At 61.0% G+C, this 56,353-nt stretch carries 52 protein-coding genes and 11 pseudogenes (1 of these 63 cut by a window edge); 21 read left to right on the top strand and 42 right to left on the bottom strand.

Annotation, left to right across the window (positions count from 1 at the left end):
* The 5 genes from trbG to LB545_RS28715 all read left to right on the top strand — a co-directional run.
* Positions 1-551, top strand: the 3' portion of a protein-coding gene (gene trbG, locus LB545_RS28735; protein ID WP_224706184.1) for a P-type conjugative transfer protein TrbG. 265 nt of this gene lie to the left of the window's left edge; 551 of the gene's 816 nt are visible here — the last part of the coding sequence; its start codon lies beyond the left edge, outside the window; its stop codon occupies positions 549-551.
* Between the two features lie 2 nt (positions 552-553).
* Positions 554-1,018 (top strand): conjugal transfer protein TrbH, encoded by a 465-nt coding sequence (gene trbH / locus LB545_RS28730; protein ID WP_140584552.1) that lies wholly within the window; start codon positions 554-556, stop codon positions 1,016-1,018.
* A 12-nt stretch (positions 1,019-1,030) separates the two neighbouring features.
* Positions 1,031-2,353, top strand: coding sequence for an IncP-type conjugal transfer protein TrbI (trbI, locus tag LB545_RS28725; protein WP_140584543.1), 1,323 nt, complete (start codon positions 1,031-1,033; stop codon positions 2,351-2,353).
* A 71-nt stretch (positions 2,354-2,424) separates the two neighbouring features.
* Entirely contained in the window at positions 2,425-3,537 is a 1,113-nt protein-coding gene (locus LB545_RS31085) for an efflux RND transporter periplasmic adaptor subunit (RefSeq protein ID WP_140584544.1), read from the top strand.
* A gap of 197 nt (positions 3,538-3,734) precedes the next feature.
* The gene (locus tag LB545_RS28715; protein ID WP_181171901.1) at positions 3,735-5,702 is read left to right on the top strand and encodes an efflux RND transporter periplasmic adaptor subunit; all 1,968 of its coding nucleotides are present in this window, start codon (positions 3,735-3,737) and stop codon (positions 5,700-5,702) included.
* Between the two features lie 370 nt (positions 5,703-6,072).
* Here the strand turns inward: LB545_RS28715 and LB545_RS28710 are convergent.
* Positions 6,073-6,269 (bottom strand): annotated as a pseudogene (locus tag LB545_RS28710) (IS630 family transposase); the annotation flags it as partial.
* Between the two features lie 155 nt (positions 6,270-6,424).
* On the opposite strand from LB545_RS28710, the gene LB545_RS28705 reads away from it, so the two are divergent.
* On the top strand, positions 6,425-9,049 hold the full coding sequence (locus tag LB545_RS28705; protein WP_140584553.1) for an EAL domain-containing protein: 2,625 nt from the start codon (positions 6,425-6,427) through the stop codon (positions 9,047-9,049).
* Positions 9,050-9,375: 326 nt separating this feature from the next.
* Here the strand turns inward: LB545_RS28705 and LB545_RS31245 are convergent.
* From LB545_RS31245 to traA, 7 genes and pseudogenes are all read right to left on the bottom strand, one after another.
* Positions 9,376-9,905 (bottom strand): annotated as a pseudogene (locus LB545_RS31245) (hypothetical protein); the annotation flags it as partial.
* Positions 9,906-10,204: 299 nt separating this feature from the next.
* Complete coding sequence (locus LB545_RS28695; RefSeq protein WP_181172000.1) at positions 10,205-11,581, bottom strand: ISNCY family transposase; 1,377 nt, start codon at positions 11,579-11,581, stop codon at positions 10,205-10,207.
* Positions 11,582-11,752: 171 nt separating this feature from the next.
* The gene (locus LB545_RS28690; protein ID WP_140501354.1) at positions 11,753-12,196 is read right to left on the bottom strand and encodes a type II toxin-antitoxin system VapC family toxin; all 444 of its coding nucleotides are present in this window, start codon (positions 12,194-12,196) and stop codon (positions 11,753-11,755) included.
* A 2-nt stretch (positions 12,197-12,198) separates the two neighbouring features.
* The gene (locus LB545_RS28685) at positions 12,199-12,450 is read right to left on the bottom strand and encodes a type II toxin-antitoxin system Phd/YefM family antitoxin (RefSeq protein WP_140501355.1); all 252 of its coding nucleotides are present in this window, start codon (positions 12,448-12,450) and stop codon (positions 12,199-12,201) included.
* Between the two features lie 109 nt (positions 12,451-12,559).
* Complete coding sequence (locus LB545_RS28680; RefSeq protein WP_140584577.1) at positions 12,560-13,699, bottom strand: conjugal transfer protein TraB; 1,140 nt, start codon at positions 13,697-13,699, stop codon at positions 12,560-12,562.
* Positions 13,700-13,712: 13 nt separating this feature from the next.
* Positions 13,713-14,249, bottom strand: coding sequence for a conjugative transfer signal peptidase TraF (gene traF, locus LB545_RS28675; protein ID WP_140562278.1), 537 nt, complete (start codon positions 14,247-14,249; stop codon positions 13,713-13,715).
* Positions 14,250-14,251: 2 nt separating this feature from the next.
* Positions 14,252-17,620, bottom strand: a complete 3,369-nt coding sequence (gene traA, locus LB545_RS28670) for a Ti-type conjugative transfer relaxase TraA (protein ID WP_140584576.1) — start codon at positions 17,618-17,620, stop codon at positions 14,252-14,254.
* Positions 17,621-17,818: 198 nt separating this feature from the next.
* Here traA and LB545_RS28665 point away from each other — a divergent pair, with 198 nt between their 5' ends.
* From LB545_RS28665 to LB545_RS28650, 4 genes and pseudogenes are all read left to right on the top strand, one after another.
* Complete coding sequence (locus LB545_RS28665) at positions 17,819-18,067, top strand: TraC family protein (RefSeq protein WP_140584575.1); 249 nt, start codon at positions 17,819-17,821, stop codon at positions 18,065-18,067.
* A gap of 13 nt (positions 18,068-18,080) precedes the next feature.
* Positions 18,081-18,290, top strand: a pseudogene (gene traD, locus LB545_RS28660) (conjugal transfer protein TraD); the annotation flags it as partial.
* A complete protein-coding gene (gene traG / locus LB545_RS28655) occupies positions 18,280-20,196 on the top strand; it encodes a Ti-type conjugative transfer system protein TraG (RefSeq protein WP_140584574.1) in 1,917 nt (638 codons plus the stop codon). The pseudogene traD and the gene traG, both read left to right, overlap by 11 nt.
* Before the next feature lie 226 nt (positions 20,197-20,422).
* A complete protein-coding gene (locus LB545_RS28650) occupies positions 20,423-20,695 on the top strand; it encodes a WGR domain-containing protein (RefSeq protein WP_140562283.1) in 273 nt (90 codons plus the stop codon).
* Here the strand turns inward: LB545_RS28650 and LB545_RS31080 are convergent.
* Together LB545_RS31080 and LB545_RS28640 are read right to left on the bottom strand one after the other, a co-directional pair.
* Positions 20,670-21,068: pseudogene (locus tag LB545_RS31080) on the bottom strand (hypothetical protein). The gene LB545_RS28650 and the pseudogene LB545_RS31080 sit on opposite strands and share 26 nt — an antisense overlap.
* A gap of 20 nt (positions 21,069-21,088) precedes the next feature.
* Positions 21,089-21,348: pseudogene (locus tag LB545_RS28640) on the bottom strand (type II toxin-antitoxin system prevent-host-death family antitoxin); the annotation flags it as partial.
* A gap of 176 nt (positions 21,349-21,524) precedes the next feature.
* Here LB545_RS28640 and LB545_RS28635 point away from each other — a divergent pair.
* Positions 21,525-21,758 (top strand): annotated as a pseudogene (locus LB545_RS28635) (HU family DNA-binding protein).
* Positions 21,759-21,821: 63 nt separating this feature from the next.
* Here the strand turns inward: LB545_RS28635 and LB545_RS28630 are convergent.
* The 4 genes and pseudogenes from LB545_RS28630 to LB545_RS28615 all read right to left on the bottom strand — a co-directional run bounded on the left by LB545_RS28630 (position 21,822) and on the right by LB545_RS28615 (position 23,907).
* Positions 21,822-22,133, bottom strand: coding sequence for a DUF736 domain-containing protein (locus tag LB545_RS28630; RefSeq protein WP_140562286.1), 312 nt, complete (start codon positions 22,131-22,133; stop codon positions 21,822-21,824).
* 613 nt (positions 22,134-22,746) lie between these two features.
* A pseudogene (locus LB545_RS28625) lies at positions 22,747-23,104 on the bottom strand (zincin-like metallopeptidase domain-containing protein); the annotation flags it as partial.
* A gap of 8 nt (positions 23,105-23,112) precedes the next feature.
* The gene (locus LB545_RS28620; protein ID WP_224647530.1) at positions 23,113-23,277 is read right to left on the bottom strand and encodes a hypothetical protein; all 165 of its coding nucleotides are present in this window, start codon (positions 23,275-23,277) and stop codon (positions 23,113-23,115) included.
* Between the two features lie 321 nt (positions 23,278-23,598).
* Positions 23,599-23,907: a DUF736 domain-containing protein gene (locus LB545_RS28615; protein WP_140501371.1), complete on the bottom strand. Its 309-nt coding sequence runs from the start codon at positions 23,905-23,907 to the stop codon at positions 23,599-23,601.
* A gap of 827 nt (positions 23,908-24,734) precedes the next feature.
* Here LB545_RS28615 and LB545_RS28610 point away from each other — a divergent pair.
* On the top strand, positions 24,735-24,890 hold the full coding sequence (locus tag LB545_RS28610) for a type II toxin-antitoxin system VapB family antitoxin (RefSeq protein ID WP_263494203.1): 156 nt from the start codon (positions 24,735-24,737) through the stop codon (positions 24,888-24,890).
* Positions 24,891-25,035: 145 nt separating this feature from the next.
* Here the strand turns inward: LB545_RS28610 and LB545_RS28605 are convergent.
* From LB545_RS28605 to LB545_RS28575, 6 genes and pseudogenes are all read right to left on the bottom strand, one after another.
* Positions 25,036-25,369 (bottom strand): annotated as a pseudogene (locus LB545_RS28605) (hypothetical protein); the annotation flags it as partial.
* Positions 25,370-25,375: 6 nt separating this feature from the next.
* Positions 25,376-26,302: an ArdC family protein gene (locus LB545_RS28600; protein ID WP_140584572.1), complete on the bottom strand. Its 927-nt coding sequence runs from the start codon at positions 26,300-26,302 to the stop codon at positions 25,376-25,378.
* A gap of 332 nt (positions 26,303-26,634) precedes the next feature.
* A complete protein-coding gene (locus LB545_RS28595) occupies positions 26,635-27,222 on the bottom strand; it encodes a hypothetical protein (protein WP_140501375.1) in 588 nt (195 codons plus the stop codon).
* A 778-nt stretch (positions 27,223-28,000) separates the two neighbouring features.
* Positions 28,001-28,885, bottom strand: a complete 885-nt coding sequence (locus LB545_RS28585) for a DUF7007 domain-containing protein (RefSeq protein ID WP_224706183.1) — start codon at positions 28,883-28,885, stop codon at positions 28,001-28,003.
* Positions 28,882-29,358, bottom strand: a complete 477-nt coding sequence (locus tag LB545_RS28580; RefSeq protein WP_140584570.1) for a hypothetical protein — start codon at positions 29,356-29,358, stop codon at positions 28,882-28,884. Before LB545_RS28580 ends, LB545_RS28585 begins: the two co-directional genes overlap by 4 nt.
* A gap of 89 nt (positions 29,359-29,447) precedes the next feature.
* Positions 29,448-31,187: a ParB N-terminal domain-containing protein gene (locus LB545_RS28575; protein ID WP_140584569.1), complete on the bottom strand. Its 1,740-nt coding sequence runs from the start codon at positions 31,185-31,187 to the stop codon at positions 29,448-29,450.
* A 343-nt stretch (positions 31,188-31,530) separates the two neighbouring features.
* On the opposite strand from LB545_RS28575, the gene LB545_RS28570 reads away from it, so the two are divergent.
* A complete protein-coding gene (locus LB545_RS28570) occupies positions 31,531-31,881 on the top strand; it encodes an antitoxin Xre/MbcA/ParS toxin-binding domain-containing protein (RefSeq protein ID WP_140501383.1) in 351 nt (116 codons plus the stop codon).
* Positions 31,882-31,889: 8 nt separating this feature from the next.
* On the top strand, positions 31,890-32,387 hold the full coding sequence (locus tag LB545_RS28565) for an RES family NAD+ phosphorylase (RefSeq protein WP_140501385.1): 498 nt from the start codon (positions 31,890-31,892) through the stop codon (positions 32,385-32,387).
* 26 nt (positions 32,388-32,413) lie between these two features.
* Here the strand turns inward: LB545_RS28565 and LB545_RS28560 are convergent, their stop codons facing one another.
* Together LB545_RS28560 and LB545_RS28555 are read right to left on the bottom strand one after the other, a co-directional pair.
* The gene (locus LB545_RS28560; RefSeq protein WP_140584568.1) at positions 32,414-32,779 is read right to left on the bottom strand and encodes a DUF3085 domain-containing protein; all 366 of its coding nucleotides are present in this window, start codon (positions 32,777-32,779) and stop codon (positions 32,414-32,416) included.
* 9 nt (positions 32,780-32,788) lie between these two features.
* A pseudogene (locus LB545_RS28555) lies at positions 32,789-33,393 on the bottom strand (DUF1419 domain-containing protein).
* Positions 33,394-33,866: 473 nt separating this feature from the next.
* Between LB545_RS28555 and LB545_RS28550 the strand changes: the two are divergent.
* Positions 33,867-34,115, top strand: a complete 249-nt coding sequence (locus tag LB545_RS28550) for a hypothetical protein (protein WP_140584566.1) — start codon at positions 33,867-33,869, stop codon at positions 34,113-34,115.
* A 114-nt stretch (positions 34,116-34,229) separates the two neighbouring features.
* Here LB545_RS28550 and LB545_RS28545 read toward each other — a convergent pair whose 3' ends face one another.
* The 5 genes and pseudogenes from LB545_RS28545 to LB545_RS28525 all read right to left on the bottom strand — a co-directional run bounded on the left by LB545_RS28545 (position 34,230) and on the right by LB545_RS28525 (position 37,277).
* A complete protein-coding gene (locus LB545_RS28545) occupies positions 34,230-35,129 on the bottom strand; it encodes a DUF3991 and toprim domain-containing protein (RefSeq protein ID WP_140584565.1) in 900 nt (299 codons plus the stop codon).
* A 309-nt stretch (positions 35,130-35,438) separates the two neighbouring features.
* On the bottom strand, positions 35,439-35,621 hold the full coding sequence (locus LB545_RS28540) for a hypothetical protein (protein ID WP_140584564.1): 183 nt from the start codon (positions 35,619-35,621) through the stop codon (positions 35,439-35,441).
* 275 nt (positions 35,622-35,896) lie between these two features.
* The gene (locus tag LB545_RS28535) at positions 35,897-36,136 is read right to left on the bottom strand and encodes a hypothetical protein (RefSeq protein ID WP_181171902.1); all 240 of its coding nucleotides are present in this window, start codon (positions 36,134-36,136) and stop codon (positions 35,897-35,899) included.
* A 367-nt stretch (positions 36,137-36,503) separates the two neighbouring features.
* Positions 36,504-36,665: a hypothetical protein gene (locus LB545_RS28530; protein ID WP_181167365.1), complete on the bottom strand. Its 162-nt coding sequence runs from the start codon at positions 36,663-36,665 to the stop codon at positions 36,504-36,506.
* A gap of 94 nt (positions 36,666-36,759) precedes the next feature.
* Positions 36,760-37,277 (bottom strand): annotated as a pseudogene (locus LB545_RS28525) (DUF2243 domain-containing protein).
* 155 nt (positions 37,278-37,432) lie between these two features.
* Here LB545_RS28525 and nadE point away from each other — a divergent pair.
* Complete coding sequence (gene nadE / locus LB545_RS28520) at positions 37,433-38,272, top strand: ammonia-dependent NAD(+) synthetase (RefSeq protein WP_140584563.1); 840 nt, start codon at positions 37,433-37,435, stop codon at positions 38,270-38,272.
* 242 nt (positions 38,273-38,514) lie between these two features.
* On the opposite strand, the gene LB545_RS28515 is transcribed toward nadE, so the two are convergent.
* Positions 38,515-39,438 (bottom strand): hypothetical protein, encoded by a 924-nt coding sequence (locus LB545_RS28515; RefSeq protein ID WP_140584562.1) that lies wholly within the window; start codon positions 39,436-39,438, stop codon positions 38,515-38,517.
* A 508-nt stretch (positions 39,439-39,946) separates the two neighbouring features.
* Here LB545_RS28515 and LB545_RS28510 point away from each other — a divergent pair.
* Positions 39,947-41,005: a glycosyltransferase family 1 protein gene (locus tag LB545_RS28510; RefSeq protein ID WP_224706177.1), complete on the top strand. Its 1,059-nt coding sequence runs from the start codon at positions 39,947-39,949 to the stop codon at positions 41,003-41,005.
* 2 nt (positions 41,006-41,007) lie between these two features.
* Positions 41,008-42,150 (top strand): UDP-galactopyranose mutase, encoded by a 1,143-nt coding sequence (glf, locus tag LB545_RS28505; RefSeq protein ID WP_140584560.1) that lies wholly within the window; start codon positions 41,008-41,010, stop codon positions 42,148-42,150.
* 73 nt (positions 42,151-42,223) lie between these two features.
* On the opposite strand, the gene LB545_RS28500 is transcribed toward glf, so the two are convergent.
* Positions 42,224-43,402 (bottom strand): beta-glucosidase, encoded by a 1,179-nt coding sequence (locus LB545_RS28500; RefSeq protein WP_224706176.1) that lies wholly within the window; start codon positions 43,400-43,402, stop codon positions 42,224-42,226.
* Positions 43,403-43,796: 394 nt separating this feature from the next.
* On the opposite strand from LB545_RS28500, the pseudogene LB545_RS28495 reads away from it, so the two are divergent.
* Together LB545_RS28495 and LB545_RS28490 are read left to right on the top strand one after the other, a co-directional pair.
* Positions 43,797-44,617: pseudogene (locus LB545_RS28495) on the top strand (SIR2 family NAD-dependent protein deacylase).
* A 227-nt stretch (positions 44,618-44,844) separates the two neighbouring features.
* Positions 44,845-45,726 (top strand): manganese catalase family protein, encoded by an 882-nt coding sequence (locus LB545_RS28490; protein WP_140584559.1) that lies wholly within the window; start codon positions 44,845-44,847, stop codon positions 45,724-45,726.
* Positions 45,727-45,886: 160 nt separating this feature from the next.
* Here the strand turns inward: LB545_RS28490 and LB545_RS28485 are convergent, their stop codons facing one another.
* The 9 genes from LB545_RS28485 to LB545_RS28445 all read right to left on the bottom strand — a co-directional run bounded on the left by LB545_RS28485 (position 45,887) and on the right by LB545_RS28445 (position 52,158).
* The gene (locus LB545_RS28485) at positions 45,887-46,366 is read right to left on the bottom strand and encodes a DUF2269 family protein (RefSeq protein ID WP_140630190.1); all 480 of its coding nucleotides are present in this window, start codon (positions 46,364-46,366) and stop codon (positions 45,887-45,889) included.
* Complete coding sequence (locus LB545_RS28480) at positions 46,366-47,652, bottom strand: SDR family oxidoreductase (protein ID WP_140584557.1); 1,287 nt, start codon at positions 47,650-47,652, stop codon at positions 46,366-46,368. Before LB545_RS28480 ends, LB545_RS28485 begins: the two co-directional genes overlap by 1 nt.
* Positions 47,653-47,654: 2 nt before the next feature.
* Positions 47,655-47,993 carry a hypothetical protein gene (locus LB545_RS28475; protein WP_140584556.1) on the bottom strand — a complete coding sequence of 113 codons (339 nt, stop codon included), beginning with the start codon at positions 47,991-47,993 and terminating at the stop codon, positions 47,655-47,657.
* A gap of 34 nt (positions 47,994-48,027) precedes the next feature.
* Complete coding sequence (locus LB545_RS28470) at positions 48,028-48,546, bottom strand: ferritin-like domain-containing protein (RefSeq protein ID WP_140562320.1); 519 nt, start codon at positions 48,544-48,546, stop codon at positions 48,028-48,030.
* 285 nt (positions 48,547-48,831) lie between these two features.
* Positions 48,832-49,749: an NAD(P)/FAD-dependent oxidoreductase gene (locus tag LB545_RS28465; RefSeq protein WP_224706175.1), complete on the bottom strand. Its 918-nt coding sequence runs from the start codon at positions 49,747-49,749 to the stop codon at positions 48,832-48,834.
* 83 nt (positions 49,750-49,832) lie between these two features.
* The gene (locus tag LB545_RS28460) at positions 49,833-50,177 is read right to left on the bottom strand and encodes a SemiSWEET family sugar transporter (protein WP_224656178.1); all 345 of its coding nucleotides are present in this window, start codon (positions 50,175-50,177) and stop codon (positions 49,833-49,835) included.
* Between the two features lie 54 nt (positions 50,178-50,231).
* Positions 50,232-51,149 carry a hypothetical protein gene (locus LB545_RS28455; protein ID WP_140562322.1) on the bottom strand — a complete coding sequence of 306 codons (918 nt, stop codon included), beginning with the start codon at positions 51,147-51,149 and terminating at the stop codon, positions 50,232-50,234.
* Entirely contained in the window at positions 51,146-51,541 is a 396-nt protein-coding gene (locus LB545_RS28450) for a phage holin family protein (protein WP_140562324.1), read from the bottom strand. Before LB545_RS28450 ends, LB545_RS28455 begins: the two co-directional genes overlap by 4 nt.
* Before the next feature lie 41 nt (positions 51,542-51,582).
* Positions 51,583-52,158: a hypothetical protein gene (locus LB545_RS28445; RefSeq protein ID WP_140584555.1), complete on the bottom strand. Its 576-nt coding sequence runs from the start codon at positions 52,156-52,158 to the stop codon at positions 51,583-51,585.
* A gap of 513 nt (positions 52,159-52,671) precedes the next feature.
* Here LB545_RS28445 and LB545_RS28440 point away from each other — a divergent pair.
* Positions 52,672-53,706: an alpha/beta fold hydrolase gene (locus tag LB545_RS28440; RefSeq protein ID WP_181171903.1), complete on the top strand. Its 1,035-nt coding sequence runs from the start codon at positions 52,672-52,674 to the stop codon at positions 53,704-53,706.
* A 25-nt stretch (positions 53,707-53,731) separates the two neighbouring features.
* On the opposite strand, the gene LB545_RS28435 is transcribed toward LB545_RS28440, so the two are convergent.
* The 4 genes from LB545_RS28435 to LB545_RS28420 form a co-directional block, all read right to left on the bottom strand.
* A complete protein-coding gene (locus LB545_RS28435) occupies positions 53,732-54,556 on the bottom strand; it encodes a Ku protein (protein ID WP_140562330.1) in 825 nt (274 codons plus the stop codon).
* Positions 54,557-54,592: 36 nt separating this feature from the next.
* Entirely contained in the window at positions 54,593-55,315 is a 723-nt protein-coding gene (locus LB545_RS31240; RefSeq protein ID WP_411971095.1) for a hypothetical protein, read from the bottom strand.
* On the bottom strand, positions 55,312-55,773 hold the full coding sequence (locus tag LB545_RS28425) for a hypothetical protein (protein WP_181172046.1): 462 nt from the start codon (positions 55,771-55,773) through the stop codon (positions 55,312-55,314). Before LB545_RS28425 ends, LB545_RS31240 begins: the two co-directional genes overlap by 4 nt.
* Positions 55,774-56,161: 388 nt before the next feature.
* Positions 56,162-56,353, bottom strand: a 192-nt coding sequence (locus LB545_RS28420; protein ID WP_181172045.1) for a hypothetical protein, incomplete at its 5' end; no start/stop codon positions are given.

Below are 56,353 nucleotides of genomic sequence, written 5' to 3'. Positions count from 1 at the left end.
TTGGCGACACCGTTCGCTGGAAGGTCGAGCCGGCCACATCCGGCGCGGTGGGTGACCAGGCGGTCCATCTGATCCTCAAGCCATCTGAACCCGACCTCGTCTCATCGATGGTCGTGACGACGTCGCGGCGCACCTATCATATCCAGCTCAAGTCGCATCAAACACAATACATGGCCCGCGTCGGGTTCGAATATCCGGACGAGGTCAATCAGAAGTTCGCCGAGATTAACGCGCGGATGGAAGCGACCACGATCCCGGGCGCCGGCGTGCCCGCCGAAAATCTAAACTTTGGCTATCGGACGAGCGGCCGCGCTCGCTGGAAGCCGACACGCGTCTATTCGGATGGAACCAAGACCTACATCCAGTTCCCGTCTTCTTTTGCCGGGCAGGACGCGCCGGTCCTGTTCGTCGTCTCGGGTGGCGAGAACCGGATCGTCAACTATCGGGTGAAAGGCACGATGATGATCGTCGACTACATGGTGGACCGCGCGGTTCTCGTTTCCGGCGTCGGCTGGAAGCAGGAGAAGATCACCATCAAGAGGGGAGGGTGACCATGGCCAGCTTTCGATCGTTAGCACCACTAGCCCGGATTACGGCTGTTTCCGTAATGTGCGCCTGCGCCACTGCTTGCCAGACCCCGGGCGAGGGCGATCTCACGGCAAGCGTCGACAAGGCGGAGCTCTCTTCAACGGCTGCCAATGCGATCGCCGGTGACATGGTGAGCAAGCTCGCGGACGTCGTCGGACCTGGCACCGGAACCATTGTCCTCAAGTCCGATGGTTCTCCCTTCGGCGAGGCCATGAAATTGTCCTTGAAGAGCTCGGGCTACGCAGTGGCGATGGCAGATCAGAAGACGCACGGCAGCAAGCTGATCCATCTCGCCTATGTCGTTGACAGTTTCGAAGGCAGCGTGCTCGCCCGTCTGTCGACATCGACCATTGATCTTGGCAGGGCTTATGCGGTCACGAAATCAGGCGCGACCCCTTCGAGCCCGCTGTCCATCATGCGGCGCGGCTGAGAGGAGGCGCGAATGTCCTCACTCGATATTTCAACAAAGCCATCCGGCGACGGTGATGGCGCTCCCCGCATTCGCCGCCTCAACAGGTTGCCGGTCATCGCAGCAATTGCGCTCGCGATCTTGTTCTTCGGCGTCATCATCTACGGATTGTCGCAACGCGGCCTGTATTTTCGCGGCGGTGACGGCATCGGCTCGGCTTCGAACTCTCCGCCCGCGCGCGACTTCGCCGACCAACTCAAGCGCGGCGTGTCGGACGGCGTCATCGAGGCGCCCGTCGAACCCTCCGTGTTTCGGCCGTCACCACCACCGGCGACCGCCGCGCCGCTTCCAGCCAATCCGTTCAAGCCGGCACCCACGACAAGTCAATCCACCGCCGTGCCGGAACCGGCGGTCGAGCCGGAACGCATCTGGCGCGCGCGCCTCCAGCGTGAACAGGAAGAGCAATATCTGCGCGAGCGGCATCGCCAGCGGATGGCCCGGCTTCAGGCGAATGACGCAGCGTACGATTCTCCGATCAGCGTCGGTATCGGCGATCAACGTAAGCTGGATGGCGACAAAGGGAGCGCTCCCGATACGGTGAGCGCGAATGCATCGCGAGCCGGCGCAACTGACCTTTACGCCGCAGCGATGCGCGCTGGACTGGCCGGCCAGGCCGGATCCGACGCGAACCGGCAAGGCGATAAAGCCGGCTTCTTCAATCAGGATATCAAGGATCTCGGCTACCTACCGAACCGTGTCGTTCCCCAATTGTCCCCGTATGAACTCAAACGGGGGTCGGTCATTCCCGCGACGCTGATAACGGGTGTGAATTCTGACCTGCCAGGCCGCATTACAGCACAGGTCTCTCAAAACGTCTTCGACAGCGCCACTGGACACCATTTGCTCGTTCCCCAAGGCGCGAAGCTCTTCGGCAGGTACGATTCGAGCGTCACCTTCGGCCAGCGCCGCGTGCTCGTCGTCTGGACCGAGGTCATTTTCCCGAACGGTGCGACCCTGCAGATCGAAGGCATGGCCGGCACCGATGCCCAAGGTCACGGCGGCTTCAAGGACAGAGTGAACAATCACTATCTCAGGACATTCGGGTCTGCGATCCTGATCGCGGCGATCGGTGCCGGCGTAGACATGGCGATACCGGAAGATCGCAATGCACTTGGCTCCGAAAACAGTGCCGAAAATTCGGCAAGACGATCTTTCGCAGAAACCTTTGGCCGCGTTGCCGAGCGGGCGATTTCGAAGAACATCGACGTGCAGCCGACGCTCGAAATCCGGCCTGGCTATAAGTTCAACATTCTGGTTGATCAGGACATCGTCTTCCCCCGTGCTTATTCATCCTGAACCATAAGCGTCGGGTCGACCAGAGAAGACGACAAACGAAGGGAGGAGCACACAGCTCACTGCTTCATGTCGTGTGGGCGGGCCGGCTCTGCTCCCATCTTGATGCGCAGAGTCGCGAGGGAATACGCGAAGTCGTTGCCGCCGACATCGATCCGGCGATTGCAGTCGACTGGTCGGAGTGGCTGCCGTCCTACCTGGTATGGATTCCACTCGCGCCTCCGCTTGGTGCGCTCGTGCTGGCGCGGGAGACACCGCTGAACGAGGGAGAGCGGAATCTGCTGGCACTAATGGCGGATGCCTATGGCCATGCGTGGAAGGCGCAGCTCAAAGGCCGGCCTCTTCGCGAAAAGATAACATTCGCACGAAGGGGCCGGCGCAGCGTGGCCGCTGCCCTCGCGCTAGCGCTGCTCATCGGCATCGGTTTTTTGCCGGTTCGCCAGTCGGTGCTTGCGCAGGCCGAGATCGCTCCGCGTGAATCCTTCATGGTCCGTGCGCCGCTCGACGGCGTCGTCGAGAACGTCCTTGTCAAGCCCAACGAAACCGTGGTGCAAGGGCAGACCGTTGTCACCCTCGATCCGAGAAAGCTGCGCAACCAGCTCGAGGTGGCGACCCGCGCTGAGGAGTCGGCGGAAGCCGAGCTGCGCCAGGCGAAGCAGTTCGCGGTCGTTGACCAGAAGGTCCGCGCCTCACTGCCGGTGCTCCAGGGAAAGCTTGACCAGCAGAAGGCCGAGGTCGCCTATCTTACCGAACAGCTCGGCCAGACCGAGATCAAATCGTCACGCTCCGGAATAGCGGTGTACGACGACCCGAACGACTGGATCGGCCGGCCCGTGGCCATTGGCGAGCGCATGATGCTGATTGCCGATCCGGACAAGGTCGAGGCCGAGGCGCGCCTTCCGGTTGCCGATGCGATCGACCTTGAAATCGGCGGACCGGTTTGGCTCTTCCTGAACATCGAGCCCGGGCGGCCGCTGGATGCTGTCCTGACCTTCGTCTCATACAAGGCGCAGCAAGGTGCCGACGGGGTGCTTGCCTATCGCGTGAAGGCACGGCTTGCCCGAGACGAGCAATTGCCGCGGATCGGACTCAAGGGCACCGCAAAGCTCTATGGTCAGCAAGTGCCACTGGCCTATGCGATATTCCGGCGACCGATATCGGCAGCGCGGCAATGGCTGGGGTTCTGAGCCTCGGCGGGGGCGCGCCAACCAGGCGCCCAGTGCCGAACAGCGCTGCTGCCGCGACCGCGCCGTCCGACCTTCCGCCACTTCGCGACGAGCTTGTCCTGGAGCCGGCCGGCCGGGTCAGTGGCGGGGCGCCGAGCTGGACGCTTTACGATCCGGCCGCCAACCGCTTCTACCGCCTCGGCTGGCTGGAGTTCGAAATGCTGTGCCGCTGGCACCTCGGCGACATGCAAGAGATCGCTGACCAGATCGGCCGCGACACAACGCTTCGGCCCACAAAAACCGATGTCGAGCAGTTCTTCCGTTTCCTTGCCAGCGCCCACCTGCTGCGCGAGGCGAGGCCCGAAGGGACGTGGCGTCTCCTCGAGCACAAGGCGGCCAGGAAGCACGGATGGCTCACCTGGCTGCTCCACCACTATCTGTTCATTCGCATTCCGCTCTTGCGGCCGGACCGGATTCTCGAGGCCCTGCTGCCACGACTGGGATGGGTCTACAGCTATGGTTTTTTCGCAACCACGATGTTTGCCGGGCTGATGGGCCTATATCTCGCCGTGCGGCAATGGGATATGTTCAAGGCGTCTTTGCCCTGGTTCTTCTCGCTGGAAGGCGCGGCTTTGGCCGGAGCAGCGCTACTCACGTCCAAGGCCCTTCACGAGCTTGGCCATGGCCTCACGGCCAAGCGCTACGGCTGCCGCGTTCCAAGCATGGGTGTGGCGCTCCTCGTTATGGCGCCGGTCCTCTATACTGACACGAGCGCCGCCTGGCGGCTCAAGGACCGCCGGCAGCGGCTCGCGATCGGCTGCGCCGGTGTGGCGGCCGAATGCTGCCTCGCGGCCTATGCTTTGCTGCTGTGGAACTTCCTTCCCGACGGGATAATCCGCAGCGTGGTATTTGTCTGGGCGACCACCGCATGGGTGCTGACGGTGCTCGTCAACATGTCACCCTTCATGAGGTTCGACGGCTATTACTTGTTCTCGGACCTGATAGAAGTTCCCAACTTGCAGGAACGCTCCTTCGCGCTCGCCCGGCACAAGCTTCGGGAGTTGCTGTTCGACTTTGGCGCTCCGCCACCCGAGGCCTGGTCGGCAGGGATGCGTCGTATCCTTACGATCTATGCTGTCTCGACCTGGCTCTACCGCTTCTTTCTGTTCCTCGGCATCGCGCTCGTGGTCTACCACATGTTCTTCAAAGCGCTTGGTATCCTGCTGTTCGCTGTGGAGCTGTGGTGGTTCCTCGCACGTCCAATCTTCCGCGAGCTGGTCGAATGGGGGAAAAGGCGCAGAAGCAGGCCGTTGAACGCCAGAACCGTTCTCACTTCGACCGTCTTCGCCTGCATTTTCGTTGCGCTGATCATTCCCTGGCGCGGCTCGGTTCATTCACCGGGGATCCTTGCAGCCTCTACCCAGGTCGAGCTGTTCTCGCAAATGCCGGGACGCGTATCGGTGATCCATGTGAGGGTCGGCGACCAGGTGGAAAAGGGCGAGCCCCTCGTTGAATTCACCTCGCCCGAAATCGACTTCAAGGTCGAGCAGGCCAAGCTGAACGTCGATGATCTGGTAAAGAGAATCCGCGCGGCAGCGCAGGATCCGGCTCTGCGCTCCGATGCGCAGCTGCTGGAACGTGAATTGGAGGGAGCCAAAGCGGAGCTTGCCGCCGCCGAGTTCGAGCGGAAACGGCTCGTTATCCTCGCGCCCGCGTCAGGGATTGTGGTGCAGCTTGCGGAGCCCCTCGCAGTCGGCGAATGGGTCAAGGCCGGCGAATCCGTCGGTCTGGTTGCGGATCGCTCGGCTGCTCGCGTCCATGCCTATGTCGTGGAGGCCGACCTCCAGCGCATCGAGGTCGGCAGCGCCGGCTCATTTGTTCCCATTGACCTTGCCTCACCGCGTCTGACGGCCCGCGTGATCGCCATCGATAGCGCCGCAATAGAGACACTGCCCGATGTGGAGCTCGCCTCCGCCCACGGTGGTCCGATCGCAACGCGGCAAGGACCGAACGCGAAGCTGGTTCCGGAAATGTCGCTCTATCGCGTCACCATGGGTGTGACTGGGCCGGCCCCGCTCCAGCATATCATGACGGGGACCGCGATCGTCGCAGCCCGCCGCGCCTCCATTGCCGGCCAGATTTGGCGCAAGATTGCCGGCGTCATCATCCGCGAAAGCGGATTTTGAATTTGCCGAACAGCAGCTGTCCGGCCTACCGCCCGCACGTTGAGCTCTCCGCGCCTTTTTGCAGAACTTGACGCACACAACCGCGTTCAGGCGCCGCGTCTAGTTTCCTAACAGCTGCGTGCCGGCGCCGATATGTGCCCAACGGGTTCGAAGAGTTCGTCGGAGCCCGAGAGGCATTTCCGCAGACGTCAGCCCGTCGATGCAACATCGTTGCCCATGAATGACGGACCAGCGAAAGCGTGTTGATGCAATAGATCCATCGTTGTCTACAACCGAAAAAACCACGCCGGCGTTGGCTGCGGGGCGCCGCTTAGTCCATGCCGGCAGCGCTGATCGCCTTATATTCGTGGAGCAGCCGCGCACCCATACAGCGCAGCGCGCCACGGAAGGTCAGGGTGCGGCAATGGCCGCGCGGAGCCAGGGCGCACAGCCGCTGCCACTTCGGCCGCCAACATGGCAGCGAGCCATGTTGGCCTTGATCCACGTCTCATCGAACAGGGACTGGGGATCGAGGCCGGTCTGCGAGGATCGCAAACGCAAGCGCCTGCTGGCGAGACCAGCGCGCGCCAGATACGCGTTAGTCTTCCAGGTGTCTTTTATAAATTTTGAGTAGAGGCGAAGAGATTCGATTAAGTCGGCTCCGATATCCTGCGCCAACTGGAAATCAGGGCGACCGAGATTCCATCTTGCCATTTGCTATTCATCAGCGCTTCCGCACCTTGATGTCCTGGACCAGTCTTCCGGCAGTGATCGCCCTTGCGGTGCTGTTAACTGCCGGAATTTTTGCCGACCATCAAAATAGCATTGTCACCGAGCAGGCATTGCGCGTTGACGTTGCGAAGGAGATGAACCTCGTTCGCGCCAAACTTGAGGGTAATGTCAACGGAGACCTTCAACTGGCGCGTGGTCTGGTCGCGACGATCGTTACTGAACCGAACATGAGCCAAGCTCGCTTTGCCAAACTGGCAAAGAGCCTCTTTCGCGAGAAGACACAGATCAGAAACATTGCCGGGGCCCCTGACCTGGTCGTCTCGTTGATGTATCCGAGGGAAGGCAATGAAAAAGCGATAGGGCTGGACTTCCGCGAAGACGAAAGGCTGCGCGAGGCAGTACTTCGGGCACGCGATAACAAGCAACTGGTATTAGCCGGGCCGGTAGAACTCAAACAAGGAGGTCAGGCATTCATCGGGCGATTTCCTGTCTTCCTTGACCGTGACGGCCCTCGCGAGACCTTCTGGGGCATAGTGGCCGCCGTGATCGACGTTCAGAAGCTGTACGCGGACAGCGGTCTTTTAGACAAGAACCTGCCAATCGAAATCGCTCTGATCGGTAAGGACGCTCTCGGGAGAAGCGGGGCGCGATTTTACGGTCCCGCGTACGTGACGGAACAAGATCCCGTCACTTCCGAGGTGCGGTTGCCGACAGGGTCTTGGCAGATTTCTGCGATTCCCAAGGGTGGCTGGAACACCACGCCTCGCAACGCCTGGATTTTGCGACTAACAATGCTCATCGGCGGCGCCCTGGTCGTGGTTCCGATCGTCTTGGCGGGGCGGCTTCTCGATCAGCGGTATAAGCATTACGCCGATCTGCGCCGCGGCGAACGACGACTGGCACAGCTTTCAGAGAGGCTGGAGCTTGCGCTTGACGCCTCGCAAATTGGCGTCTGGGAGCAGGATCTCGACTCGGACATTATATTCTGGGACGACCGCCTGAACGAAATCTATGGCAAGTCAGCAGATGGCGAACCAAGGACCTTCGAAGAGTGGTCAAGATCGATCCACCCTGACGATCTCGACGAGGCTAAGCGGGATTTCGCGCAAGGGATCGCAACCGGCATATACTCTTCGCAATATCGTGTGGTGCTTCCCAATGGAGTTGTCCGACACGTCCGCGTGCGTGCCAAGACTTACAGGGACGGCACCGACTACAAAATGGTTGGCGCGGAATGGGACGTGACGGCGGATGTGATCCAGACACGGGAACTGGAACGGGCAAAGGATCTCGCCGAAACGAGGAGTGCTGAGCTTGAGGCGGCGACAGCGCGCAATGAGCATACGGCGCTTCACGACTCACTGACCGGCCTTCCGAATCGCCGCCACCTCGACACGATGCTCGATAGCTATGCCGCCACAGGCTCAACGCCTGGCAGCGGCGCCGCGCTTCTGCATCTTGATCTCGATCGTTTCAAACAGATAAATGGCACGCTCGGCCATGCCATCGGCGACGCCGTGCTGATCCATACCGCAAAGGAGCTGACATCAACTGTTCGCTCATCAGACTTCGTTGCCCGAGTCGGAGGCGATGAGTTTGTGGTAGTCTGCAGACGCGATATCTCAACTGATCAGCTTAAACAGCTGGCCGACCGTATCATACATAGATTGCGGCAGCCGATTCCCTACAAGGACCATCAATGCCGTATCGGCGTTAGCATCGGGATTGCAGTCGATGCGGACGGTCCCATCGACGGCCCACGCCTGATGGTCAACGCGGATATAGCCCTTTACCGGGCCAAGAGTCGGGGACGCAATCGATATGAGTTCTTCACCCAAGACCTCCAGTCTGAGATCATTCGGACCAAACGGGTAGCCGACGAGATCCTCGCAGGGTTGGAACGCAACGAGTTTGTTCCACATTACCAGCTACAGTTCGATGCCAAAACGCTGGAGGTTGCGGGCGTTGAGGCGCTGGCGCGCTGGAACCATCCCGCCGACGGACTTCAGACGCCAGCCGGGTTCCTCAAGATTGCTGAAGAGTTGAATGTCGTTTCAATTATTGACCGACTAGTACTGGAACAAACCCTCCGCGACTTTGATCGCTGGCAGAGGGCCGGCCTCCTGGTTCCGCGCGCTTCGGTGAACGTCTCTGCGAGACGGCTTCAGGACGAGGAGCTGATCAACAGCCTGACGTCACTTTCGATAAAACCAGGAACCGTTTCGTTCGAACTTCTAGAGTCAATCTTCCTCGACGACAACGATGAGCTTATGATCTGGAACGTCAACCAGATCAAGGAACTCGGAATCGACATCGAAATTGACGATTTCGGCACCGGCCATGCGTCGATTGTCAGCTTGCTCAAGCTTCAACCGCGACGGTTGAAAATTGCACGCCAGCTAATTGGTCCAATCGCCAGGTCAGCCCAGCAGCGAGAGGTCGTACGATCGATTGTGCAGATTGGCCGGTCCTTGGGCGTGGAGGTCATCGCCGAAGGTGTCGAGACGATGCAGCAGGCCAAGGTCCTCAAGAATTTGGGCTGTGACATCTTGCAAGGCTATGCGCTGAGCCGACCAATGACCGCACACGGCATCATGAAGTTGTTAAACAACCGGCGAATGCTCGCAGCATCGTGAGATCAACGCGCGCGCGACGAGCATCGGCGCCCGCCAACCCCCGTTGCGGCCCCTGCGCATGACCAAGCGGATGTACTAGCGCCATTTCACGCGCCAGACCAATGGCTTTTCTAACAAGGCAGAGGCTCACGCCAGCCGGGTGGCCTCCATTTCAGGTATTACAATTGAGCGACGCACTGATGCCTCGCGCCGCATGACGCAGGCGATAGCCGCTGGCGTCACTGGCAAGCTTTTGAAGATTGGTCACATCCTTAAGCTTCTGGAAGGGAAGGAAGCAGAACCGAAGGCTCGCGGCTCACTTCGGATACGACAGGCCGGGTAGGTTCTTCCAGGTTCTCATGATCGGCGAGGGGACGAATGCATGTCCTTCGGAACTGCGCGGTTCCTTGCCGAAACGAGCTTTGAAATCAGCGGTGGAACTCGGCCGCATAGGCATCGGATGCCTCGATCGTGCTGATGCCGCGCAGACGCAATTCCTTCACGGTGCGAGCCATCGATCTGGACCAGCTCGCCGATGCGGTGGCGCCGGCCCCGTGGCTGATGCAACCGGCGCTTGCGCTCACGGCGCGACGTCCAAATCCCAGCCTCCGCCATCCATTTGCGCAGCATCTCCTTGCTGACCGCGAGCCGTTCGACCAGCTTCTCGCGCGCAAGCGTCGGTCCAAAGTCGACGTAGTCTTCCCGGATCAGCTCCAGCACGAAGTCGCGAACGCCATCGACAATGTGATTGTTGGAGCGCCGGCCACGCGCCTTGTGCCGGAGAGCCGCAGCGCCATGCGCCTGCAACGTCTTCAACAGCCGCCGGATCTCTTCGACACACCTGCTCGCGTTCGCTCATCAGAACCAGTCCCAATCTGCCGATCGCAGGCAGGATTGGCAAGGCAGGAGCGACATTCCTACTTTGCCAGGTCCCGACATTTTAACTTAGCTGCTACAGCTTATGTGGCGGCGATGTAGAAATGTCGCCGGTTCTGCAAAGTAGAAATGTCGCATTGGCCGTTCCAAAGGGCAGGGTGCAGCAAGTTAGAAATGCGACAATTAGGCGGACCCTGGCGCCGACGGAGCGCCCGATCGGGCGTAAGCTGGTCGGGGTTGCGCAGCCCGATCGGGTGCGGTTCCAGTAGGTTCCCCTCGGCTTTGGCTTTGAGAGCCGCTTCACTCGGCTGCGGCCAACCTTGCCAGTGCCTGTTCTCGCCGCGCGATGACAGCAGGATCGTTCATGAAATCCGTCCTGCGACCCGGCCTCGTTCCGCGCTTCTTGTAGGCGCTCTGCTCGCTGTTGGTCTTGATCTTCGGCGGAGGCCGCGCCTCGTCCTGCTGAGCCTTGATCCAGGTCAGCACTTCGCCGAGCCGCTTGTTCTCGGTGATCGCCGTGTGCGTGACGCGCTGCTCCTTGTCGAAGACGGTGTGGGGCAGGGAACACGCTCTCCACCGAACGTCCAGCCGACCGTCGGCGAACTCGTAGATATCGACGTATTTGCCGACCAGTCCGCACGAAAGCTCGTTCTTCTCCAGCATGATTTGCCTGCGCTCGTAGGAGAATGACAATTGCTGGCCGACATAGCGCTGCTCCCGCTTGCACAGCACGTCACGCAGCCGATCCGGCGCAACATTCAACGCGCGATGCAGATTGTCCGGTCGGGCAGAGACCTTGGCGAACCTCTCGTTGAAGTCGACCATGAACGCCGGTAGGAACGCATTGGCCGCCTCGATGTCCGATATGCCGGCGAGGCGCAGTTCCTTCACAAGACGGTCCTGCAGCGTCCGATTGACCCTTTCGACCCGGCCTTTGGCCTGGCTCGAATTGGCGCACAGGATCTCAATGTTGAGTTCTGACAAGGCGCGGCCGAACTGGGTCATGCCGCGGCCTGCCTTGGCATCCTTCTTGGCGACACGAAACACAGTGTGCTTATCGGAGTAGAATGCGACTGGGCAGCCGTGTGCCTTCAGATAGAGTTCCAGCGCCTCGAAGTAGCTGAAGGTGCTCTCCGACTTCACAAAGCGAAGCTGCTGGAGCTTGCTCGTGGCGTCGTCGATGAAGACGAGCAGGGTGCATGGATCGCCCCGCTCCTCGAACCAACGGTGATCACTGCCGTCGATCTGCACCAGCTCGCCATAAGATTCTCGACGCAAACGAGGCTGATGGAATGTCCGGCGCTGCTTGCGCGACAGCCAGATTCCGGCTTCCGCCATCCATTTGCGCAACGTCTCTCGCGACACGATCAGGCCGTGGTTCGCCGCCAACTTCTCGGCCGCCAAGGTCGGCCCGAAGTCGAGATAGTGTTCCCGAACCAGCCGAACCGCCAACTCACCGATGCCGGCGACATATCGATGGTTCGACGGTCGTCCTCGAGCCTTGTGCCGAAGTGCCGCGGCGCCTTCAGTCCGGAACGCCTTCAGCAGACGCTGGACCTGGCGCGTTGTCATATCCAGGACATGCGCCGCCGAGACAACCGTCATGCGCCGCTCCAAAACCTTCGACAGCACCTCGATGCGTTGCAGCTCGCGCTCGCTCATTAAGATCAGTCCCAACCCGCCGTCTCCCTCGCTCATCGGCGAGCAGGGCGACATTCCTACTTTGCGGAATCAAGACATTTCTATTTTGCGGCAATAGCTTAGAGTTGCATAACATGTATTATGGAACTAACATTTGTGATTACTATTCAGATACTTATGTGAACTTCAACATTTTGGTCGAGCAAGCTAACCGGGAAGCCCGATGAACGGATTCTGACACCGAACTCCGAGCGGTCTGAAATCCTTTTCATTGTCCGTGAGCACGACTAGATCGTGTTGCGTGGCTGTGGCAGCAATCGCGATATCCTCGAAACCGGGAGAGATGCCAGCTCCGCGGGCGACTGCCATAAGTTGCCCGGTTATCGTTGCCGTCTCGAGATCAAGAGGCAGAATGCGGCTACCGTAGTAGTGACGAATTTCTCCCCACCATTCAGCGAGCGCGGCCGCTTTTTTGGTGGCACCGGTTCGCTTGGCGTTCGCAATACCGTCCTCGATCTCAGCCGAGGTGATGACGGACAGCCAAAGGTCGGAGGATCTGTCGACGATCCAGGCAACTAGTCTTTCATCGGAGGGTGTCCTGCGTCTCGAGGGGGCGAGCAAACTGACGACATTCGTATCCAGAAGGTACAACGTCAAAACGCCGGGTCACGCAGAGCTCGTGCGGGCTTTCGGCTTCGCGCTAGCAGGTCACCGTCCTCCAACGGCGAATTTGTAAGCAGCCAACCCAGCGATGGCACACGGGAAAGGCGCTGGTACTCCGCATAGCTGATTACGACAGCCTCTCTTTTGCCGTGACGGGTGACAACCGTCGGGGCGCCTGCAACCGCTTCGTCGACGACATGCGAGAACGTCGCCTTCACATCTTTAAGCTGAACCTCTTTCATCTTGATAACCCTGTGACCAAAGTAGTCATATAACTCATGGAGCGAGCCTTGACAAGAAGGCCGTAGCCTACGCTATCGCCCAGTCCCTCGATACGACCGGCCTTTTCCGTCAGCGATTGACCGCCGAAACGAGCGCCAAGCCGAACAGAGACGCCCAGGCTTGTGCGTTCGCCTCTTGGATCGCGAGGATGCTGGTGCTTGCCGTCCACCAGCCATTCCCGCTCGCGACGATGGCATCCGGGCGATAGAGCATGGATTGTAGCACCGGCCAGACGATGAGCTGCTCGTAGCAGATCAGCGGCGCAACCTTCACGCCCTCGACATCGACGACAGGATTGGCAAAGACATGTGCCCTCGCCCCGCTGCGCTGCCCGACCCACGCGAGCCATGGTTGCCACATGGAGATCGGCACCGGCATGCGCTCTCGATAGAGGATTTCACTTCCCTCGGCCGATATCCGCATCATGACGTTGTCATAGCCACCCTGGTCGACCACGGCGGCCCCAGCAATGACAGTCACGCCGCTCCCAGTCAGCGCCCGTGTCCAGAGCCGTTCGACAGTCGGTGTCCAGAGACCAGCGGCGCTTTCCGGTAGGACAATGATGCGCGCGCCGTCCATGGCCGCTGTTTTGGCGACAATGATCGTCTCGCCTTGTTGTGCATAGCCGGCATAGTGACCGGCCGAACCCCGGAACCGTGTATCGACACTCACCCAACCTTCTGGCGGATTTGGCGGCGTCCAATGTGCGGCGGACCAAGTCCAAAACCCACCCAGCAGCGCGGCCGCGATTGGCCATCGCTTCGTCGCCATGGTGAGCATGAGGATTGCAGCCGCAGCTAGCCCGAACCAACCCCATGCTGGAAACAGAATTCCGGCGGCCGTGATTGGATGCGCCCAGCCGACAACACCGAAGGGCGGGATACTGATCGCCACCGCGGCGATCGCGTAGCGTAGCACGCGCCAGCCCTGGCTCGACGTCCAGAGGACCGCATGGACGGCTACGAAAGCGAGCGACGCAGTAAACCAAAGCGCGATGCCGACCGCGAACTGCGAGCCGTAGAAGTTCGCTACGCCCTGCGGCAGACCCCGCGACGCCGCCAGGAAATAACCTGCGGACGCGCAGGCGGCAACCAGGCGCGAAGGCGAAAGCGCCCACAGCGCAGGAAATGCCATGGCCATCGGAAGAGCAAGCGGATTTCCGCTCCAGCCGATCGCGCCAGCAGCGACACCCCCGGCGATGAGTATCATCGAACAAAGTCGATCAAGGCGTGAAGGTGAGGATCGGTTTCGCAAGGCCGAGAATGCCAGCGGCCGAAACCGGCCCAAAATAGCGCGAATCATATGAACCTGGAAATCTGGAGTAAAGGAAGACCTTGCCGGCCGGAACCACGCCGCCGGCGAAGGCTGGGAGCAACCTGCCCTTGCCATCGACCGCGCGGAGTTCGGAATGATCGAGGAGGCGGCCATCGATATGCACGCGAGCATCGACGGCGATGTCCTGTCCGGCGATTGCCGCGACCTTCTTGATCAGCGGACCGGTTCCTCCGGTGCACAGACCTCGCGGGAGATAGCCGCGCTTGAGCGCCAGTTCGAAGACCGATGCTTCCGGCGGACAGATGAAGATGATGTCACCCACCTTTGCTTCCCGTTGCATCACCTCGATCCGCCAGAGACCAAGCGGATAGCTCCGCGTCATGTTCAGCCGATAACCACCCCATGCTCCGGCCGCGGCGATCAACAGCAGTAGTGCGGCGCCGGCGCCAAGAATGGTGAAAGCGTTTCGACGTTGATGGTGCATCGTCACAAACCAGATTTGAGGGTCGGGCGTTGAACGAGCTTGGCGGTTTCTGCCTGCTTCATTGCCTGGACGGATCGCTCATACGCGGCGAGCTGCTGTGCCGCACGCAAGGTCGGCCAGGCTTCCGCGAGTTTCTTTTTCTCGGCGGCGGGCATACTCGCTGACAGCGTCTTATGGGCTGGACCATCGATCTTTTGTGCGTCCAGTCCCAGCAGGGCGCGCTCCCCGAAACGCTGGCCGAGTGCGGCATTCATCAGATCGATCTCGGCCTTGACCATGCGGTCGGCGAGTGCGAAGCCGAGCGCGGCCGGCAGATCGTTGCGGTCTATCGCATCGCGTACCTGCTCCATGACGACGGTTGCGGACTGAGAAAGCGCCGGTATATCGATCGATGCGCGTTGACGCGCTTCCGTTTCCTTGACCTCAAACCGATTGGAAGCCTCCGACCTAAGGCGGATGTAGCGCTCGATCTCTGTGTTGAGCGCGGCACCTCCTTCGATCGCCATCTGCCGTTCCTGCTTCTCGGCCTTCGAGGCGAAGAGCCCGACATTACCTCGCAACTCGCCGAAAGTTTCGGGGTCGACTGCAAGTCGATCGAGCACGGCGCGATGACGATCGGGCGCTTCGACCACCGCGTCGATTTTCATGGCGTTCGCGGCCGCATGCGGATCCCGATAGATCTGCGCAAAGCGGTCCGACACCTCGCGCCATTGCAGCTTCACTGACGTTTCGGACAAAACATTTTCCTTCACAATCTCAGTGAGCGATTGCACCCATTGCGTCACACCGCGCACCAGTGGTTCGACGACGTTGGTGGGCGCGTTGGCCGTGGAAGCGGGTCTCAGGACCCATGAGCGGGAAGAAGCATTCGGAGCCGACGCTTGCTTGACCGGTCGCAAGCTAGCGCTTGAGGCGAACGCCGCGAGCTTGACACCCAGTCTCGCCACCTTCTCCCTGGCGCGAGCGATGAGACGCAGCTGGTCGTCGAGCAGGGCTCTGGCGACGCGGAACGCATGGAGGCCGCGGTTCATCGCATAGCGAAGAGCATCGAGATATTCGCGCGAGCCGGCATAGTCGAGCGTCGTTTCCTTGGCATTGCGGCGTGACAGGAGCGGGATCAGGCCGCCCGCCTTCTCAAAGGATCGACGCCCGTAATACAGCGCGACATCCTCGCGATGGCGGGTCATGGCAACATAAGAAAGATGCTTGTCGAGCGAGAGCGAGGCGAGCACTTTTACCCGATCAACGGTCGCGCCTTGCGACTTGTGGATCGTCGTTGCGTAGCCGTGATCGATATCGCGATAAAATGTCTGGGCGATCTCGACCCGGCGTCTTTCGTCGCCTACCTCGACGATGATGCAACCCAGCTTCGCCTCGGCGACGCGGCCTATCATGCCGTTCTTCACACCTAGCGAATTCTCGTTTCGCAGGAATACGATCTGGTCGCCGCCTGCGAAGTTCCGTGGTCCCTGTTCGGTCTGGAATCGAAACCCTTCGCCGATCACGCCACGCTCGATAAGTGCCGCGCGGGCCTGCTCGTTCAGCGAACTCACATCGCGGCGAAGGTGCGCGAGGATGATCGACGAGGTTGCAGGATCGAAATCGCGGTTCCAGTCGCCGATCAGCATCTTGATCGCTTCAGCCTTGGTCTGGCTGCCGAGAACCTTGCCACGGGCGCGATAGGCGTTGATCGCATCCGCCGTCCTGCCGCGCGCGAAATCCACGCTCGCTTTGCGCATCCAGTCCTGCTTCTGGCGGCGGACATTTTCGAGCACCACATAGCCGACGCGGTCATGGATCGCTCTAAAAGCAGCGCCCGCTTCGATCGGCTGAAGCTGCTCGCCGTCGCCGACCAGGACGAGCTTGGCCCCGGCGCGGGCGACCGCCTCGACAAACAACGCCATCTGTCTCGATGCGACCATACCGGCCTCGTCCATTACGAAAACCGTCTTGCCGTCGAGGAGGTCAGTACCCCTCCCCCACCGAAGCTCCCATGACGCCAATGTGCGCGCCGCGATTGCCGCTTCCTTTTCCAGGCCTTCGGCCGCCTTGCCGGCGAGCGCCCCGCCAACGACGCGAAAACCTTCGCGTTCCCAAGCCTTCCGTGCCGCTTTCAGCGCGCTCGTTTTTCCCGCGCCTGCGAGGCCGACGATCGCAGCGATGCGGGATGCACCAGTCACATATTCAACCGCGGCGCGTTGCTCGTCGTGCAGATAGGCATGCTCGTGGAACGTGACCGCGAGCGCGTCGTTCGAGACGGCAAAAGTCTCCTCCCCAGACAGGTGCAATGCCTGCCGAGCCATCTCGGCCTCGGTGCGGATCATCGTTCTTGTGGCAAGCCTTTCCGGAATGCGTTCGCCAGTCTCGAAGTCGAGCGTCTCGCGTTGCAGCCGTACCAGCTCGGGGCTAGTCACCAGCCGCGCCATGACGCTCGAGAACCTTGCCGGATCATCGACATAGCGATGCACCAGCTTCGCCAGATCGCGCTCGGCAAAGACGCTGCGTTCGCGCGCGATCATGTCGAGAATGATTTCTGGGCGGCGTTCAATCCGTTTCGCCGATTCTTGTCTCTGCTCCTCGAATATACGCATCCGGTCGAGATCGACGCCGCGCCCCCTGGCTGCCGCCTCCCGGGCGATGTGTGTTGCACCGACGCCGATCTTGGAGGTTGGCACGAGCTCCAGTCTCCGTTCGTCGAAGGAGCGGTGATCGACACGAATGTCGAGCCCTTGCTTGGCGAGATCTCGGTTTTGCAGGGCCGCCCAGGCTTCGCGCCACTCATTCAGGGTCTTCTCATCTCCGGCCCACAGGCGGTAGACAATCTTCCCGCGCGGATTCAGCTTCGATTTGATCCGAAGCGGGTTGCCATCCTCGTCAAGCACCGCGATCCGCTTCGGCCCGAATCCGTCTTGCGCCAGCGGCCTCAGCGTCGTCATGAGATGGATATGCGGATTGCCGGGACTGTCGTGATAGGCCCAATCGGCAACCATGCCGCGCGGAAGAATTTGTTCCGCCACGAATGCCCGCGCCAGCGCGATGTTCTGCTCGCGAGAAAATTCGATTGGAAGCGCCAGATCCATCTCGCGCATGAATTGCGCGTCGGCTCGCTTCTCGAAAGCCTCGACGGCATTCCAGAGGGCCGCGGAAGCGCCTGCCGCGTCGCGCCCGTCGATCAGGCTGCGCAGCCATGCTGGCGCTGCTTCAGGCAAGGCAAACTCGGAATGGGCAAGCCCGTGCTTGTTCGAATAGTCGGCGACCCGCGCCTCCGCCTCGATCTCCATCCGTGCGCAATGCCGGTAGGCGGCGGACGCGACCGCGCTGCGGCCTTCTCCCCGGCCGATGATCTGCGCATGCAAGTGGTAGATGGCCATCCGGCTTCAAAGCTCCCGCCGGGAGCACACCGTCGCGCAAGCGACGTATAAGTGCGCCCTTCAATCCTCTCTTTGTTCGGCGGGATACTGCGGCAGCGCTTGCCGCACGACAGCTTCGGAAATCCGCAGGTGTCGGCACCAGGCTTCACCCTAATGATCGGCTTCTCGAAATGAGCGACATGAGCCGGAGCAAACACCATGAGAAAATCATCGTCGAAGATCAAAGAGGAGATCGAGCGCCTGCACGATCAACTGAAGGCTGCCGAGGCCAAGGAGGCCGAACGGATCGGCCGCATCGCGGTCAAGGCCGGCTTGGGCGATCTCGATATTGACGAGGCGAAGCTCTCGGACGTTTTCGCGGAGATCGCCGGACGATTTCAGGCGGGAAGCGAGAAACGCCGGCAAGCCGCGCCGAAGCCGGCTCGGCCTGCTGAAGGCGATGCTTGAGCGAGTGATGAACATGCAGCGACGGCAGTCGGCGGAGGAGCGCAAGCGCGATACCCGCGAGAAAATCCAACTCGGCGGTCTGGTCGTGAAGGCCGGCCTTCGCTCGGCCGATCGCGCCGTGATCCTGGGTGCTCTCGTCGATCTGGCGCGCCGCACTGACAACCAGATGGAATGGGCGCGCCTGCGCGCAATCGGAAAGGCTGCCTTCGGCAATGATATGGAAGAAACTCGTACTCACAATCGCGCCGGCGGCACTTATGATGGCAACGCTGTGGGGCCTGACCGGGATTGAGACCTGGCTCGCTTCGTTTGGAACATCACGTTCCGCATATCAGTTTCTCGGTAAGGTCGGGCTGGCTCTTCCTTACGCGACGGCGGGCGGCGTCGGACTGATTTTTCTGTTTGCTGCCGCCGGCTCGGCATCGATCAGATCGGCGGGCCTCAGCGCGCTCCTCGGCGCGATGCTCGTGGTGGTGATCGCCGTCATCAATGAAAGCGGCAGGCTCCTTTCATTGTCGGATCGCGTCGCCGAGGGAACGCTGTTGTCATATGCCGATCCTTTTGCGTTCGGCGGCGCAATGGTCGCCTTGGGCGCTGGTATCTTCGCCCTTCGAGTTACACTTCTCGGCAACGCGGCCTTCGTATCACCTGCGCCGAAGCGGATCCCGGGCAAGCGCTCCATCCACGGCGACGCTGACTGGATGAGATTGACCGAGGCCGCAAAACTTTTTCCCGCAGGAGGCGGCATCGTCGTCGGAGAGCGTTATCGTGTCGACCGCGACACAGTTGCCCCCAGATCGTTCAAGGCGAGCGATCACGACAGCTGGGGCAGTGGCGGGCGCAAACCACTGCTCGGCTTCGCGGGCAACTTCGGATCGGGTCATGCGATCGTCTTTGCCGGGTCCGGCGGCTTCAAGACAACGTCGGTGACCATTCCGACCACCCTTCAATGGAGGAGTGGACTAGTGGTTCTGGATCCCTCCAACGAGGTCGCCCCGATAGTTACCGCGCATCGCAAATCGCTCAATCGACAGGTCTATGTCATCGATCCGGGACGTGACGGCACCGGCTTCAATGCGCTCGACTGGATTGGCAGGTTTGGCGGCACGAAAGAGGAGGACATCGCCGCGGTTGCATCCTGGATCATGACCGACAATCCGCGGGTCGACGCCAGCCGAAACGATTTCTTTCGTGGATCGGCGCAGCAGTTGGTGACGGCCCTGATAGCGGACGTCTGCCTCTCCGGGCACACGCCAACCGGGAATCAGACGCTACGCCAGGTCCGGACCAATCTTGCCGAGCCGGAACCAAAACTGCGAACCCGGTTACAGGAAATCTACGACTCGTCGCAAAGCGCATTTGTCCGCGAGAACGTCGCGCCCTTCATCAACATGACACCGGAGACATTCTCGGGCATCTATGGCGCTGCGTCCAAGGAAACGCACTGGCTGTCCTACGAGAACTACGCCGCGCTCGTCTCTGGCAGAAGTTTTGCGACGGACGAGGTTGCAGTGCGAAACACCGACATCTTCATCAACCTCGACCTGAAGACACTCGAGAACCATCCGGGCCTTGCGCGGGTAATCATCGGGTCGCTAATGAATGCCATCTACAATCGCAATGGCGACGTCGAAGACCGCACCCTTTTCCTGCTCGACGAGGTAGCGCGCCTCGGCTACATGCGCATTCTCGAAACCGCCCGTGACGCAGGCCGCAAATACGGAATCAGTCTCCTGATGCTGTTCCAGTCGATCGGGCAGATGCGCGAAGCCTATGGCGGACGCGACGCCTGTTCGAAATGGTTCGAATCCGCCTCGTGGACATCGTTCGCCGCGATCAATGACCCTGAAACGGCCGAATACATTTCGAAGCGTTGCGGCGACACGACGGTCGAGGTCGATCAGACCAGCACTTCCTCACGGATGAACGGCACGTCGAGAACCCGCTCGAAGCAACTCGCCCGACGCCCGCTGATCCTTCCACACGAAGTCATGCAAATGCGCACGGACGAACAGATCGTCTTCACCGCTGGCAATCCGCCACTGCGGTGCGGCCGCGCGATCTATTTCCGGCGCAAGGAGATGATCGCAATCGCTGGCGCGAACAGGTTCGAGCCGAAGAGGAAATGACCCGGCCGATCGGCCACGAATTTTGTTCCCCATGGAAGCTCCGGGGCTTCTCTTCGGCGCAGTTTGGATAGCGCGTTCAGCCCCTCCGCTTCGCCGCCGGCAACGCCGGCGGCGGCCCTTTGGGCAGCCACTTCGATAGCAATCCATCAGCGTAATGAATCATTTGGCTGAGATCGATTCGACGAACTCGTTGGACGTTGTGTGTTTCGGGAGCGAGACTCGCCCCATGCTTAGCTCCGAGACAGGACCGGCCTATCTTCACCGTATCGACGCCGCCTGCAACATGGCGCGGTTCTATTCGCTCTCGATTCAGCCGACCCTGTTCGGTGGTGCGTCGCTCATCCGCAACTGGGGACGGATCGGCACGAACGGCCAAGTCAAAGTCGAAACCTTTGATGACCCGCAAGAGGTCGACGGCGCATTCCTCCGGCTTGAGCGCGCAAAGCGACGGCGAGGTTACGTTGACCCGCGCGCTACCGGTGCCGATTTACCTCGGTGAGTGTTTTGCGGCGTGCGATGAACCCGCGCAGCAGCGGAAGGAAGAATGCCTTGCTGAAGCGGCCGACCGGGGGCTCAGGTTCAACATAAAACGATCGACCGATGATGCCCGTATTGAACTCGTCGAGGATGATCCAAAGACGCATGTCAGGATCAAGCCCTGCTCGTCGTTCCTCGATGGACGGAACCTCAACGGCGAACCTGGCCGGTTACAGCTGCTTGGTACTGATCGGAAAGAACAGCATCAGATCGCCGCCTGGGCGTGCCAGACGAACGCCAACGGCGATCGGCCTGTTCTTACGACCTTCGGTTTCGCCATGGCTGGTTTCGCGTGCCCACAAATATGGACAGCGGATGAGGCACCACGTCTCGATTTGGTCGGTAGCTCATTGCCGCCAGCTTGTTCCACTTCCGAACAGGCTTCAACCGCATCCTCGAACTCGGTGAGCAGGCTATCGGACATCTTTTCGATCGTCCCTGCTGCCCGCGCATCGGCCTGGCTCATCAGCCGCTGAAAGTCCTGGATATTGAGAAGCACCAGACGAGGCTTGTTGCGCTGAGTTATCGTCACCGGGTGGCGTAGCGCTCTGCGATGATATCGCCGGATTTCCGCGACAGGTCACTGGTTGAGTAGGAACCACTTAGCTGGAGCATTTGCCCTCCTGATGATTGCTATATTTGATGTTGTATACGTAAGTCACGTAATTGCTGCGCCCCAGCTGCGGTGGGCCCGACGGAAAATGGCTATTCGTAGGTGCCGTCAGCTACTCATTCTCTGGATTGTGCGTGTCAAACATGAGGAGGCAACAACACAAAAAGGAGCCACCTCCATGGCGACAGCGAACGAAATCGGCGACAAGGTCGCCGCCGACTACCGCCTGAACAAAGCGTAAGCAAAATCGTCGTCGATGGCGTCTTCAAGACGATTGCCGACGCCGCCGCGAGTTCAAGGTGAAGGCGGCGCCGAGCGCGAGGGGCGCAATCCCTCGACGGGCGCCGCCACTAAGATCGCCGCTTCGAAAAAGCTGACTTTCACACCCGCCAAGGACGCGCTCAACGGCTGAACGCTGCTGCCAAGTCAAAGATCGAGGCCCCCGCCGGGTGGCGGGGCCTCGATCTTTGGAGTCTCAGTCCCGGGTCGGCCGCGACCAGATCATCTGGAGGCTTTCCTCGCCTTCCACCTCGATCAGGGTGGCGTAGATCGGAGCGGGGAAGCTCGGGTCGTCCAGTTTGACCGAGAGGTAGCCGCGTTCCGTCTCCTTCGAAGTCTTCTGCCAGGCGGCACCGAACTCGACATTGCCGGCGAGGACGCGGAAGTCGGGAGCCTTGTCACTGGTGCGTTCTGCGCGAACGATCTTGGCCTTGACGTTAAGGTTGAGGGTCTTGATCGTCCCGTTGAAGCCGTTGCCGGTGGAGGTGAAGGTACCGATGGTGGCCATTGTTTCATTCCTTTGGTTTCTCGGGCCGCGCCCATCGCGACCTCGATAAGGGCCGACAGACCGGAGGCGATCGACCTGCACCCCGCAGGGGCCGCAACATCGTGAAGGGCGGATGGAAGAGACTTTCTTGTTCCGCGAGGAATGGACGCGCAGCGACCAGGGGAAGAAAGTCGCGAGCGGCCGTTGCGGGTGTGAGAGCGAGACGGAGCGCAGCGAAGGCGGCCTCCAGTCAGACAGGCCACATCGAAGTCGTAGGTGGGTGTGTCTTGTGTGAAAGCACCGGAATGAAAGCAGGCGATCAGCGTCACCTACCGAAATCGCAGGAATGGCCGGGCATGATCATACCCGCCTCCCGACATGCTCTGGCACATCGGAAAAGGCAGCTCCAACAGGAACGGACCTTCCGCATTACACGGGCCGGTTTGAGAGATAACGGGCGGCACGCCGGAAACAGGAACGAAACGACGCGTGACCGCCACATGCCGGAAAGCTCGCTGCCTGGTCCAGAGCCCCATAACGTCAACAAGAAGCGGGATGTCCACCGATCCGGAGTTGGACCGGCGCCGAGGTCGCGAAGGCCAATCGGGGATAGCAACGATATGCGCGTGCAACATCAAGCTGCCTTCCCGATCTTGTCCATGTTGGGCTGGCGATCGTGCAGAAAGGCGACGGCACTCTGTGCGTGGGCTGCGGCCGAGACAATGAACCGTTTGTCGTTGGAGAGCACCTCGAGCTAGGATGCGAGATCGCTGGTATGGTCCGGGTACGATGCCGAGATCGGCGCAAAGGAAGCAGCTGCCAAATTCGGCAATGAGTTCCTCCCTCGCCCGCTCGCTACGATCCTTCGGATAGCGGCTGACATCGCGATTCACCCGATGGGGTGCCGCCGTCCGGTGGTCAAATTCATCACTCAGCACCGCGACATAGGAACCCGCGTCGCAAAAACTCTCGAATGCCGGTATCTGGATGTGGCTGCTTGTCAGTTGATGCCGGCGCCGGGATTCTCGACCTGTCGTTCAAAGCGCTTCATGAGCGCCTCCTGCTCGGCCCAGATGACTTCGCTCCCGGCAAGCGCGAGCTCCAGAGCGGCCTCGGTCTCGCGGCGCTCGTCGCGGCAGACAGCGTTCCGCAGCTCGGCGCGCAATTCCTCAATGTGTTAATCGATCGACATGTTCGTCTCCTTGACGTTGGTGGAGGGCGACACCGCCGGTCATGATGGGTCGGAGGGGCCAGGGCGCGCAGCGACCGGCGGAGCCGGCGAGTGGGGGAGCCGAAATGCGTCAACTTGTTGGAGATACCACGAAGTCCTTGGGCGCCTTCGGAACGCCATGGCATCCTCGGACGATCTGAGCAGACCTCCCCCACCCGGTTGGCAGCAAAAAAGCGGGGCCGGGCTCGATGCCTGGTTCCGGCTTCACCATTGGTAGGAGGAACCCCGCCTGTGGCGGGGTCCCCTGGCGGGCGATCAGTCCCGGTTTGGGCGGGACCAGATCAGCTGCAGGCCTTCCTCGCCTTCCACCTCGATCAGGGTGGCGTAGATCGGAGCGGGGAAGCTCGGGTCGTCAAGCTTGACCGAGAGATAGTCGCGACCCTCTGCGGAGGTCTTCTGCCAGGCGGCGCCGAGTTCGACATTGCCGGAGAAGATGCGGAAGTGCGGCCCCTTGTCGGAAGGGTTCTCGATGCGGACTAGCTTGGCCTTGACGTTGAGGTTGAGGGTTTTGATCGAACCGCTGAAGCCATTGCCGGTGGAAGCGAAGGTGCCGATGGTAGCCATAAGTCTCATCCTTTGTTGCTCGGGCCGCGCCCATCGCGACCTCGATGACGGTCAGTGGACCGGAGGCGATCGACTGGCACCCGCAGGGCTGGAACGAAGTGGAAGGCGGTCGTGAGAGACTTTCTTGATCCGCGAGGAATGGCCGCGCAGCCGTCAGGGGAAGAAAGTCGCGAAGGCCGTTGCCGGACAAGATCGAGAGCCCGCGATAGCGGGATCGGCCTTCGGTCAGACCAGTCACATCGCGGACGCAGATGGACGTGGCCTTTGTCGAAACCGAAATGAAGACCGGCGTTTCCGTCGACGGCATTATACCCGCAAGTCAGCGACTGTTCGTTCGAGAGCCCCCTCGCCGCCACGGTCAGGCAACGGATCGCCTCCGATCCCAAAGGCGAGAACCGCAGCCCCATTGTCTCGCACCGGCTTCGAAACGGTGATGCACCGGGAGATCAGCGACAGAAGCGCGCGAGCTACGTGCCAGACTGACCCACCCGTTGAAACGACGCTGCGTTTATGGCGCGCAATTTGGGGAAGCGGCCAGCAACTGCCTATCCGGCTCTCGTCTCAAACGGAATCGGCAACCGATAGAGCCGGGCGCACCGGCGGAGGTTCGTTAATCGGCAAGTTTTGGTGCGGAGCCGCATACCTGATAGTCGATCCAGCAGCCGACTCGCGTCGTCCGAGCCGCAGCGGCCGGTCGTTCTTCAAGGAACCTTGATGAGATCGGTTTGCCGAAGCTCACCTGCCGCCGCAAGAATGGGCGTCGAGAAATATTTCGCGCACGCATAATGGGGACTATCCCCGAGATTTAGGCCATCGGCCCCGGACCGATGCCGGTGTCGCTTACGCGCAGGTTCGCCGATATGGCCGGCGTCAGCATCACCGATGCCATCGTCATCGCGATGAAGGAGGCGATCGAGCGCCGGCGTGATGCCGAGAGCCCGCTTCAGACGGCTGCACGTCTGCGTGAAAAACGTGGCGTCTAGCTGCGGAAGGCGGCTAAGAAGCCGCTTCCGCGAGTTTTTCGACGAGCGGAGGATCGAGGTTCGAGACTTGCCGCCCGCGCCCGAGACCACCAGGCTGGCGCTGTCGGCGGCCGCATCAGCCTCCGGATTGTTGACATTGAACTACCGCGCCAGCCGGCGTGACGGTCTTTGGCGAAGGCGAGGATCGAGGCCCAGCGGTTGCCCTACCCGGCCGCGATCAGCTGCTCGCGAATATTGCCGTCCGAGACGATATGGACCGGGAACGGCAAGACTTTGGGCGACACCAGCCGTGCGAGATGATCGTAGACGGCCTGTGGCTCCCAGCCGGTATCGGCGAAAATCGCGCAATCTAGCATGGGGCCGATCTCGCCATGGGCCGCCATCAGGGCGAGCGTGGTGGATTGCACGCTGGCGCCAAGCGACAGCGCGCGCAGGCGCATGGGGAAGGCTCGGCGCCCTCCCCATGATGGTCGGAGCATGCAGCATCACGCCGCCTCCGCGACCTGTGTCGCCCCTGGCTGGAGATCGTGCAGATAGTTGACGGCACGTTGGGCATGCGCCGCCGCGGCGAAAATGAAGCGCGTCTCGTTCTTGAGAATTTCAAGCCAGCTCGCCAGATAGCTTGCGTGATCGGGCCTCGGCTCCAGCTCGGGGACGATGCCGAGATCGGCCGCTAAAAAACAACCGCCCAGATCGGCGACCAGTTCTTCGTGCGCGCGAAAGGAGCGATCCTTGTGGTAGCGCGCGAGATTGCGATCGAGCCGCTTTTCCCCGCCCACCCAATGAGTCAGCTCGTGCCCTAAGGTGGCGTAATAACTCGGGGCATCGCGAAAGCTCTCGAAGGGCGGCATTTGCACGATATCGAGCGCCGGATTGAAAAACGCCTTGTCGCCAGCGTGGCGGATGACGGCACCGGTATTTGTGAAGAAGGCATCCGCATGCTCGATCCGCTCGACCGGATCGGCCCCAGGCGCGGGATTGTCGTAACACTGCGCGGGCAGGTCGTCGATCTGATCGGCGCAGAAAACGGTATAGGCCTTGAGGAAGAGGATGCCGCGTTCGACTTGCTCGCCCTTCGCATCGGTTTCGGTGCGGGTGAAACGGCTGGCGTAAACGACCATCGAGCCGGTCTCACCCTTGCGGACATGACCGCCGAGCTCAATGCTCTGCTTGAACGTCATCCAGGTGGGCGAGACGAACCCCCGCGCCATCGCCTCCGACCAGAGAAGCAGTGTATTGATGCCTTGGTATGGCAGCCCATTGTGGCGGAGCGGTCGCGTGATGCGACCCGTCCTATTTCCCGCGCTCCAGGGCTTCACCCACGGGCGCACCCCCCTTTTTAGATCCGCGACGATCCGATCGGTGATCTTCGCGTAGATATCGAGACGGGGTTTGCTCTCTTTCCTGCTCATTTTCCAAAACCTCCATTCGAGGTCGCGCCAGTCGCGGCCGTCACGAGGTCCGCATGCGCAGGACCGCAGGTTCGCGAACCCGCCGCGAGCGATCGGAAGGAGGAGAGATGTCGTGTGCGGGCCGCAACGTCAGTGAAGGACGGCGCAGCCGTTTCGCGGGGCGAGGACCGAAGCAGGACCAACGTTCGTGACGGCCGCGAGTGGCGCGGCCAGCAGGATCACATTCATTTGTCGGGTTCCTTGGCGACGCACACGCGAAGAGGCCGGTGTCCGCAAGGACACCAGCCTCGATGTGAGAAGATGGGGCGGAGCCGTAGCTCCGGCCGGTGCGGCTAGCCGAGCGCCGCCATCTGGAGGTCGGCTGCCTGCCGGCTGACAGTCTGGCCGGGATTCTCGACCTGACGCTCGTAGGGCTTCCAGGCCTCGCCGACGATATGCTCGTAGGCCGCGACGGCTCCCTCGGCGGCCATGCGCAGGGCGTGGGACTGAAGGCCCATGTCGGCGGCGAATTCGCGCTTGCGCTGGGCGTTGCTGTCGAAGCCGACCGGTCCGTCCAGATCCTCGTCGCGGATGTCGTTGGCGAGCTTGGCCGTGGCGTCTTTCGCCTCGGTGACGGCCTTGGAGTAGAACTGGCCTGCCCCGTAGGCGGAACCGACATAGGAGCCGACGATCCGTTGCAGGTGGATCTGCATCGCCTTGTCGGAAACCCCCTCGGAGAGGGTGTCGGCGCCTTCGATGAGGCTGCGCTCGTGGAAGTCGCGGATGCCGTCGCTGTCGAGGACCGGAAGGCCGAAGCTTTCGGAGATGATTGCGGCCTGGCTGCTGTCCGGACAGCAGAGCCGGGCCATTTCGAGGGTCGTGCCCTTGCGGAGCGGGAGGACGAGGGATTTGGACTTGGGGGAGCGGATTGAACTGGACATTGAGCTTACCTTTCTGGCGATGCCCTTCAGGTGATCGGCCCTCGGCCGTTCTTTCCTGCGGGTGCGGTCAAAAGGAACCGGCGGGAGCTGGGCGCTTCAGGGTCCGGGCCCTGCCAGGCGAGCGAGGTCGGCTTGCGGAGAAGCGGGGGCCAGTTCTTAACTGGTCCCCGCGCGGGACGCGGGCCGGCCTTGCCGAGATCGGCGGGGTTCCGGCCGCTCTGCGGCGCGATAGCGGCCTTGAAGGGGCCAGCCGCTGGTCCAGACCGCAGCAAACCCGCGGGGAAGAGCGGCGAGGGATATCTGCGACACCGGCATGGGGATCGGTAAGCGCCTGGTCGACCCGCACCGCCATGGCGTTCCATGGCCTGCCGCGCTGCCGGGAGGCATCCACGGCATGGCGACGCTGTCGTATCTCGTGGCTCAGCATCATCGCCATGGATGAATGCCGGCCGGTGAGAGAACTATATTCGCGTCACGCACAGAGCTCTTCCGGTTCGAGCTGCGCCCGCAACGCCGCTATGGCGCGTTCCTGGCGTGCCAGTTTGTCGATTCCGGCTGACATTCTGGCGTAATGGCCGCCAGATTGACACGATACCGTTCGAGGAAAGCGCCGGGGTCAGGCGACTTCCCGCGCCGATACGTGGTCTGGCGCCGATGCAATTCCGGTATTAGCGCCGCCACACCTTGATCTACCGGTCGATCATGTCCAGCTGACGCTGGATTTGCCGGCGAGCTTCGTCCATGCGAAAGGGCCGGGCGCGGCGACCTCGCGCGACCATCACGCTGATTTCCCTTGCCAGCTGACAAAGCTCGACGGCCCGCCATAGACGGCGTGGCGCTCCGGATCGATGACGAAGTCGAAGCGGCCGACACGATATTCGCCTGAGGGGACGAGGAAGCGACGTTCCTCGCTGCCCGGCCCGCGTTTGCCGCCGGGAGTGGCGATAACCTCGGTGAAGCCGGATTGCTGCTGTGAGATGATCGCCGAGATGACGATCCAGTCATCGCGGTGCTCCGCGAAGAATGTACGTTCATCCTTCTTCCAGGACTCACCCGGACCAAGCACATTGCCGGTAATCGCCTCCCAGGCGTCCGGGAAGCTGTCCTTCATCGTCTTTTCAGCAGCCCGCCGCTCGAAGGCGGTAAACAAATGAGGAAAGCTGAATGCGACGATCGCCCAGGCCTCATCCTCCTCATAGGCTCCGCCGGCGACGCGGATCAAGTGGTGTATCCTGCGGTTGCGGTCGGGCGAAAGAAGAAACCCGCCATGGCCGGTGGTTGAGTGGAAGACAACGCCATCGGCATAGACGGTCGCTCCCTGCGATTGACCCCACGGCGTATTGGCCGTGGATCGCTCTTCGCGTCGGCCGAGCGCAATCTTCTCGCGTTGGTGTTCGGCGTTTTCCAGAACCTTTACCCGGAACGCATTCTCATCGGCGAGGTCGCCGCTATGACCATAGAAGTCGCGCCGCGTCCATTCGGCGATGGGCCGTCGGATGCGCCAGCCGGTGACAAGGAAATGGCGCCCGTCTCGGGCGGGAGCCATGGCAAAGGCGTGCTCGCCGACAAGTGCAACGACGAGACCATCGGCACTTTTTCCAAAAGAAACCTCCGGACAACCGGGGGCTTCAATGACGTTGGTTTCGAAATCAAGTGCGCTCATGCCGCCGCTCTCCCCTCGATAATGTCCGCCGCTTCCACGTCGGCTCTGATTTCCTGGAGCACGGCATGCGGATAACCGTGGCGGGTCAGCCATTCCTCGGCGGCCGCGCGATTGGCGGCAAGATGGACAAGCTCGGCGTCGTCTCCAGCCCGATCGAGGACGAGGACCGAGCCGATCGCGGGCCGTTCCTTGACCGCGAACTTGAGTTCGCTGTTCACCGAAAAGTTCCGGTGGACGCGCAGGACAATCGTCTCCTGGCTGCCATAGTCGCCGTCGTGGAGCGTGATGGAGGCTGGGATTGTCGTGTTGCCGACACGCGCTTCGGCCTGTTTGCGGATCAGGCGGCCACCAGAGTTGCTGTTTTCCCAGGCGGGAAGCTTCCTTCGATGGCGTTCCGGCGGACGCGGGGAGCCGTCGGAATATATCAGAGTCGAGCCCAGGGGCACGAGGTCATAGATCAACTGAGCGGACATGGTTTCTCCATGATGTCGGGTGGAAAACAGAACCGCCGCCGGTAATGGACCGGCGGCGGGATGATCGTTCAGGAGGAAAGATGTGAGGCTTATTCGGCGGCGACCTTGTAGGCCTCGCGCTGCTCGTCGGCGAGATCCTGGTCGGCCGAAGCCGGAGCTTCATCGGCGTAGTCATGCGCCGGCTCGACTACCGCATTGCCATCGAGCTCGTCCTGGTCCTCCGGCGTGCCGTCGTCTTTAGGCTGCTCGGCGCACTCGTTCTTCTTCAGCCACGACGCGAGCTTGGTCTGGTCGGGACCGAATAGCGCTGACGGATGGACGAAGCGACCTTCCTTGAAGTGCTCGACCAGGGCCGCGCGGGTGTCCTTGACCTTCTTACGAGGAAGGACCGATGTGTCCGCGCACGAGGCCTCCAGCGCCGGTCGCGACAGGCACGAGAGAAAGTCTTCCGTACCCATATTCGGCAGGTAGCCGTCCGCGCCGATCACATCGCCAGCCACACGGGACACGACGCCGCTGTCCGAACGGTTTTCCCTGCACGACAAGACGTCGATCAGGAGCGAGCGCACGGCGACGCGAAGCGTGTCCATGTCGAAGTCGAGCTTGCCCTCCTGGTCGAACAGGCAGGCGGCATGTTCGCCTAGGCCGGCAGCCCCGTAATACGAGATGTCGCGCGTGCCGGACGCCACCGTCACGTTCTGCCCTGCGAACGCCAGAACCAACAGCGCCATCAGCGTGTCGTCATCGATCGGAGCCCGCGACAGCGCTTCATGCAGAGCATCGGTGCGCAGATCACCGATCATCTCGATGCCCTTGCGGGTGACATCTGGACGGGCCTTCACGACGATCGCAGCATCGTCGCCCTCCCCGACCGGCTGTTCGCCCTTCTTCGGCTTCTTCGCCTCCGGCATACGGAAATGCACCGTCTGCACCTTGCCCTCGCGATCGAGGTACAGGGCCGTATGGTCGGACTTGCCCCGCTTGCCATAGACGCGCTCCGCCTTCTTCGGCAGTTCCGGCTGGCCCCAATTGTTGGTCTCGGTGATGACCCCCTTCTTGGGCAGGTTCTGCGTCATCCACTCCTGCTGCGCGCCCAGGAACGCCTCGACGTCGGTGGTGTAGCGGCTGTCCTGATCGGCCGGGGCGAACAGATCCTCGACCCAGGCAATGCCGTAGGCCTGCGCCAGCTCGTCGCCGAAGCTGGCATCGCGGGCATACATGCGGGTCTTCTGCAGGCCCTGTGTCACGCTCCACCAGGACACTTTGGGGTCGGCCTTCGAGGGCTTGTGCTTCTTCCAGACCTCCTTCTGGTCCTCGAGCGAGGCAGAAGCGATGGTGCGCAGCTGGCTCTCATTGGGCATATCGCCCTTGGCCATCTGATCGAGCATCGCCGGCAGGACATTCGCGAGCAGACGAAGCTTGCGGATCTGGCGAACCGGCAGAGCCAGGGCGACGGCGATCGCTTCCTCGGTCCATCCGAGCGCGAGCAAACGCTCGATCGCCCGCCACTGATCGACGGGATTGAGCTGTTCATGCGCAAGCGTTTCGGCGAGCGAGCGCATGGCGCCGCCATCTTCGGCGCGCTCGACCACCAGCACGGCGATCTCTTCAAGCCCGGCGGCAATGGCCTGCTTGACCCGGCGATGGCCGGCATCGATGACGAAGCCGTTGCCGCCATCGGATTCGGGTACAACGACGGGCGGCTGCACGATACCGACGGCGCGAATGGTCGCCAGCAGCAATGCGTCGGCTTGCGGGCTGGACTTGGAACGTCGCGCCTTGTCGGGGTTGCCCTTCAGCGCGCGCGGATCGACAAATTTCAGTTCCATGGAAATGCTCCTTACGGGGTTGCCGGACACAGCCCGTCGCTGCGTCCTTTCTCGTCTTCTTCTCGAAGACACCCCCGGCCCGCGGAGCGAGCGGGCCGGTGCAACTGCGGCCGAGCATCCCTGCCCGGCAGGACAAGCGGGGCTAACAGCCCTGCGAAGGACGACGTGGCCGGGATCGCGAGCGGCGCGGTTCAGCGCAAGCGTCAGCGGTCCGCCCGATCTGCGAGCAGGTTTTCGCCTCCCCTTCCTTTTCAGCCTTCTTCCCAAATTTGGATTGAACTCCGCTATTCCTGACGCTATATTGCGTCATAATAATTGGCATACAGGAATGGAGGTAAGCGTCATGGGACTTGCCCAATATGCTGACGGCGGACTTTTTTCACCGCGCAAAATCGCGGACGCCTTGCGTACTACCAGCGAGGAGATCGCCCGAACCGCCGGTCTCGGAAAGGATGCCATCCAGCGCAAGGACCGCATTGGCTCGGACAAGACGCAGCGACGGCTGCGCGAGATGACGGAGATCGTCAACAAGGTCGAGCCCCGCTTCGGCTCGGCGCTGATGGCCTATGCCTGGTATCGCTCCGAGCCCCTGCCCGGCTTTTCCGGCCTGACCGCGATGCAACTGGTCCGTGATGGGCGCGCCGATGACGTGCTCGACTATATCGACGCGGTCGACGCCGGCGTTCACGCCTGATCCGGTCGATGCATTTCAAGGGGGAACTCTATCGGGCGCTGAATCCGATCTATGCACGCGAGCCGATGTCTGGCCATGGCGCGGAGCTTTACGGTGGCCGTTTCAACCGGAAGGGAACGCCAGCGCTCTATATGTCCTTGTCGGTCATGACGGCGTTGCGCGAAGCCAATCAGGCCGGCAGTTTGCAGCCGACGACACTCGTGTCTTATGATGCGGATATCGAGGCGGTTTTTGACAGCCGCGACCATGAGCGCCTGCGTGCGGAGGGGATGGATGCGGCGGGGCTCGCCGGTACGACCTGGCGCGATCAGATGAAAGGAACCGGAGAGGCGAAGACGCAAGCCTTCGCACGAAGACTTGTCGCGGCTGGCTATCATGGATTGCTCGTCAGAAGCTTCGCCCCCGGAGCGACGGACGACGACCTTAATCTCGTCCTCTGGACATGGAGCGATGTGGCGCCCTGCCGTCTCACCCTGATCGACGATGAAAACCGCCTGTCGCGATAGCGGCGATCGAGGACAGCCCGTTATGGTTAACAAAAAGAAAGGCCGGCCACGCCGCGAGGCGTGACCGGCCAGCACATCGGGAGCAACTGCTCGGCACTGATGAATTCGATGCTGTCATCGCCCCCGAAATGGCGATGCTTGTAGTGAAACCAGTCCGGATTTCCGACCGGATGGCACTCCTCGGAGTAGACGACGAGCGGGCGCTCGCCATCGGGAAGTTTTCCATTTGACATGATGTAGACGCCCTGGTCTCCAACGAGCCAGAGCCCAGGAATCTCGCCCTCGCTCGGCTTCATGCCATAGTACGGATTGCGGACTCCGCCGTTGATTGCGGCATCCGCCTTACCTCGATCGATGACCTTGCGAACGACAACAATCGGAAACGTGAACATCGCCGCCCCTCACGCTGCAACGGCAAAAGGAAGGTGGCGGAGATGGACCGGCAGCTTGGCCGCGATCTCCGCGTCGGTGAGGTCGTTAAGCAGCTTTACGTCGCGGCTTCGGTCGGGACCGAAGAACAGGACCGTCCGCCAGCCGCGCTGTGCGTGCGGAAAACGCCAATCGGCATAGCCGCGATATTCATCGTGGCTCGCGCTCCAGATATGCTCGATCCGCTCTTCGCGTGTCATTGCACGGACGGGCCGGCTCTCCCGCTCCACGATCGCCGCTCGCATGTTTGCGGGCGAACCCTTGTCGGCAAGGTCGCAATAGGCGTGGAAGAACCGCATGCGGTCGTCGACTTTTAACGTGAAAAAGACGCTGGTGATGCTGCCTGTCAGGAATTCGCGCATGGCGAACATCTCGCCCTTGATGAAGAGCGGCGGCGGGATGTTGAACATGTAGGCATGCTCGGGCTGGGCAAGCTCGAACCACTCGCCGCTATAAAGGCTGCCGTTGGCATCCTCGAACCGATTGGAGCGCTGGGCATGGCGATCGAACATGCGGAACATCTGCCGGGGTCGGCGATACCCTGGTAGACTTTACGGATCGGAGAAAAGGGGTTCATTGGCGGGCTCCTTCAGCCTCGTCGGACTGGAGCGCGGCGCATCCTCGGGGATCACCATCATCTTCAGCCCTTCCTGACCCCTCCCCAGCGGCCGCCTCTCCGTCCGGGCGGGTCAAGTGCCGGCAAAGCCGGGCGAAGCTTCACACTTGACGCGGCAGGCGGGCATGCGGCAGCCGGGTCCATTTATTTTCTTCCCCTCTTTGGCCGCATGGCCGGGCTCCGGCGATGAACCGCACGCTCGTCTTAGCCTTCGTCCTTGTCGCTACGGGCGCACCCACGGCCACGGAAGCCGAAGCGCCGCACCGGTGGATCCAGTCTTGGATTGCTCAACAACAGTTCTCGATGCCGACACACCGGAGACAGCAAAACTGTTGCGAGTGCAGTACGGCGGACGCACTCGTGCGCCAGTTACGAGAGACCAACGCCTCTCGGCTGGGCGGGCTATCCTGGCAGACGGAGGAGACGAACGCAGATTGGTCCTGCGGCTGACAGGCGACGAGCCTGTCGACAGAATCATGGTGTGCGGAGAGTCGCTGACCATCGAGTTCCTCTCAGACCTGCTGCGTACGAGGGAAGAGCTCCACAAGCTTCACAGCGACGATCTGGAATGGTTTCGGGGCAAATTCGCTGGCCTGCAGGTAACTTATGCAGACGAACGTACAGGCGGGATTGTCCTTGAAATCTACACTCCAGAGGCTCAGGGGTCGGTGTCGAAGCGCTAAAGCTGGAGGCCGAGTCGCGGCTTGGCGCGCCGTTGCAGATTGAGATGACGACAAAGGTCGGGCTCGCGATCCTCGATCTCGCACCATAAGTGCGGGAGCTCGCTTTCTGCCCGGTCAAGCGGTTGCCGCCTCCTTCAACATCGCATTCCAGTCCTCGGCGAGCGGCCTCAGACGTTCGAAGTCGCAGGAGAGTTCACCGGCAAGCTCACGCAGCCGCGACACGAACGCCTCACCCTGCGTGTTCGCATCGGTGGCCGCGACGAGGCGCGCGTCGGGCCGTTCCCCTAACAGGCGAATGGCGCCATCGGTGGCCGGCGACCAGCCGCCGCCGGTGCTGACATAAAGCGTATCGCGCCGGATCTTCTCGATCGCCGCAAGGCTCATGGCGTCGACGGCCGCTTCGGTCACGCAGATGCGAGTGGCAGGTTTGAACCCGAAACGGAACAAGACCTTGCTGCCGCCGGTGGCAAAGCCGCGCCACTCGGGACCACGCTCCTCCCAGCCGGTAACCGCGCCGTCGGCGCCCTGATGAGCGGCCCACATGCTCCCGCACGGCCCTTCCCGCAGAAGGTTCTGGGCGATGGCTGCGCTGATGACCTCTTCAGGAATGTGCCGCTGGTCGCGCAGATATCGCCAGGTCGCCGATCCGCGCCATGGCTTGCGCCGAGCCGCCCAACGATCCGGTATGGATCGATCAGGTTCCGTTTCAGGCGATTGTCGTTTCCATTCCGGCTCGCGGGGCTCGAAGCCGACCAGGGATGCCACCTTGACAAAGGCTTCCAGAAAATCGCAGCCGCCCAGATGCTGAACCAGCGAATAGACATCGCCCTTGGCGTCGGAGAGCGGGTCAAACCAGCCTTTGCCATTGTGGATGACGATAATGATGTCATCGGCGCGGCGGTACTTCATCGCCTGGCGCGTGCTTTCCTTCAAGTCGATCGCAAAACCGCCCGTCTCCAGCACGGCATCACACCCCACCCGGCTACGCAGTTCTTCGATATCCGCCTTTTCCATTCTGTTCTCCCGGCCGCCTTCGGCCGACCTTTCATCCAGTTATCTTCTCCGCACACTTTGCGGAACACCTTAGCGACCGGCGCGAAGAGCAAAGGCCGCAAGGGCGCGGCTCCGGCTGCGGCGCAGCTTCCCTTGCGGCCTGCCGCTCGTAAGCGACACGCCGGACGAAAGCCGGTTCAGTGAACCGGCTTACTACCCGGGGGGTCGTACAGGTAGAGGCCGTTGACCTCGTCGTCATTGCCGGGGCGTGTCCGCGGCGAAGCCTCACTTGCGCCCTGTCGGGCGCAAGTGGCAGGCAACGATCCCCGCTTAGTGAGCCGGGCGGTACTCGTAGGGATCGTATTCGTGGACCACCGTGCCCTCGTCACCGTCATATTCGCTCGACACCATGACGCCGAACTCGCCATCGACTTGGAAGAGCGTGACCGGGACCATCAAGGTCTGCGCGAGATTGAAGGCATGGTGCTGAGCAAGGGTGAAATTGTGCGACATCGTTTGGCTCCCGTCTTTGGGCGGGGTCCATCCCCGCTCGACAGGCGCCCGACGTGTTCAGGGCATGGCCGCGGTCACCTTGAAGGCGCAGCCGCAGAGGTCGCACGCTTGCGTAGCGAACCCCTTGCGGGTTGATTGTGGAAGGCCAGGACCTGAACCAGGAAAGCCGGACATGAGAGCGGGATTGCACCTCCTCAATGGCGGCCGCCCTGTCCCCCGTCTCACACTCCTTCACGTGCTCGCCCGAGAGCCGTTCATACCGAGCCCGTTCGCCTTCAGTTCAACGTCACTGCGCCATGCCTTCCACCGGCATCACCAAACAGCAGGCGGATGACCAATTTCGGCTGGGCCTGAAGGAAAACCCCAATGGTTCCGATAGCCTTGGGATCCAAGGCTTCATGGGTAACAACCAGCACTCCGGGGGAAAGTGCAAGCAAGCCCTCTAAGTCGTCGGGGCTGGCCGCTTGAGCCCGGGCACCGCGCTCTTGGAGCAGGAGCCCGTGTACTCCAAACATCTAGACTCCCGTCGCATCTTCCCGGTGGCCGAACGGCTATCGCTTGCGAGCCGTGCAAGATGGCGCGCTTCCGGCGTCGCATCGGTACACTTGACTTCGGATGCAATCACCCGTCAGCCGCAGTCGAACTGGCAAGGGGGTGCTGAAGCCGGCGTGATCTATGTCATCAAGGCCTCGGGCTTCGCAATGGACGCCAGCCACTCCGTCGAACACTCTCAATCGCTGGATGCGGCCTCCGTGAGCATGCTTCGGACGGCAGGCGCTAACCGCTGGAAGCCGCCGGTGCCGCGGTCTGATGCTGCCGGCTCAACATGCTCGGCACGCACGCTCGGGGCGATCTGATGGTAGCGGCATATCAGAGGTATGGCTAGCGGTGGAGCGACCAGGAGCCCAATCCGGCCATGTCGGTCAAGCGGATAGCCTCAAGGGTGTCGAGTTCCTTCCTGATGGGCAGTTCTCGATCGGTCTGCTCTTCCGCGTTCCTCCTCCGGGTGTTGCGGCCAAAGAAGGATCGAATGGCAGTCAGCATGTGCGATGTTTCCCCGCGTTCTCGAGAGGTCTATAACATCGCTGCTACAATCCGGTTCCAAGGCAAACTGAAATAAGCGCTAGAGTCCAACGCTTCATAGCTGCCACAGCCGGGATTTCCGCTTGCCGTTTGACAAGGCCCACCCGCCGAGCAGCATCAGCGCACCCCAAATCAAACAACCCGATCTCCCAGTAGACCCACTGGGACCGCGGGACGGTTTCGTTGACATGGTGTGTGCCGAGAAGCTGGTGATCGTCCACTCCCTCGACCAGGTTGAATATGCCAAAGCCCATGAGCATCGTTGCAAGTAGCAACTTTCCTGACCACCCGAGATGAGGTTGGCGCGTCGCACGCCATAGCACAATGAGACCTAGTGCGACGAACACGTATGTGCCGGCGTGGAACCAGCCATCGAGGGACGTGTTGAACCGAAGGTTCTCAAGACTGCCGGCGGGATAGCCGGCTAGTCGCCATATGATGCCACTGGAGCAACTGATGCAGAACGATTCCCTCGAAGAACCAGCCTGAGCCAAGCCCGAGCAGGATCCCGGGCGAGGTCGGGAACCTGTGAGGCTCTTCGTCGCTGTTCCTTTTTCTCCTAAGGGGACCCAACGTCGAGCCCGTACATCACCGTTTTTGCGCTACCGGCGCGTCGTCATCGGATCTTTTCGAGAACCGCTTCAGCTGGCAGACCGAGACGGTGACTGCCACCGGCCTTGTGGTATGGCGACTGGACAGAACGCTATGATGTCAGGAGGCAACTGCGCATGACCGACCAACAACTGATTATCGAAGCATTGGGAGTCTCGTCCAGTTTTGACGTCGCGCTTGAAGCGCGCCGACGCACCGACTTTCTCGGCACCTATCTGCGTGCCTCGAATCTCAACACCTACGTTCTGGGCGTAAGCGGTGGCGTGGATTCGCTTGCCGCCGCTCTTCTTGCGCAACGGGCGGTGGAGGAACTGCGAACGGCAGGATATGAGGCCAGATTCCTGGCCGTTCGGCTTCCATACGGCTTACAGGCCGACGAGAGCGACGCGCAGCGGGCACTGGATACAATACAAGCAGACGAAGTGCGCCGGGTCGACATCAAGCCCGCCGCCGACGCGATGCTGGATTCGATCAAGCTTGCGGGCACCGAACTCGGCGATGCCGGCCGAGAGGACACTTTGCTTGGCAACATCAAGGCTCGTGAGCGGATGATTGCCCAGTTTGCGCTTGCCGGCGCCACCCGAGGGCTGGTCATCGGTACCGATCATGCGGCCGAAGCACTGATGGGTTTCTTCACCAAGTTCGGCGACGGTGCTGCCGACATCCTTCCTCTTTCCGGGTTGAACAAGCGTAGGGTTCGCGCCTTGGCGGCGCATCTGGGCGCTCCGCCTCAATTAGTTGCCAAGGTTCCGACTGCCGACCTGGAGAACCTAATTCCGCTTCGCCCGGACGAAGATGCCTATGGCGTAACTTACGATCAAATCGATGACTTCCTTGAAGGTCGAGAGATCGACGAAGCCGCGCGCACGCGCATATTTCAAGCGCACGCCGGCACCGCACACAAGCGCGCGCTTCCAGTGGCGCCCGTCGCCTCGTCCGGTCCATCACGACAGTAGCCGGACTCTCGGGATGGATGCTCACTATTGCTGCGACCGCCGCCAGATCTTCCACGTCCGATCCGACAGCGTCAGGTGCCGAATCCCGCCCTCGGGCTCACTTGGATTCAGCGAATAAGTTGAGCCGTCCTATCGCGCGCAGTGCATCGGCGGTCGGCCCCGAGGGCGACTCTCGATCGAAACGAGCACTGCGTAGGGACGGTTGTCCGTCGCGGTGATGGCGCCTTTCCGGGCGCGCTGGGTTAAGCGACGTTTGAAAAAATCTGCTGATCCAGGTCGCACGTGGCCAGCCCATAGCGCCACCTGTGATTCGTTGCCTCGCGCCGGCTCTGATAGAACAGCGTCAGTTGCCGGCCCTCTATCATCACAGTCGAGTGCCCGTTCTCTCCCGGCTCGCCCGGATCCAGCACTGGGCCGACGGACACGTAAGGTCCTTCGACGCGATCGGCAATTGCGAAGAATACACGCTGGCGGCTGCCGCGCGGCCCCTCGGGCAGGAAGCAGGTTGCATTGAGCAGCACGCGTCCATCCGGCAACTCGACCAGTTGAGCGCCTTCGATGCCCCATTCATAGTCGGGATGCTCGCGTGCGTTGTGATGCGGAACGTCCAGGTGGTCCAGGATCTTGCCAGCGCGCTTCCATGGTCCGAACCAGGAGTCGGACTGGCTGCGTGCGAGATAGACGTCGGGTTGCGGGACCCTGCTGAATTTCGGCATTCCCGAGTAGACGATGTAGCGCTTGCCGCCGATGACCGCCGGATGGGGATCGTAGATGCCATCTTCATCGGTGTCCGGCAGGGATAATATCGCCGACGTCAAAACAACCCAGTGGAAACCATCATTAGACACCGCATGCTCGCACCGCCCACCCGACTTCATGAATTCGGTCTGGATGAACATGTGGAAAACCCCGCCTTCGTGGATGACACCGGGCGCCGCCACACCCGAGCCGGTGATCGGCAAGGCGATCGGTTCATGCTCGGTCCAGGGGCCACGCGGATCCGGCGCTGTGGCGTGCAGTATCTTCCATTCCTCGCTCGTGACGGTGCCGCTCGATCCGAACATGTGCCAAAGCGTCCCGTCGAATACGGGACAAGGGTCTTTCAGGTCGTCCACCTGCTGTGGGTGAAACAACGGAAAGACGTGCGATTCGAAATTGATCTTCATGTCCACAAACCTCGACCGCCTCTCTCAGCTTCCGACACCCAGGTCCAAACAAACTGATTCGAGGCGTTCGTATTCTAGCAGCGTCGGCTAACACGTGTTGATTTTCCCGCTGGCCTTCAACAGCTGGATAAGTGGCAAAGCGCCACGTTAGGGCGCCGCCGTAGTCCCAATTCCAGCGGATCTCATGCCGCATTCCGACACCTCCTGCGAAGCAGTCGGGCGACCCTGCCTCTGATCGTCGGGGCCGGCGATCGACCTACGCGGGTCAATTAATCCCGTTGGAACAACTTACTGAATCGCAAGTTAGATAGAACTGATGGGCATCAGATGGCAACGTGAAAAATTAACCTACGTTAATTTTCGCGGTTATAACTCGTATTAAAAGGGAAAATATATGGACATCGCGCTTTCAAAAACAAAAAAAAGCACTTCCCAGGCGTATAATTCAGTACTTATCTGCTTTTCACATCTCCGATGGAACTTTGTATTTCAAAGGCCACAGCACCTCATGACCCTCGCCGCCCGGCAGCAACAGGTAATTTACTTCGAAGAACCAGCCTTCGAAGATGTCCGCGGTCCCTTCATGCGCATGAACGACGTAGCTCCGGCAATCAGGGTTGTCACGCCGGTCGTCCCCATTGGAACATCAGCGACAAAGGTGGATGCGATCCAGCGAAGTTTCGTCAATGAACTCGTCGCGCCGGTTCCTCATGACCGGCTGATTGCCTGGTATTACACGCCAATGGCGCTGCGCTTCAGCAGCCATCTTCGCTGCAATGTGTGCATCTACGATTGCATGGACGAGTTGTCCGCCTTCCGGAACGCGCCCGCGGAACTGGCACAGCTGGAAAGGGAGCTGTTCGGCCGTGCCGATCTGGTCTTCACGGGCGGGCAAAGCCTTTATGAGGCAAAGCGCAGTCAGCATCGTTCGATCTTTCCGTTCCCAAGCAGCATCGATGCTGCTCATTTCAGCAGGGCGAGAGGGGGTGGCGACGAACCGGCCGACCAGGCAGGCATTCCCCATCCAAGGGTCGGCTATTTCGGCGTGATAGATGAACGGCTCGACATCGCCCTTGTGGGCCAGACGGCTGCGGCAATGCCCGACATCCAGTTCGTCATGCTGGGGCCGGTGGTCAAGATCGATTCGGCGATCCTGCCACGGGCAGGCAATTTGCATTGGCTCGGTCCCAAGAACTATGCCGACCTGCCGAGCTATCTCCGTCATTGGGCAGGCGGATGGATGCCATTCGCACTCAATGAGGCAACGCGATACATCAGCCCAACCAAGACCCCCGAGTTTCTTGCGGCCGGACTGCCGGTGATCTCCACCGCCATCGTCGATGTCGTTCGCACCTACAGTGCGGCGGGTCTCGTCGAGATCGTCGACGCCGACGATATTGCGATCAAGCTTCGCTGCATGCTGGCCCGCCCCAAAGACCTGCAGGTGAGGGAAGTTGATGCCTACCTCGCCGACAAGTCGTGGGAACGTACTTGGGATGCCATGGCCTCACACATCCAGGGTGTCCAGGCGATGAAAACTGTCGTTCCGCTGCGCAGGAGAGCCTGACAATGTTCGACTGGCTGATCGTCGGAGCCGGCTTTGCCGGCAGCGTGCTTGCCGAGCGCATTGCATCGCAACGCCGCGAAAGTGTCCTGCTCATAGACCGCAGAAATCATGTCGGCGGCAACGCCTATGACTGCTACGACGAAGCGGGACTCCTGATCCATCGCTATGGTCCCCACATCTTCCACACCAACGCGCAATCCATCGTCGACTATCTGTCGCAGTTCACGGCGTGGCGGCCCTACGAACATCGCGTCCTCTCTTCGGTAGACGGCAAACTGCTGCCCATTCCGATCAATCTCGACACGATCAATCGTCTCTACGGACTTGATCTCACCTCCGAGCAACTGGAAGAATTTTTCGCTTCGCGACGAGAAACGGTGGAGGAGGTCCGAACCGCCGAAGACGTGGTGGTCAGCACCGTGGGCAGGGAACTCTACGAAAAATTCTTTCGCGGCTATACTCGCAAACAATGGGGCGTGGATCCGTCCCAACTGAGTAAATCCGTAACGGCACGGGTGCCGACCCGCACGACCCGCGACGACCGCTATTTTGGCGATACGTTCCAGAACATGCCCGCCGGCGGCTATACGCGGATGTTCGAGCGGATGCTGGACAGGCCTGAAATCAAGGTGATGCTGCAGACCGACTATGGCGAGATACGCGACAAGATCGGCTTTCGGCAGCTGATCTATACTGGGCCGATTGATGAATATTTTGATTGGAGGCTCGGCCGTCTGCCTTACCGTTCCTTGCGGTTCGACCATATGACAGTGGATTGCGAACAATTCCAGCCAGTGGCGGTGGTGAACTATCCGCAGACGGAAAACTACACCCGCGTCACGGAGTATAAGCATCTGACAGGCCAACGGCATCCGAAAACCAGCCTCACCTACGAATACCCGACCGATATAGGCGATCCCTATTATCCTGTTCCGAGAGCCGAAAACGAGGAGCTGTACAAACGCTACGAGGCAATGGCGGACGCCTGCCCAAACGTCTGGTTCGTTGGACGGCTAGCGACCTACCGTTATTACAACATGGATCAAGTGGTGGGTCAGGCCTTGGCCACATTCGCGAGGATACAGAAGACCCTGCCGGCCTCGGCTTCGTTGGAGGCGCCGACATTTGCTGTGCTCGCGCCGTAACCATTTGCCGGACGAAGCCGAACGCGATGCCGTTCTACCCGACAGGCCCATGCTGCACGCGTGATGGCCGGGCTTACGCGAACAGAAGGCGCTGGCGCGCCAGCTCGTCCGCAACTGGCTGCCGGATGCTGCGCGAACCATCCGCGTGCACGGTAGAAAACAAGCCGACTTCGGCGTGGCGGGAATTGTCCCACCCCGGATAGGCTGTCACGGGATAAATGCAAATGCCTTGGATGGGGACGCCCAGCTTCATCGCGGCGCGGACCTCATCGCAGACATAATGCAGCCATGCTGGCCCGGCGGATCCTTCGGACCCGGTTTCAGCAATGAACATCGGCTTGCGGAACCTGTGAGCGACCTCGAGCAACATCTCGGACAGCGCCTGATATTCATGGTGGCCCATGGGAATGGTCGGACCGTTTAGATACCATTGGTTGTGAGGATAAAAGTTCAGGCCAATCACGTCGACAAGATCTTGGCTGCCGCCCAGTTCAGGCTCGACCTGTCCCATCAGCATCTCATACGCCTCGAACTGACCTCGCCGGGCGTTCTGCGCGCGTTGCTGTTCCGCTCGGCTGCCGTCGCGAGGCGCGATATGGATCAGCGGCTCAGCCCAGACGAATCGACAGTCGGGGTCGGCCTGTCGCATTGCACGGATGCCCGCGACCGCTGCCTTAACGAGATGCCGTTTGAACCATCCGCGCTTCTTTGGGCCGACACGCGGGAAGTAGCCGACTTCGACGGCCCAGGCAAAGAACGAGATTTCGTTGATTGGACAAAGCAGCGGAGAGGTGCCCGTGAAGGAGCGATGGAACCGCACGGCCTCCGCGGCAAAAGCGGCGTAGGCGTCGATGAATTCCTGCGATCCCTGATCGATGTGATCGGGCGACCCGTAATGAAAAACATCCCAGATCACCTGCACGCCAACGGCACGAGCCGCTTCGATCATGGCCGCCCAACTCGACCAGTCATAGATGCCCGGCGCCGTTTCGATCAGGTGCCAGCGCAACCCGTCTCGGATCGTTCGAAGCCCGAGCTCGGCACAGCTCCGGTAGTCCGCCAAGGCATGGATGTTGTGCGAGGTAGCGCGAACAAGATCGAGCCGGACACCGTCGTTCCGCCTGTGGGAGGAACATTCAAAGCCGGCCATGAAGAAGCTTTCGAAGGTTCGGCCGACCGCTCGGTGTTGACCACCGTCTACCACATCCTGGACCGGGCCGGATCGTTCGGTGGGGGCCGGCCTGGCCATCATGCTCTCTCGCGGGTCTGGCGATTTGCCCGTAGCTCGTTACAGTTCACGGTGCTACGCGATTCGTCGACAGGATCGGCTTCAGGATGCCGACTGGCGCGAGCCTCTGCTTGGCTTCTGTCCTGCTCGTCCATGCCGCGCTTGGCTGTGTGCGGCCAGGCTAGCCTACCCGAGTGTGCCGGCTCCTTGATTGTCATTGATGCATTTCTCCGCTGGCGATCGGCGCCGGAGCTAAACCGCGAGCACAATGCTTTGTTCCGGCTGCGCCCGTTACGAACCCCATGCGGATGATTGTTCCCCGGCGCGTCGCAAACCCCACGGCGGGTCACCGCCTGCACGAGAATGGAACCGGCGACCGTCCCGGTAGTTGGGATGATTATCGGTCAGAGGTTTGTCCATGCTTTCCCCCATCGAGGAGCTCGCGCGTTCCGTCAGGGAGCGGCGCGCGATCCTGTTCGTTGGGGCTGGCGTGTCAATGAGTGTCGGCCTGCCCTCCTGGCGTAAGCTCATTGATCATCTGGTCGAGGACCTGGGCATCGATCACGGCATCATCGCGCCGTCGGACGTCAGCTACCAGACCCTGGCGGAGTTCTACCGGTTGAAGCGGGGCACCATCGGACCGCTGCGAAGCTGGATGGATCGGAACTGGAGTGTCTCGCGTGAGAAAGTGAGACGTTCGGAGATCCACCGCCTGATCGTGGCACTGGACTTCCCGATCATCTACACGACCAACTACGATCGCAACCTTGAGGTCGCCTTCGAGGTCCATAGCCGCGACTACGTGAAGGTCGCAAACGCAAAAGACATCGCCAAAGCCAGCAACGGTATCACCCAGATCGTCAAATACCACGGCGACTTCGACGACGACTCCTCCCTCATTCTGGCCGAGACCGACTATTTCGACCGGCTGTCCTTCGATTCACCCCTGGATGTGAAATTCCGCGCGGATGCATTGGGGCGGACGATCCTTTTCATCGGCTACAGCAGTCGGATATGAACATCCGCCTGCTTTTGCACCGCCTGTGGCAGACCTGGAGGCTGTCCGGCTATGAGACCGACCGCCCCAGATCGTTCGTATTCATGCCTAGCCCGAGCGTCGTCCAGGAGGCGGTGCTGGGTCGATGGGGCATCGAAATGTTGAGCGAAGAGGCGGCTCAGCCTGAACAAGCGTTAGCAGCGTTTCTTTCCAAGCTGCTTGACGCCATGAGGGGTCCATGAGGGGGGACGAACCGGGCACCAGGGCCGCCTTGAGGGCGGGGTGAAGGCGATCACCCCGCGGATCGCTTCATCTTGGTCTTGCGCCAAACAACCGCGCCCTGCCGAAGCGGATTGCACACGTTTCGCGCACGCGCGTCCAACTCGACATGGTCAGGATAAATACTGTCGAACAGAAGGAACATCTGGTTCTGCGGTCGGTTGGGCGAGATCAACGGAGATAATATGAGATGTTTTACACCGACAAGAAATTGCAATTCCCTGTGCGCGTGGAAACGCCCAGCCCGATCTTTGCTCGTGCTTTGCAGCAGGCGATCGGTGGCGTCGAAGGCGAGATACGAGTTGCGCTGCAGTACTTCTTCCAGGCCTGGGGCGCGCGCGGCCCAAGCAAGTATCGGGACCTGCTGCTGAACACCGCCACTGAGGAACTCGCCCACATCGAGATGCTCGCGACGGCCGTGGCGTTGAATCTGGAAGGGGCGCCGCTGTCTTTGCAAGAAGACATTTCAGCCGATACGATCGGCGGCTCCGTGTTGAACGGCATGAACTTCCGCCACATCCTTTCCACCGGACTCGCGGCATTGCCGGAAAATTCAAACGGCGTGCCCTTCAATGCTTCACACGTCTACGCCAGCGGCAATCTCGCCGCCGACATGATCGCCAATGTCACGGCGGAAAGCAGTGGCAGAGTGCTTGCCACACGCCTCTACAATATGACCGACGATCCCGGCATGAAGGAGATGCTGTCGTTCCTGATCGCCCGCGACACGATGCACCAGCAGCAATGGTTAGCAGCCATCGAGGACATGGGCGGGCTCGCGGCTTCACTGCCGGTTCCCAATTCCTTCCCCCAGGAACAGGAACTTCGCGACGTCAGCTATGCATTCGTCAACTGTTTCGTCGACGGCGTGCCGCCGCCCGAGGGCCGTTGGTCGAGCGGCAAATCCATTGATGGCAACGGAGAGTTCACGACCGTCCCGGGCCAGCCGATGGGTGAGGAACCCATGCTTGGCTCCCCCCGCGCGGACAGCGGAGCACAGAGCGAACAGATCGGTTCTACCCAGGGCTCCAGTCGCGCCAGGGGGTCAGACGGCAACGGCGCTCGCGCCTAGTGACACCTTTCAGCTCAGGGCTGACGCCAACGCTTTCTCCCGTGCCGCCAATCCCGGGGGAAAGCACTCTATGGCGTCGCGCCTCTGCTCAGGGTGAAGAAGCCGTGTTGGCGGAACTCACCTGCTGCCCATCACTCGGCCAGCGAAACCATCGTCACCGTCAATCGAACAAATCGATGAGGGGACGCGTGATCATGAGCCAGAAGATGGCGAGCACGGCGGCGAAGGCTGGGAAGCCGAAGACAAACCACAACCGAAACAGCTTGTTGTATCGCTCCGGCGGCGGGTCGCCAGATGTGGCGGCGCGCGCCGCCAGATTGCGCATCTCCATCTGCATCCAAACAACCGGCAGCCAGAACAGGCCGGTCACGACATAAAGCACAATCGACAGCACGATCCATCCCTCCCTCAGTGAATAGCCAGCCTGCCAGGCAAGGGCTACCCCGGTGATCGGCTGCGCGACGACGGCAGTCGCGGTAAAGAGGAAATCAGCGACAACCACGATGCGGGCAACTGCCGCGATCGTTGCGGCATTGCCGGTCCGGTGGGCGAGGAGCATGAAGAAGGCGATCCCCGCCCCTGTCCCAAGCAGCACGGCTGCGCCGATGACGTGCAGATATTTGACCACGAAATAAAGCATCAGCGCTCCTCCAGGATCGCCAGCGCAACGAAGTGCAAAGCGAGGATCGGCAGGATCTTCATCAGCGGGCCGAGTGGCTCGTTCCAGAGATCCGGACGCAGGATGGTGCCGGCGATGGCATAGAACAGCGAGATCGCGATCGCACCCCAAAGACCCGGGCGGCTTGTCGGCCGGAAGGCAATTAGCGCGCCGACAGCCGCGTCGGCGATTGCACCGGCCACGACCGCGGCCTCGGCGTGGGGCGCCACCGCAGTGCCGATCAGCAGTTCGACGCCATTACGCCAGCCTGTCGTGAGCGAGATGATGCCGGTCATGATCCAGAAGAATGGCAGCACAACGAAGATCGCCGGCTTGATGAAATAGAGCCCGGCAAACCATCGCTCCTGGACCGTTGCCGGATCTGCCGCCAATGCTGATGCGAGGCTTGCCGGGTGAATGCCTGTCGTCGCGATCCAAGGCTGCGGATCACCGACAGCGCCTCGCGTGATTTCTTTTTGCGCATTGCTGCGGATCGGCGGTCGCCAGCCGAGCCATCCAGCCAGATCGCCCAGACGATAGAGGCCTCTCGCCGCCCAGCCAGGCACGGTGAATACGGTTGCCTTTTTCCATCCGAACCACTGGCGGTAACGACTGATGAGCTCTGTCATGGTGAGTGCCTCCGGCCCCGCAAGTTCCAGCGTCAAGCGAGTAGGACTCGCGGGCTGGAGGAAGAAAAGAACGGTGGAGACAATGTCATCGAGCTGAACGACTTGCAGGCGGCCGGTATTGGGCATGGCCAGCAACAATGGCAGCGCGGCCAGCCCACGCAACAATGCGCTTGCGCCAAAGACGCCGCGCCCCAGCACCACCGAGGGACGCAGGATCACCCAGCCGACATCGAGCGCCATCAATGCCTTGTCGCCGGCCAGCTTGCTGGCGGAGAAGGCGGACGGCTGATCGCGGTCGACACCGATCGCCGAGAAGTGGATGACCGTCTTGATGCCGGCCCGTTCGCAGGCCCTGAAGAGAGCGGAAGCGGCGATGGCATGGACCTCCTGAACCTTTTCCCGCGCGTTGTCCTGCAGAACGCCGGCGCAGTTGACGACGGCATCGACGCCTGAAAGAGGGGAACTCCAGTCCTCCGGTCGGACCGCCTCCGTCATGTCCAAAATGACGTCCGAACTTTTCGAAGAGCCGGCAGGTCGGGAGCGGCGGAGCACGCGCCGTACTTCGTGTCCCTCCGCCTCCAGGCGCGCGCATAGTGAGGCGCCTATCAAACCTGTAGCGCCGGTGACAAGGATCTTCATCCCTAGAGCCCGGCCAGCACCGGCGCTCGAGCCTCCGGCGGCCTGTTTGCCGGAAGCACGTCTTGTTCGTCGAAGGCCCATTTGTGGCAGGACCAGTACCATGTCCGGTCGACCGGGTTCCAACCGTCGATGCAGCCGGCAATCGAACCGTCTGCCGCCTCGCTGATAGCGAGTTGCTCGCCATCATGGTTGATCACCCGGCCGTCGCCTGGGTCGATCTCATCGATCTCAACAGCTTTGGTGCGACGTTCGAACAGGAGCTGTCTTTTGCTCGACGCCGGTTCCGCGGACATAGGCGCGGCCGCTGCTTGGTCAAGCGCCATCAATTGCCGGACATCCATGACGGACCTCCTCGGCGTGATCCAGTGCGGCTATCTAGGCCGCCTTTTGCATCGCTCTCTCGTTCACACCGGCCTCCCCGAGTTGCGTCAGTGCTTCATCGGTCGCCTTCTCCTCCTTGAGCGACTGTTCAAGCAGCGGAACGGCGTTTTTCAGCCCAAGCAAACCGGCCCAGGTGATCAGCGTTCCATAACGGGCGATCTCATAATGCTCGACGGCTTGCGCGGCGGCCACGAGCCCGGCATCCAGGGCTGGAGCCTGTTGAAAATCCTCCAGGATCTCCTGCCCTTCTTTTATGATGCCGTCGATTGCCGGGCAGGTCTTTCCCTGTGCCCGCTTGCCGAGGATCTCGAACACCTGCTGCAGACGCTCGATCTGGCCTTCCGTCTCATCGCGATGCTTCTCAAAGGCAGCAATCACCTTTTCGGATTCAGCTCCCTTCGCCATCTTCTTCAAGGCGGAAAGGATTTTGCGCTCAGCGTAGTAGATATCCTTCAAGCCGTCGTGGAAGAGATCCTCAAGTCCCTTTGTCTGCGAAGCTTTCTTGGTTGCCATCCTCATCTCCTGCTTGAAAGCGCGCCGGGCGGCACCCCGTTCAAACGAGGCGGCTCCTTGTTTGTTCCGCCGTTTTTCCCCAGCAGACGCCGGCACCCCGTCGGTTGCGAATAAGCGGCATCGACGGCAGTGCCTGAATGCGCACACAATTGGTGTTGTCTCGCCAATGCCGCATTGAGGCTCTTACGGCGCCAATGGGGCACCAGGATGCCGGGGAAGCGACGAATATCCCCGCGAGGGCTGCGCCACGCGCCATCCTGTACGACTGAACGAGGGCGGACCTGTTCACTCGTTTTGCGCAAGATAGCTGTGCATATCGGTTGCGGCGATCGCCGCGTGTCCGAAGGCGACCGCGACCTGGTTGATTTCGTCAACCACATCGCCTGCGGCGTAGAGGCCCGCAATTGCGGTTCGCTGGCGCGAATCCACGACAAGATTGCCGATTTCGTCACATTCCGCGCCGAGGTTGGTGGCCAGCTTCGATCGCATCGTGCAGCCCAATGCGGGATAGATGGTATCGAAAGACAGCGTGTTTCCGGCAACGAGCCTGATGGTCGCCTGATGGCCGGCAGAGCGGATCGAGCCCGGGAGGCACGCGTGCACCTTGATTCCAGCCTTTTTGAGCAAGGCGTCGGCGGCGGGGTCGAGTCGAGTTGTCGTCTCCACCAACATGGTGACGTCACTTGTGTAGCTTCGCATAAACAACGCCTTCTTCATTGCGTGATCTGCCGGGCCCATCACCGCAACCCGTCCGTCGATGACCTCGTAGGCGTCACAGATCGGACACAGCCGCAACGTGCCGGCCTTGATCATATCGGCGGCGTCGGGCGTGTCTGGAAGCGTATCGACAATACCGGTGGCCATGAGCACCGCGCGAGCCCGAATGGGAACCGATGCCGTGGCGATGAAATCGGTCCCACCCCGCTTAATGTCGTGGATCGTATCGTCCACGAGATCGACTCCGCTCAGCAGTGCCTGCTGCCGCAGACGATCAAGCAGCTCAACACCGGCAATACCGTCAGGAAACCCGGGACAGTTGTGGGTTACCGGTATCCACTTTGCGCGGCTTTGGCCGGCATCCACAAGGACGATCCGGCGCCGAAAACGCCCCAGGTAGGTCGCGGCGGTCAGGCCGGCCGGTCCGCCGCCGATGACCAGGCAGTCGTATGATTCGCCAGGACGGATTTCATCGTCTGAAACCACAAGAGAACTCCCGACATGAGCGCGTCATTCCTGGCTGCCACCGCTGAGCGCCTCGTAAACCTCAGAACGCAACCAAACGAAGATCATCGCTCAGTCCTTGAGGCAGCGGGATCCAGCACGTCCGCGACCGCGTCCTTCTTCGCGCGAGGAAGGAGCGTCATCAGAAGAATGAATGCCGAGAGAACGAGACAGGCGGCGTTTGTGATGATGATCGGCCACTCGCCTTTCATGGACCCGAAGATGAGCCAGAGGGCGAACCCTGCTGCCGTAATCGCATACATAGGCGCGGAGATACTGCCCGTGTCTCGCGTCTTTATGATCTTCCAGGCTTGCGGCGTAAAGCTCACCATCGAACATAGTGCCGCGAGATAGCCGACCAGTGTCTCAGTTTCCATGCAATCAAACCGTCGGCGCGCGGTTTTGTTCACGACGGGTGTCTCTAAGTTCAATTTGACCGCTGCCCTGGCACCCTGCAGATGGCTTTAGGGCTTGGCCGTGGAGGACTGATCCGATTCGGGAAGTCGATCTCGAACAGCCTTTTCGGTAGTTTTTGCGGTGGCCTTGACGACCTCACCGACCTTACCGGCTAACGTGTCGGCGGTGCCGCTCGAGCCCTGCCGGTCCGCCTCGCTCTTGACTGTCTCGTAAGCTTCGGCAGCGATCTCTTTCGCTTGCTCCACGCTGTCCTCTAAAGCACTGTTGGCGCTGCCAAGTAGTTTGTCGCGATAGCCGCCGAGTTGCTCGTCTTCCATGGCTGTGCGAGGCAGAAGCACGCCTATAGCCGTACCCGCCGCCAGGCCGAGGACGGCAAGTGCCAGTGGTTCGCGCTCAAATAGTTCCTGCGCGGTTCGACTCGCCTGCACAACCATATCACCCGCACTGGAGCCAAGCTGCCCCACGGTGTTTACAACCTTATCCTTGGTCTCGCCAGCCGCAGTTGCCACCGCTTCGCTTGCATTGCTCGCATTCGCGCCAACGGTACCGCCGGCATCCGAGAGCATCTCTGCGACCGCCGATGGTCCACCATTGGGGATCTCTTGTCCGGAACTCAGCCCTTCCGCAGCCCCCGTCACATCGCTGACCCCGAACGTCCCCCCATCCGTGTCGGCCTGATTGTTGACAGCCTGGGTTGCAGGAGAGCCACCCGCCGAAGCACCGCTGCCAAGCATCAGCCAAGCCAGGCCGGTTCCAACCAGCATCAGGGCCAAAGGGTTGTCGCTGACTTGGGTCTGGAATCTGCTGAGGGCGGCGGTCCCTGCGCCGCCAGCAAACAACCCGGTGAACTCGTCGATCAACTGACCGGGTGTCATTTTGCTGCGGATGGATTCGGCGGTATCGACGACCGCTGCGCGGGCAATCTCGGCTTCGCGTTCGAGTTCGGCTGCCGATTTCTCGCTCATCTCATTTGTCCTTTGATCACACGCGCATCGCTCTTGAGTTGTTCTTGTGTGCGGTCAGGAGCCAATCCGGAAGGCGCAATGCCGGCCATTCCCGTGCGAAGGAGAATCACCCCCAGGATCGCCACGACGACACCGACGAGCAGCGAGGCCCACCCTGCCCCAAGCCCTGCCTTCGCCAAAGCGATCACGAGGGCTTGGAGCAGTACCACCAGCGATGCCAGCAAGCACACGGCACCGCCTACGACTTCGACCGCGCCGTGCCCGGCTTTGCTGACGTTTTCGGATATTTCGGCCCGCAGAAGCCTTGTTTCGGTCTGTAGCAGGGTCGTCACTTGCTGTGTGAGGTCGCTCACAAGGCTCGCGAGACTGCGGCCGTCCTGATCGTTGTTCATCGGTCATGCTCCGTGCTCGGCCAAGAAAGTGGCTGCATTCGTTATGACGTGAGGTCGTCCCGTGGAGAGCTGCCTGTGGTCTTCGGGCGCCTCACAGTCTTTGGGGCGCTACTGCTTTTCAGCCGACCGTCCGCTTCGCTCGAATCAGCGGGTGGCGAGCTTTTGATGAAGCGTCCCAGAGCCAAACCGGCGAGAACCGAGCCGGCGATAAGCACTCCAGAGTTTTCGCGCCCGAATGACCTGACCTCGCCTAACACTTGTTCGACTGGTTTGTCGCGCAACGAGGACGAGAGGCGCTCCAGCCCGCCAGCGGCAGTAAGCACGACCTTCGAAACGGTGGCTTGATCGCTGTTGGCCAGATGCTCACTTGCCGCCCGCAGCGCGCCCCCAAAAGCAGCTAAGCTCGCGCTCATGTCGCGCTGCGTTTCCTGCGCCTTCCCTAACAACGCCTCCTGCGCTTCAGACGTGTACTCGCCAGCTTTGCTTACGACTTCGTCACTGGCGTCGTGAATTAACCGGGTGGCATTTTGGGTTTCTTCCTGGAGCCGGTCGGAGAGCTCGCTCTTTGCCGTATCGAAATCGGATGCTGGACGTCCTGGATCGCCTTCGCGTTGCATAATGGCTCCTAGTGAAAACCGAGGAAGGAGAGAATTGCCAGCACGACTACAACGAGGCCTATCAGATAAATGACGCTGTTCACGGCCTGATTTCTCCATTTTCGTCGAAAGCAAACACGCTGAACCGCGCGATGTTCCATTAGCCAAAACTTTTTTAGCTCCCTTAGATTTACAGACCCCCTGCGAGGGTTGATCGTGCGAGTTGAACGCGAGCACGTCGCCAGGTTTGGAGCCTAAGGGTTACTCGTCACCGGCGCTCTTTGGCTATCCAGTCTGTGGAAACGGCTGGCAAGACTAACGCCTCCTCCGGCTGTCATTTGACCTTCCGCGGGCACAATCTCGAAGAGCCCTGGGCCGAGGTAAGCCCGTAGCCTCGTTCGAAGGTCAGGCGATCAGGGGCCCGGAACAACCGTGTGGCGTCTCGGTTCGGATGGCGAAAAATGGTGAGCCTTTGGGGTGCGACGTCCCAGCGGATTCGCCAGTCGCCTCAACCTATGCAAGGAGCACGGCAGCTTGTCTTTCCGGTTTCAATTCTCACTGAAACGATCATCACGCGTCTGGGTCGGCGGCCTGGTTGCGGCGGTGGCCTTGCTAGCGTTGAACAATCGAGCAGCGACCAAGCAAGCGCTTTCCGTCCGCGCGAAAGGAAGGACCATAGAGGTCGACGGTGTCCGCCTTCGATATGTCGAGGCTGGAAGCGGCAGGGACCTGGTTCTCCTGCACGGGAACGGTTCCGCCGCTGAGGATTTTCAAACCAGCGGCCTGGTAGACAAGGCAGCCAAGCGTTATCGCGTCATTGTCTTCGACCGTCCAGGATTTGGCGGCAGTACACGACCGCGCGATCGTCTGTGGACCGCCGCGGCCCAAGCGGATCTGCTCCGGAGCGCCACGCAGAGGATCGGGGCAGACAATCCTATCGTTCTTGGCCATTCCTGGGGGGCATCGGTCTCCCTCCAGTGGGCGGCCCGGTATCCGGACGAGATTGGTGGCGCGGTTCTCCTCTCCGGCTATCATTTCCCTTCCCCCAGGTTCGATGCCCTGCTTGCCGCCCTGCCGGCACTGCCGATCGTGGGAACCATTATCTGCCACACCGTCCTGCCGCCCGTCGTCAGGCTGATCTGGCCCGTGTTGATGCGCCGCCTGTTCAGGCCGCAACTTGTCCCGCCAGAGTTTTCCGAGGCCTTGCGAGGTCTGGTCACTGCACCGTCTCACCTGCGAACGACCGCGGCGGAGTCTGGTCTGCTGATCCCCGTTGCCGCATTAGCCCCCAAGACCGCAGGGAGGACAAACGCGACGATAGGTATCATGGCCGGCGAAGCCGACAGCCTGCTCGACACCAGCTATCATTCGCAACGCCGGCACAGGGCCTTACCGGGCTCGATGATACGCATCGTTGCAGGTGCGGGTCACATGGTTCATCATGCAGCGCCGCATCTTGTGCTGGAGATGGTGGACAGCATCGCGGCTGCCGGATCGCCGTCACCTGAAAAAGCTTCACACTCTGCTCCTGACTCGAGCGGAAGCCTCGAGCCCGACCGGCCAATCTAAACAGCGCGGCGTTCAGATGGCGCGACTATGCCGATTTTCGCCCGGCTTTGCTTTTGGGACGGTCCTTGATGCCTTCCTTGGCGAGACTCTTGCGAAGAACCGACGCCAGATCGATAACGTTCTCCTTCGGCGGGGGCACCGGTTTGGGCGGCTGCTTGCCCTTGCGTTTTGCGTCGATCAACGCGATGAGCGCATCCTCGTAGGTGTCTTCAAATTTCGACGGATCAAACTTGGTCACTTTTTTGTCGATCAGCAGGCCTGCGATTTCGAGCAGTTCCTGATCGTATTCGTGGCTTTTCAGGTCTTTGAATACGGTCTCTTCCGAGATCATTTCGTCATGGGTCCGCAACTCGGTAAGCAGCATTCCCTTGCCATATGGCTGTATCACGACTTCGCGCCCGCGTTGGTACAGCACCACGCAGGACCGCGCCGCCACACCCTTCTTGGCCATCGCTTCGCGCAGCACTGAGAAGGCCTCGGTGGAGGCGCCGTCGGCAGGGATCAGGTAATAGGGCTTTTCCAGGTAGCGCGTCTCGATATCCTTGATGGCGACAAACTCGTCGACCTCAAGCGTGTGCTCAGACGTCATCTTGAGCTTTTTGATCTCGTCCGGTTCGACCTTGATGAAATCGCCCGCGTCTGCCTCGTAGCCTTTGACTTGGTTTTCGCTATCGACGACATCGCCCGTCTCTTCGTCAACATAGGCAGCCTTGACGGGCAATCCATCTTTCCGATTCAAAATCTTGAAGTGGATTTTCGATGCCTCACTGGTTGCACCCACAAGCTTCACTCCGCACGACACGGACCCGACTTTCAGAAACCCTTTCCAAACTGCTCGTGGGGCCGCCATGCAGTCCTCCTGTCGCGCCGATCCTTGGCACAAACGTCAGCCAGATCGTTCCGTTCCGCCCGCCTGATCAGCATCGACGCGCACGATCGCATCACGGATCGTGCAATCGAGGCGGCCGACCTCCTCATCAATCTCGTCGCGCTTGATGCCAAGCGCTTTTGCGTCCGCGATCAGCTTATGGATCAGTTCGTTGATGACGATTACATCCGCCTTCGCCGTCTCCGGAACGTTGTTCGACAGCCATTGGCGGAGGAAGTTCATGCCCCGGGTGCTCATGCCCCCAACAAGCTTTGAGCCTTTAATAGGTTCCGCTTTATATTGACGAACCGGAGCACCGACCCTGAGTATCGGGAGAGCTTGTAGATCGCTGCGAAGAAGCAGCCCAATTAGCAAGAAAGAGACAACCGTGTTGACCGTGCTGAGCACCAGTTCGTCGAACGGCAGGTGGTGATTGATGACTTCGCTTAGCGCAGTGATCGCTGCGCTTGCCGCCAGCGATACCATCAGCACGAAACCCAGTGCGGCAACCAGGCCGAGACTTGCCGCACGCACCCGCACCAGGCGCGAAAGCGACAGGCCGTCGGTTTTTACCTTCCAGATGTCGTTCAGCGACTGTTGTATCTCACCAAATAGATGTCGAGGCGAGGAAGCGACGGAACACCGTGGAGCAGCGCTTCTGCCTCGCAACCTCAATACTGCCGGGGCACAATGGATATATCGCTTGTCCCGGCAATACACGTGCACACCCCAGTCGCTCAAGCTAGAGAGCCGGCCTCCCCTTCCTTCCGCCGCCTCCAAGCCAGATCGCCACGGCCAGCAATGCTGCCGGCACCGCAATGCGCCACCAACATTGCGGTCGTTGCTGTTGCTATTGCCGCCGGCGAAGCCACCGTGCGCAGCCACTGTGCCAACGCCGCCGCCATTGCAGCAGCCACCGGTCCCGCCCAGTCCGCTACCGCCGCCGCCAAAACCGTCGGACCCAGCTGTACCGCTACCGCCGCCGCCACCGCCCAGTCGAGGCCGACATCGACCGCACCGTCGCCGCCCTTGCCGACCAGTGCCTTGGCATTGGCGATGGTGAGATCGTTGATCGCGACGTTGCCGGACTGCACGAATACGCTACAATGCTGGTTGTCGCCGGAGAGCGTGTGGTTGCCGCCGATGACGGTCACGTCCTTCTGCATGATCGGCAGGTTGGCACGCAAGGTGCTGTCCATGGGTGAACGTGATGCTGTCGCCGTCGTGGGCGTGGATGATAGCACTCCTGAGATCCGTCTCGTCTTGGACAATCCAGTCGGTGGCTCTTGCCGGAAACGCTGTCCACAGCGTGCCTGCTGTTAGAAGGATGCCAGCGTCAGGCGTGTTCCCGACGTCGACAGACAGGTTTGCCCAAGCAGGGCAGCCGTCAAGCGAGTCCGCGTGACATCGACTTTTCTACCCATCTGCCCGGCTCCCGGAATCCCCCGAATTGGAGGATCTTAAAACCGATTCTTTGCCCTCAGACGGTCCAACCCGACCGGCAAAATCGACCGCATCTCGGCTGCCCCGATGGCCACGGGTATTGTTTGTCCGCCTGCAACTTCGTAGGGCCATGGACACCATCGTTCACCAGGTGATGCCGAGCTTGAGCTTGCCGGAATAGCTCTTCACGTTGCCGGAGAACTCGCCCTGGAAGGTGGCTGCGGCGAAGACGCCGGAGGGAGAGGTGTATTGGGCGCCGGCGTCGACGAGCAGGGCGTTGCGGTTGGGCTCGGCGCCACCGATGGTGAAGCTGCTGGCGGGAAGAGCCTGGAAGCC

Source organism: Mesorhizobium sp. BR1-1-6, from assembly GCF_020165355.1.
GTDB lineage: Bacteria > Pseudomonadota > Alphaproteobacteria > Rhizobiales > Rhizobiaceae > Mesorhizobium.
This window is presented reverse-complemented; position numbering and strand designations above follow the sequence as displayed.

Coding starts and splice junctions, on each gene's coding strand:
- trbH (WP_140584552.1), top strand. CDS start 554: ATGGCCAGCTTTCGATCGTTAGCACCACTAGCCCGGATTACGGCTGTT.
- trbI (WP_140584543.1), top strand. CDS start 1,031: ATGTCCTCACTCGATATTTCAACAAAGCCATCCGGCGACGGTGATGGC.
- LB545_RS28715 (WP_181171901.1), top strand. CDS start 3,735: ATGCTGTGCCGCTGGCACCTCGGCGACATGCAAGAGATCGCTGACCAG.
- LB545_RS28705 (WP_140584553.1), top strand. CDS start 6,425: ATGTCCTGGACCAGTCTTCCGGCAGTGATCGCCCTTGCGGTGCTGTTA.
- LB545_RS28685 (WP_140501355.1), bottom strand. CDS start 12,450: ATGAAAGAGGTTCAGCTTAAAGATGTGAAGGCGACGTTCTCGCATGTC.
- LB545_RS28680 (WP_140584577.1), bottom strand. CDS start 13,699: ATGATACTCATCGCCGGGGGTGTCGCTGCTGGCGCGATCGGCTGGAGC.
- traF (WP_140562278.1), bottom strand. CDS start 14,249: ATGCACCATCAACGTCGAAACGCTTTCACCATTCTTGGCGCCGGCGCC.
- traA (WP_140584576.1), bottom strand. CDS start 17,620: ATGGCCATCTACCACTTGCATGCGCAGATCATCGGCCGGGGAGAAGGC.
- LB545_RS28665 (WP_140584575.1), top strand. CDS start 17,819: ATGAGAAAATCATCGTCGAAGATCAAAGAGGAGATCGAGCGCCTGCAC.
- traG (WP_140584574.1), top strand. CDS start 18,280: ATGATATGGAAGAAACTCGTACTCACAATCGCGCCGGCGGCACTTATG.
- LB545_RS28650 (WP_140562283.1), top strand. CDS start 20,423: ATGCTTAGCTCCGAGACAGGACCGGCCTATCTTCACCGTATCGACGCC.
- LB545_RS28630 (WP_140562286.1), bottom strand. CDS start 22,133: ATGGCCACCATCGGTACCTTCACCTCCACCGGCAACGGCTTCAACGGG.
- LB545_RS28615 (WP_140501371.1), bottom strand. CDS start 23,907: ATGGCTACCATCGGCACCTTCGCTTCCACCGGCAATGGCTTCAGCGGT.
- LB545_RS28610 (WP_263494203.1), top strand. CDS start 24,735: ATGCCGGTGTCGCTTACGCGCAGGTTCGCCGATATGGCCGGCGTCAGC.
- LB545_RS28600 (WP_140584572.1), bottom strand. CDS start 26,302: ATGAGCAGGAAAGAGAGCAAACCCCGTCTCGATATCTACGCGAAGATC.
- LB545_RS28595 (WP_140501375.1), bottom strand. CDS start 27,222: ATGTCCAGTTCAATCCGCTCCCCCAAGTCCAAATCCCTCGTCCTCCCG.
- LB545_RS28585 (WP_224706183.1), bottom strand. CDS start 28,885: ATGAGCGCACTTGATTTCGAAACCAACGTCATTGAAGCCCCCGGTTGT.
- LB545_RS28580 (WP_140584570.1), bottom strand. CDS start 29,358: ATGTCCGCTCAGTTGATCTATGACCTCGTGCCCCTGGGCTCGACTCTG.
- LB545_RS28575 (WP_140584569.1), bottom strand. CDS start 31,187: ATGGAACTGAAATTTGTCGATCCGCGCGCGCTGAAGGGCAACCCCGAC.
- LB545_RS28570 (WP_140501383.1), top strand. CDS start 31,531: ATGGGACTTGCCCAATATGCTGACGGCGGACTTTTTTCACCGCGCAAA.
- LB545_RS28565 (WP_140501385.1), top strand. CDS start 31,890: ATGCATTTCAAGGGGGAACTCTATCGGGCGCTGAATCCGATCTATGCA.
- LB545_RS28560 (WP_140584568.1), bottom strand. CDS start 32,779: ATGTTCACGTTTCCGATTGTTGTCGTTCGCAAGGTCATCGATCGAGGT.
- LB545_RS28545 (WP_140584565.1), bottom strand. CDS start 35,129: ATGGAAAAGGCGGATATCGAAGAACTGCGTAGCCGGGTGGGGTGTGAT.
- LB545_RS28540 (WP_140584564.1), bottom strand. CDS start 35,621: ATGTCGCACAATTTCACCCTTGCTCAGCACCATGCCTTCAATCTCGCG.
- LB545_RS28535 (WP_181171902.1), bottom strand. CDS start 36,136: ATGTTTGGAGTACACGGGCTCCTGCTCCAAGAGCGCGGTGCCCGGGCT.
- LB545_RS28530 (WP_181167365.1), bottom strand. CDS start 36,665: ATGCTGACTGCCATTCGATCCTTCTTTGGCCGCAACACCCGGAGGAGG.
- nadE (WP_140584563.1), top strand. CDS start 37,433: ATGACCGACCAACAACTGATTATCGAAGCATTGGGAGTCTCGTCCAGT.
- LB545_RS28515 (WP_140584562.1), bottom strand. CDS start 39,438: ATGAAGATCAATTTCGAATCGCACGTCTTTCCGTTGTTTCACCCACAG.
- LB545_RS28510 (WP_224706177.1), top strand. CDS start 39,947: ATGACCCTCGCCGCCCGGCAGCAACAGGTAATTTACTTCGAAGAACCA.
- glf (WP_140584560.1), top strand. CDS start 41,008: ATGTTCGACTGGCTGATCGTCGGAGCCGGCTTTGCCGGCAGCGTGCTT.
- LB545_RS28500 (WP_224706176.1), bottom strand. CDS start 43,402: ATGATGGCCAGGCCGGCCCCCACCGAACGATCCGGCCCGGTCCAGGAT.
- LB545_RS28490 (WP_140584559.1), top strand. CDS start 44,845: ATGTTTTACACCGACAAGAAATTGCAATTCCCTGTGCGCGTGGAAACG.
- LB545_RS28485 (WP_140630190.1), bottom strand. CDS start 46,366: ATGCTTTATTTCGTGGTCAAATATCTGCACGTCATCGGCGCAGCCGTG.
- LB545_RS28480 (WP_140584557.1), bottom strand. CDS start 47,652: ATGAAGATCCTTGTCACCGGCGCTACAGGTTTGATAGGCGCCTCACTA.
- LB545_RS28475 (WP_140584556.1), bottom strand. CDS start 47,993: ATGGATGTCCGGCAATTGATGGCGCTTGACCAAGCAGCGGCCGCGCCT.
- LB545_RS28470 (WP_140562320.1), bottom strand. CDS start 48,546: ATGGCAACCAAGAAAGCTTCGCAGACAAAGGGACTTGAGGATCTCTTC.
- LB545_RS28455 (WP_140562322.1), bottom strand. CDS start 51,149: ATGAGCGAGAAATCGGCAGCCGAACTCGAACGCGAAGCCGAGATTGCC.
- LB545_RS28450 (WP_140562324.1), bottom strand. CDS start 51,541: ATGAACAACGATCAGGACGGCCGCAGTCTCGCGAGCCTTGTGAGCGAC.
- LB545_RS28445 (WP_140584555.1), bottom strand. CDS start 52,158: ATGCAACGCGAAGGCGATCCAGGACGTCCAGCATCCGATTTCGATACG.
- LB545_RS28435 (WP_140562330.1), bottom strand. CDS start 54,556: ATGGCGGCCCCACGAGCAGTTTGGAAAGGGTTTCTGAAAGTCGGGTCC.
- LB545_RS28425 (WP_181172046.1), bottom strand. CDS start 55,773: ATGGACAGCACCTTGCGTGCCAACCTGCCGATCATGCAGAAGGACGTG.